Below are 57671 nucleotides of genomic sequence, written 5' to 3'. Positions count from 1 at the left end.
TCACTTTAGCCGGCGGGGACTCCACCATCGCGCGCGTAGCGGTGAGCGTGGAGATCCGCGCCACCCTCCCTACGACAATCGTGCTTTCCGAGGACTCCACCTTCCACGACGCCGGAGACAGCGTTTTTCTCTATGACGGCGCGACCAGCGCGCAACCCCTCGCCGTGACATGGATCTTCAACGACGAGCCGGTCGCCAAAACGCTTGTCGCCGAGATCGCCAACGAATTCGAGGCGGAGACCCTTTCCGCTTCGGTCGATCCGGATCTTCTGGAAGGCGCGGAGGTCCGGTTCTCCTGGGACGACAGCATTACCGGCGAGTGCGACGTTCCCGTCGAGCTGGAGGCGAACGCGATCCTGATGCGCCTCGCCTCGACGCAGAACGAACTGCTCACCGCCCCATGGGAATCGTACCGAAGCGAAGCGACGTGGGCCGTCGGTCCGACCGAGGGGACTTACGAGGTCTGGGTCCAATACGAAAACGATTTCGCCACGCGCTGGCTCTACGACCGAATCCTCTTCGTGCCGACACCCCTGTCGATCGTGATCACCGAACCTTCCGATTCGACGGAATTCCACGGAGGCGACACGCTCTCCCTCGCCGGCGAGATCGTGAACGCCTCCTGCCGGGAGACTCCCGATTCGGTCACCGTGACCGCGCCGGACACGGTCTTCACCGTCCCGAACGGCGACGCGGGGTGGACCGCCCTCTGGCTCGTCGGAGATTCCCCGGCCGAAACCACCGCCGTCACCCTCGTCGTCGAGACCACGGACGAGGCGGACACCACCGCCGTCGACACGGTCCTCGTCCTCATTCTCCCGAACGAGCAATAACCGCGCGAGTTTCCTCTTTCCGGAAATCCTCCTCTTTCGCGGGTGGAGAGAGTTTTCATGTGGTCCTCCTCGGACGGGCGGCGTGATCCTTCGAGGAGAAGGGGCGGGAGGCGACTCCCTTCCGCCGCCGGTCTCCCTCTCGGGGCCGCCAGCGCTTTTCCATCTCCCGCTATCCTCTCCGCTCCCTCTCGGACGGGCGGCGTGATCCTTCGAGGAGAAGGGGCGGGACGGGGGCCCCCACCTCTCGAGGTGCGTGAGGAAAGGCCGCGCGAGGTCGCACCCTTGTGGAAACTCCGTGGCGATCACGAACCCACCCAGGGGGCGGCACGCCCCGGACTCCGAGAAGGATTACCCGTCCGTCCTTTCTCCCCACACCGTGCCCCGAAGGGAGACCGGTGGGGGAAGGGAATGAATCGATACCGATAGCGATTCCAAACACCGTGTATACCGAGAAGGGTTGCCCGTCCGTCCAGCTCCCTCAAGAGTTTCGGGCGTAGCGAGCACTTCCCCCAACCCGTTCACGGCCCGGCGAGAGATCCGTTGCCGCCAAGGTCGTTCGGCGATGGGGGGTGGGAGCGTATACGAGACGGCGGGCGACGAGGCGAAAAGCCGGTTCGGACGAGCCGATTCCCGGAATCGTAGCCATAGCTACGATGAGGAAATCGGCGAAGGAGAACCGGTTTTGCAGCCCGCCGCCCGCCGTCGCAGTAGCTCCCACCCCCCATCGCCGAACGAAAAAGTGGACGCGGTAGCCGACCGCGCCCACCGGTCCCCATCCGCTCAAGAGGGCAGAGAAGAACGAGCGTTGGGGATAGAACTCGGAATCACACGCACGCTGCGGAATTCAGGGGGGGGTGAACCGTCCGCCGGTGGGAGACGCGGCTGTGAAACGAGGAAGCAATTCAGCTCCCGAATCGACGCGGTCGTTGCAACCCTGACTCCGACCGCAGTGAATCCATTCCGAAAGTATAAACGGCGCAAGGGGTTGTCAAATGAAAAAGGGGCTCCGCCCCGGACAGCCAAAACGACTATACTTAAGATTAAGATGCTTCGTTCCCTCAACCGGTCGAGGAGAATGTTCAGATGAGCCGAAAGGTATTTTTCTTTCTCGCGATCGCACTCCTCCTCCCGGCCGCGCTCCCGGCCGCGTGGGCGGACGACGGCGAAGGCGTGGATCCCTTCCGACGGGCGGAGATGGAGAGGCGACTCCTCGCCGCCGTCCGGCAGGCGGACACCCCAGCGAAAGTCCCGGCCCATGAATCCGTTTACGACGTTCTCTCCTATCGCATCGACGTGCGGCTCGACCCCTCCGACTCCACCGTGGTCGGCGAAGTCGTCCTGTCCGCCCTCTCGTTGACGGACACCCTCGACCGGATCGACCTGGACCTCAGCGACTCGATGACCGTCGATTCCGTCGCGGGCGCTGCGGTCGCCTTCTCCCACGCCGGCGATCTCCTCGCTTTGGATTTGGACCGGACCTATCTGTCCGGAGAGACATTCGAAACGCGCGTGCTCTATCACGGCACCCCGCGTAACATCGGATGGAAGGGCCTCTACTGGCAGGCGAACGGGACCGACCCGGTCGTGGCGAGCATGGACGAGCCCTTCTTCTCCCACTACTGGTGGCCCTGCAAGGACGTCCCCTGGGACAAAGCCGACTCCTCCGAGGTGATCCTCACCGTTCCCGAACCGATGACCGGCGTGTCGAACGGAATTCTTCTCGACGTGGATTCTCTCTCCGAGTCCGGCTGGCGTTCCTTCCGATGGAAAACCCGGCACCCCCTTCCCCCCTATCTGATCTTCGTCGCCGCGGCCGAGTACGAACGGATCGACGACGTTTACGAGTACGGGTACGACGACTCCATGCCGATCAGCCACTACGTCTGGCCGATCCACCGGGACGCGGCGGCCGTCACCTTCGAACTCCTCCCGCAGATGCTCGGCGTCCTCGAAAACGTGTACGGCCCCTATCCCTTCCGGGACGAGCGGTACGGCCACGCCGTGATCTACGGTCTCGGCGCGATGGAACACAACACCTGCACCAGCTTCGGCGATCGTCTGGTGGTCAACAACCATTCCACGGACAACGTGGTGGTCCACGAGTTGGGCCACCAGTGGTGGGGAGACCTGGTCACCTGCGCGGACTGGAACCATCTTTGGTTGAACGAGGGATTCGCCACCTACACCGAGACCATCTGGTTCGAGCACCTCTACGGCTCATCGATCCTTCCGAACCGTATGGCGCGAGAGGAGTACCACGGCTCCCAATCCGTCTACATCGATTCCATCCCGGACGAGGACGGCATATTCGACGGCCGTTACGTGCCGGCGATCTACGGCAAGGGATCGTGGGTGCTGCACATGCTCCGGCATAAAACCGGATGGGCGGGCTTTCTGGGAATCCTGCAGAGACACCGTAACGATTCCGTCGCGCGCGGCGGCTACGCCGACACCGAGCAGTTCCGGGCGAGTTGCGAGGCGGAGACCGGCCTCGACCTGGAGCGCTTCTTCCGGCAGTGGGTGTACCTCTCCGGTTCCCCCTCTTTCCGCGCGCTCCCCTTCGTGAAGCCGGGCGCGGACAGCCTCTGGATCCTCCTCGCCCAGGATCCGCAGCAGGACACCTGCTTCGCCGCGGATCTGGAGATCACCGCGCTGCTCGAGGACGGGACCGACACGCTGCTCACCGCGCCGATCGGCAATTGGGTCGACACGCTCCGTCTGGACGCGGGCGGCCCGGTCGCGGGCGTCCTCTTCGACGAAGAGAACTGGCTGCTCGACGACGGCTTCACGACTCCGCTCGACACGGCGCTCGCGCTGGAGGGGGACGGCGGCCGCGCACTCCTCCGTTGGGCGGTGGAGGATTCATTCTACAGCGGCGTCCGCCTCTATCGCGGCGACTCGGCCGAGGGACCATGGACGATCCTCGCCGGAGGGACCCAACCCCTCGACCTGGAGGGGAGCTACGACGACGGCGTTCCCACGGGAGGCGCCGCCTACTACGCGATCCGCGCCGTCTCCGATTCCCTTCCCGGCTGGGTGTCGACCCCCTCCAATGTCGTCGAGATCGCCACGCCGACACAAACGGAGTTGGTCTTCGGCACCGAGGAGAGTCCCGCCTCGCCGAACCCCTTCATCCTCGGCGCTCCCTATGTCTTCCGTTTCAACCTCGCCCGCTCCGGACCGGTGACGGTGCGCGTCTACGACGTGTCGGGCCGCCTGGTCCGCACCCTCCACGACGGGTCGATGCAATCCGGTTTCGCTCATGAAGTGGCGTGGGACGGTACGAACGGCGGAGGACGAACAGTCGCCCCCGGCGTCTATCTGATCCGCTTCGAATCGGGGAACATCACACTCACGCGGAAGGTCGTGGCGCTGCGGTAGGCGATCGGGGAGAGAGAAAAAGCCGGATAAAATATATGTAACAACCGTTCTCGGGTGTTGCGTTTCCGAACGTCTTACTCGACCACTTCCGCGTCGTCGATCGGGCCGTCGTCGAAGCCGGCCTCTCCCTTCTCCACGGCGCAGCGCGCGGCGCGTTCCTCGGCACTCTCCCCCTCCGCCGGCGGCTCGACCCGCACGTCGAGGGCGCCGCCATCGACGCCGACCACGACCCGCGATCCCTCGACCGCCTCGCCCGCCACGAGGGCGCGCCCGATCCGGCTCTCCAACTCGTGCTGCAGAAACCGTTTGAGCGGCCGCGCGCCGTATACGGGATCGAAGCCCTCCCGGGCGATGAATGCCCGCGCATCCTCGGTCATCTCCAACCCGACGCACCGATCATCCAGCCGCTGCCGAAGCTCCGCGGTCAGCAGGTCCACGATACGCTCGATCTCCTCCAGGCGGAGCGGCTTGAAGAGGACCACGTCGTCCACGCGGTTGAGGAACTCCGGGCGGAAATGGCGGCGCATCTCCCGCATCACTTCCTCCCGCGCCGCGTCGTCGATCTCACCCTGGTCGGTCACCCCTTCCAGCAGGTGCGTCGACCCGATGTTGGAGGTCATGATGATCACCGTGTTCTTGAAATCCACCGTGCGCCCCTGCGCGTCGGTGGCGCGGCCGTCGTCCAAGATCTGCAGCAGCACGTTGAAGACGTCGTGGTGAGCCTTCTCGATCTCGTCGAAGAGGAGCACCGAATAGGGCTTCCGCCTCACCGCCTCGGTGAGCTGTCCTCCCTCCTCGTAACCGACGTAGCCGGGAGGCGCGCCGATCAGACGCGACACGGTGTGCCGCTCCATGTACTCGCTCATGTCGATGCGGACCATGTTCTCTTCCGTATCGAAGAGCGCCTCGGCGAGGGTCTTGGCGAGTTCCGTCTTCCCCACGCCGGTGGGTCCGAGAAAGATAAAGGAACCGATGGGGCGGCGCGGGTCTTTGATACCCGAACGGGCGCGAATCACCGCGTCCGCCACGAGGCGCACCGCTTCGTCCTGGCCGATCACGCGCCGATGGAGGATCTCGTCGAGGCGGAGCAGCTTCTCCCGCTCCCCCTCCACGAGGCGCGTCACCGGGATGCCGGTCCAGCGGCTCACCACCTCGGCGATCTCCTCGGCGGTCACCTCTTCGCGAAGCAGCCTCTCGCCGGCGCCCTCCTCGATACGCTTCTCCTCCGCCCTCAGCTTCTCCGCAAGCTCCGGCAACCGCCCGTGGCGCAGCTCGGCGGCGCGGTTCAGGTCGTAGGCGCGCTCCGCCTCCTCCGCGTCGCGCCGCATCTTCTCGATCTCCTCCCGGAGCGCGCGCACCCGGGTGATCGCCTCTTTCTCCGCCTCCCACTGCGCCCGCATCCCGTCCGCCTGCCCCTTCAAATCCGCCAGCTCCCGGCGCAGGCTCTCCAGCCGCTCCCGACTCGCCCGATCCTTCTCTTTCTTGAGCGCCGCCTCCTCGATCTCGAGCTGCATCACGCGCCGGGTGACCTCGTCCAAATCCGCCGGCATGGAGTCGATTTCGGTGCGGATCATGGCGCATGACTCGTCCACCAGGTCGATCGCCTTGTCCGGCAGAAAGCGGTCCGAGATGTAGCGATTGGAAAGGATCGCCGCCTGCACGAGCGCGTTGTCCTGGATCCGCACGCCGTGGTGCACCTCGAAGCGCTCGCGGAGCCCGCGCAGAATGCTGATCGTGTCCTCCACCGACGGCGCGTCAACCAGCACCGGCTGGAAACGCCTCTCCAGCGCGGCGTCCTTCTCCAGGTGCTTGCGGTGCTCGTCGAGCGTGGTGGCGCCGATGCAGTGCAGCTCCCCCCGGGCGAGCATCGGCTTCAACATGTTCCCCGCGTCGGTGGACCCTTCGGTCCGGCCGGCGCCGACGATGTTGTGGATCTCGTCGATGAAGAGGAGAACCCTCCCCTCGCTCTTCTTGATCTCGCCGAGCACCGCCTTCAGCCGCTCCTCGAACTCGCCGCGGAACTTGGCGCCCGCCATCAGCGCGCCCATGTCGAGAGAGAAGACGGACCGGTCTTTCAGCCACTCCGGCACGTCGCCGCGGACGATCCTCTGCGCCAGCCCCTCCACGATGGCGGTCTTGCCGACGCCCGGCTCGCCGATCAACACCGGGTTGTTCTTCGTCTTGCGCGAAAGGATACGAATGACGCGGCGGATCTCGGCGTCCCGCCCGATCACCGGATCGAGACGTCCCCGACGCGCCTCGGCGACCAGGTCGATGCCGTACTTTTCGAGCGCCTCGTAGGCTCCCTCCGGCGAGGCGCTGGTCACCCTCTGCCCCCCCCGCACCTTGCCGAGCACGTCGAGGAAACGCTCGCGCGTCACGCCGGCGTCGTGGAGCGCGCGGCCCGAGGCGTTCTTCGTTCCCTCCTCGATCAGCGCGAGGACCAGATGCTCCACCGACACGTACTCGTCCCGCAGCCGCTTCGCTTCGTCCTCGGCGCGCACGAATATTTTCTGCAGACGGGCGGTCACGTAGATCTTCCCCGGTTCGGCGCCCGGACCGGATACGGACGGGCGGGCCGAGAGTACGCGCTCCATCTCGGCGCGCATCTCCTCCGGCTCGATCTCCATCCGACGGAGCAGCCGGGGAAGAAGGCCCTCGGCCTGTTCGAGCAGCGCCAGCAAGAGGTGTTCGCCGTCCACCTCCTGGTGGCCGAAACGCACGGCGGTCGACTGAGCGGCCTGCACCGCTTCCTGCGATTTCTGCGTCATTCGGTTCAGATCCATGGTTTCGCTCCGTCTCTTCTCTCTCTTCTCCTGTGGCCGCGCACCCACGAGCCGTCCCGCCTGCCGGCGGGCGGGCGAGTCTTCTCACCCTCTTCCTCTCCGGTATCATTTATAAGGTAAGAGAGGGGAGGGCGCGGCGCAAGAGCAGGAATCGCATGTTTTATAAGGCGTTACGACACCAGCCCGAGAGGAATTCCCGAAAAGAAAGAGGGGGGAGAGAAGGGGACGAAGGAGTCTCCCGCAAAAGCCACAAGACGCGGAAGGTGCTCAGCGGTGGCGTTCGAGCCAGAGGAGCGCGCCGTCCAGGTCGGCGAATTCCCCTTCGATCTGCGCTTCGAAGGCGCGGTCGAGCATCTCCCCCATCTCCGGGCCGGGAACGTACCCGCGCTCCAGAAGATGACGGCCCATCAGGATCGGTTGGGGAGCCCGGTCCGCCACCTCGAGATCGCGCGCCTGTTCCAAGAGCCAGTCGCCGGCGGGGAAAACCCGGGCGAGCGCGTCCGGCGTGGTCCTTCCGTAATGATCGGCGCGGGCGTGGCGCACCAGCCTTTCGATCGGCACCTTGACGGCGAGGCGGCGCACCGCGGCGGGCCCGGCGCCGCATTTGTGGAGAGAATGCGGCCGGAGGTGATGCACCACCAGGGTGACCACCTCCTCGACGAGGCGTTTCTCGCGTGTCATTCGACCAAGGAAGCTCCGCGTCGGTCCTTCCCCCATCTGCTCGTGATTCGGAGAGCGGATCCGGCCGTTCTCGTTCACCGTGGCGGGCGGTTTCCCCAGGTCGTGGCAGATCGCGGCGAGCATCAGGATCAGATCCACTTCGGGGTCGCCGGTCCGGAGCGACGCGGCGGCATCCACCACCATCAGCGTGTGCACCCACACGTCCCCCTCGGGATGCCACTCGTACTCCTGCGGGCAGTCGATCAGAGTCTCCAGCTCCGGGAAGAAGCGGAGCACGCCGAGAAAACGCATGGTCTGAAGCATCACCGAGGGAAATTCCGAGTCGAGGAGGCCGCGGCGAAACTCCTCGAATATCCGCTCCGGCGGCAGCTCCGAGAGATCGAGGGCCCGGCAGAGATCGGCGGTCTCCCTTTCCACATGGAAGAGGAAGCGCGCCGCGAAACGACAGACCCGCAGCACCCGGAGTGGATCCTCGCCGAAGTGATCCGGATCGACGGCGCGGAGCATGCGAAAGCGGATGTCCCCCCGTCCGTCGTGCGGATCGAGCACTTCGCCGCTCAGCAGGTCGAGCCCCATGGCGTTGATGGTGAGGTCCCGGCGCCGCCCCGCCTCCTCGAAGGAGAGGTGCGGATCGGACTCGACGTGGAAACCCTTGTGGCCGGAACCGATCTTGGTCTCCCGCCGCGGGATGGAGACGTCCACTCCGCCCACCTTGAGCACGCCGAAGGCCTTCCCCACCAAGTCGACGCGTCCGAAGGGGCGAAGCACCTCGATCAGGCGGTCCGGTTCGAGGCCGAACACCTCCAGGTCCACATCCTTGCGTTCCTCGTCGATTCCGAGGATCCGGTCGCGGACGTAACCGCCCACGGCGAGGGCGCGTCCCCCCGCGTCGCGCACGGCGACCGAAATGCGTTCCGCCAGTTCCGGCTGATCCATCACGACCCTCCAGCGGCGCGGCGGACACTCCCGCCGGCCCGCGTTCCACCCCGCATTATAGACGATGGGGCGGCGGCGGCGCTCGCTTTCTCCCGGCGGATCGGGTAACCTGTTCGATACCGAGAAAGGAGAGGCGTGAAGCGATGGCGGCGTTCTGGAAGAAGGACCCCGGAAAAATGAAGGACCAGGCGGTTCGTCTCGCCGAAACGGGGCGGTGGCCCGAGGCGATCGAAACGCTCGAGGCCGCGCTCCGGCACATCCCCAAGGGGGGCGATCCGGTCCGCTTCGAGATCGAGAAACTCCTGAAGGAGTACGGCGCAGCGCACCGTGCGTTTCTGATCGAGACGATCACGCGGCTCTTCGAGGAGGGGAACCGGGAGAAGGCGAAAGACCTGGCCGAGGTGGCCGAGGCGTTTTCGCGCACCGAGGCGGAGCGGGAGGAGATCCGCGCCCTCGTGCGCGCCCACCCGCGGATCGACGCGCGCAAGTTCGAGAAGCCGCCCACGCCGGACCGTTACCCGCCGGAGCTGGTCGATTCCCTGCTGCAGGGATACATCGAGCTGGCCGATCCTGTGGAGCGCCGCGCCCTCGAGTCGCGCCCCCTCTCTTTTCAAAAGGCCTTCGTGCTCTGGCACCAGGGAGAGCCGGAGGGGGCGCGGGAGGCGGCGGAGGAGTATCTGTCCAAGCGGATGGACGATCCCTTCGGCCAGATCCTCCTCGGCCTTTCGCTTCTCGCCCTCGGCGAGGACGACCGGGCGTTCCCGCTCATCGAGACCGCCGCCGCCGCCGACCCGCCGCCGATCCGCGCGCTCGTCGCCCTCGCCGGCCTGGAGCGGCAGAAGGAGAACCGGGACCGGGCGGCGGACATCATGGAAAAGGCGGTCGCGCTCGTCCGCGCCGCGCCGGACGATTTCGGCGAACGGCGCCGCGAGGAGGTGTACTCTCTCGCGCTTCAGCTTCTCGCCGAAGCGGAACGCCTCGACCGCGCGGAAGAGCTCTACGTCGAACTCCGGGAGGAGAAGGCGCTCGAAGAGAACCTGATTTTCGAGGCGAACATCCACGAAGTGCGCGGCGATGTCGACGAGGCCGCGGCGGCGTGGAACCTGCTCATCGGCGCCAACCCGATGAGCAGCGCCATTATCGGCCACGGCTCCGGCTCGAGGGTCAGCTACGACAATCTCGAGGCGGCCGGCGACTTCTTCCAGAGGAACGCCCGCCTGAAACGGGCACTCGATCTTTACCGCGGCGCGGCGCTTCTTTATACCAGTAGGATCCACGAGAACGACAACGAGTTCACCTTGGAGCCCCTCGTCCGTCTCAAGGCCAAAATCGCCCTTCTTCTCATGGAAACCTTCAAATGGGGCGAGGCGGAGCAAATGGTCCTCGAGCTGGAGTCCATCGACCCTCCGCCGCCCCAGGCCGCGGAGCTTCGGAAGAAACTGGACGAGTCGTGGGAGGAAGAGGAAACGGAGGGAGAGGAAGGCTAGTCCCGCGCGGAACCGCCGAGGGGAAAGACCCTACGGCTCCCGCCAACGCCCCCGCTTTTTCAGGAGATCGACCAGTCGATCCACGGCCTCTTCCTCGGGGACGCCGCGTTCCACCTTTTCCCGGCCCGCGTAGAGATCGACGCGTCGGCGCCCGCCGCCGACGTAGCCGAAGTCCGCGTCGGCCATCTCCCCCGGGCCGTTCACCACGCACCCCATGACGGCGATCTTCAGGTTCTTCAGGTGGGAAGTTCTCTCGCGCACCCGGCGGACCGCCGCCTCCACGTCGAGGGTGGTCCGGCCGCAGCAGGGGCAGCTGATGTACTCCACGCGGGTCAGGCGCCGGCGCGTCCCCTGCAGAAGATCGAAAGCGGCGGAAGGGGCGGCGCCCCGGATCCACAGAACGCTTCCGAAACCGCCGAGCAGCGGGCCGGCGGCGCGCACCGCCCGTTCCAGAGGATCCCGAGCTCCGCTCTCGACGATCACCACCGGCCAGCCGAGTCCCCTCGCCGCGAGCGCGTCGTCGAGCGCGGGGACGAGGTCCGCGGGCGCGCCCGACGGCGCCCCGATCGCCGCGCCGCCGCGCGCCGCTTCCGGCATCTCGTCGACGAGCCTGTCGATCATCCGCCCGATCTCGCGAACCGAGGCGGCCCGGAGCATCGGGAAGGGGACGATACCCGATGACGCGAGCGCCCGGCCGAGCGCCGTCCCCTCCTCCGCGGAGTCGAGCGGGTAATCGAAGAGGAGCCCGTGCGGCGGCGCGCCGCACGCCGCGAGATCCCGCGCCGGCCGGTCGCTCCGAAGAAGAACCGCCGCTCCCGCCCGCGCTTTCTCTTTCACCGCGCCGCGCTCTTCGACCACCGACAGTTCCGGCGGCTCGCCCGTCTCTCCCGCGGCCGCTTCCGCGTCCGCCATCACCGCGAAGGGAGCCGCGGCGCCGATCGAAACCGGCCCGACGCGGAGAGCCGGAATCTCACGCGTCGCTCCGCCGCCGCCGCGCCGCTCCTCCCGCTCCTTGCGCGCCTTCTCACCGAAACCGACGATCGCGCGCGCCGCCGGGATCTCCTCCACCGGGTCCTCGGTGAGCGACACGCGCACCGTGTCGCCGAGCCCGCCCGCGAGAAGCGCGCCGATCCCCGCGGCGCTCCGCGCGCGCCCCTCCTCCCCGAGCCCCGCCTCGGTCACGCCGAGGTGAAGCGGGTAACAACCCCCCTCGCGGTCGACCCTCTCCGCGAAGAGGCGGTTCGCCGCCACCGTCACCGCCGGGATAGAAGACTTCAAGGAAACGATCACCTCCCGGTAGCCGAGCCGCTCGCACACCCGCAGATACTCCAGCGCCGATTCGACCATCCCCTCCGGCGTGTCGCCGAAACGCTCGCACATCCGCGCCGAGAGGGAGCCGTGGTTCACGCCGATCCGGAGCGCCGCCCCCCGCTTCCGGAGCGCCTCCACCAGCGGGCCGAAAATCTCCGCCGCCCGCCCGGCGCCCTCTTCAAAGGTCTCCCCCCGGACGGTCCGGTCCGGCCGGTCGGCGAAGTTCCCCGGGTTGATCCGCACCTTCTCGGCGACTTCGGCGGCGGCCAGAGCGGCGCCGGGGGCGAAGTGCACGTCCGCCGCGATCGGCACGTGCACGCCCGCGGCGCGGAGCGACTCCCGCGCGCGGGCGATCGCCGCCACCGATCGGAGCGTGGGGACGGCGAAACGAACGATCCGCGCGCCGGCGCGCGCGAGCGCCGCCGCCTGCCGCGCCGTCGCCTCGGCGTCCTCCGTGTCCGTGTTCGTCATCGACTGAAGAACGATCGGGTGCTCGCCGCCGACAGGCACGTTCCCCACCATCACCGTTCTGGTTCGCCGCCGTTCCATCCGCCGGCCTCCTTCTCCCTCCCGACGATAAAACGGCGCGGTGCGGAACACAAGCGCCGCCGCCGGCCGGCGCGCGCCCCTTCGCGCCGCCCCTTCTTCGCGCCTCCGATTGCCGCCGCCGGCCGAATTTGTTAGCGTCTCTCTCTCGACGAAGAACAAAAACGAACCGCCGATCAAGGAGGGGATTTTCCATGGATCGTCTGCGCGAAATCTGGAATCTGGGCTTTCAGGGGGTGACCGTCGGCGACGGCGCCACGCTGGTGGGGATCCTCCTCGCCGCGCTCATCGTCCGCAAGATCTTCCAATCCATCATCTTGGACCGGCTCAGAAAACTCGCCGACCGGACCCGCACCGACATCGACGACCACCTGATCCAAGCGGTGGAGCGCCCCGTCGGCGCACTGATCATCCTCGTCGGCTTCCGCGTCGCCTTCGCCGTGCTCCGGCTGCCGTCGGAGCCCCTCGACGTGCAGCGTTTCCTTCGCGTGTTAATCATCGTTCTCATCACGCTGGACGTCACCTGGCTCTTCATCCGGCTGACCGACGTGCTGACCCTCTTTCTCGCGAAGATGACGCAAAAAACCGAGTCCACTCTGGACGATCAGCTGGTGCCGCTCATCCGCAAGACGGTCAAGGTCGTGTTCGCCATACTCGCCTTCGTCGTGGTCGTGCAAAACCTGGGTTACCAGGTCACCGGGCTCCTCGCCGGCCTCGGCATCGGCGGCCTCGCTTTCGCCCTGGCCGCGCAGACCACCCTCTCGAACCTCTTCGGATCGGTCACCATCATCCTGGACCGCCCCTTCCGCGTGGGAGAGCTGGTCTCCGGCGACGGCTTCCTCGGAGTCATCGAGGAGATCGGCCTCCGCTCCACGCGGGTGCGGACGCTCGACAAGACGATGGTCACGGTGCCGAACGCCAAGCTCGCCGACATGACCGTGGACAATCTGACCCAGCGGTCGCGGCGGCGCGTGCGCTTCACCCTGGGGGTCACCTACGAGACCGACGCGGACCGGATGGAACGGGCGCTGGAGCGGATCCGCGCCGTCTTGGAGGCGCGGGAGGACGCGGAACCGGGCTCGATCGTCGTCCGCTTCGCCGGATTCGGCGACAGCAGCCTGGACATCCTGGTGCAGTTCCTGTCGATTCGTACCGACTGGGCGGAATACCTCACCGTCCGGCAAGAGGTGAACCTGGCGATCATGCGCGAGCTGGAGGCGCTCGGCCTGGAGGTCGCCTTCCCGACCCGCACCGTTTATTTCAGGCAAGAAGATAGTTGGGGGCCGGACGCCGCTCAGGAGCCGAAGAGCGCGTAGAGGTCCCGCTCCCGGAGGGGACTGCGCCGGGCGAGCGAGAGATTTTCCGCCACGTGGTTCTCGCGGCTCATGCCGACGAGGATGGTGTGCAGGCCGGGGATGGAGCGCGCGAACTGAATCGCCCGCACGGCGTTGGATTCCAGGTCCTTCATCCCTTTGACGAGGAAGTCGGGGAACTTGGAGAGGATCCGCCCTTGAAGGAGGGGGACGCTGGCCGCCGTCAGAAGGCCGAAGCGTCCCGCCGCGTCGATGGCGCAGAGCTGCTCGCCCTCCACCTCCTGGGCGTTCAACGCGTACGCCTCCATCATGGCCGCGTTGAAGGGGATCTGCACGGAGACGAAATGGTGGTTTTCGCCGCCCACTTCGCGGGCGATCTCCACCAGGCGGGCGAGCGAAAGATAGTTCGGGTGAGAAAGGTCCACCCGAAAGGCGTCCCAGGAGGAAACGCCGTAGCGAGCGATTCGCCCCTTGGCGGCCTGCTCCTCCAGAACGGCGAAGGCGCGCCGGAGCCGATTCGCGAAATCCTCCTCGCGGAGCACCGCGGCGTGCACCTCCGGGTTGTGCAGGTAATAGAGGTCGATCCTCTCCACCCGCAGGTTCTCCAGGCTCCTCTCGATCTGATCCTCCAGGAAACGGGGCGCCAGGCTGTGGCAGCCGCCCACCAGGTCTTCCGGCTCCATCAGTCCCGTCTCGACGTAGTTCGCCCGGATGAAGGCGCGGATGTTCGGCGGGGGCTCGTCTTCGAAGGGGATGTAGCCGCCCTTGGTGGAGAGGAAAACCTCGTCCCGCCTGAGAGAGCCCTCGGCGATCATCTCCTCCAGCGCCTGGCCGACCACCCTCTCGCTCCGCATGCAACGGTAGTTGATCGACGTGTCGATCCAGTTGCATCCGTAGGGGAGGGCGGCCCGAACGGCCCCCTCGTAAAGCGTGTCCGTGTCGGCGTCGTGGGGCCCCAGATAGGTGCCCATGCCGATGCTGCCGAGGTGGAGACCGCCCCAAGTCCGGAAGTGGTCCTCGGGGATCTTGCCTTCGAAACGCTTTGTGTAGTCTAGAGTTCCGGCCGCGGTCGCGGCGATGTCGTCCGCCAAGGCGTTCTCCTCCCCACGTGTGAGCGGGTAGAAACTAACAGAACGACCGGTCGCTTGGCAACGGTCCAATCGCTTGGCAACGGTCCAACGCGCCCCCGTTTTCCCCCTCCCTTCCGGCCTCCTCCCCCCGGCGCGCCCCGGCCGCCGATTTCAATTGCCCATCCACAGATCGATCCTATATACTTGTTTCGACAACCTTTTCGTATGCGGGTGCGACCCCGCGTCCGGCGCGGTCGCCGGGCGTGTTTACGCATAAAACAGAATATGCATTGGAACGTGATCTGGACGGGGCTTTCTCCGACCCCACCTGAGGAGGTCGTCCATGTCTGTTTCGCGTCGGTCTCCCGCCCGCCTCCCAGGCGCGCTCGCGCCCCTCTGCCTTCTCTTCGCCGTCATGACGAACCCCGCGACCGCCTACTCGCCGCCCCCCGTCGAACCGGAGAGCCTCCGGGCGGTGGTGGTGACCATCGACGGGATCCGGGACCAGGAATTCCACCAGTGGAACGGGCGGTTGATCGACTGGATCGATTCGCTCGGCGCGTACGTTCCGGATCTGGTGAACCTCACTATCGGTTTCACCGATCCCAACCACGCGATCCTCTGGGGGAGCGGCGAGCCGAACCAGTGCCGCAATGGGGAGGGGCATCCCCAAGATCCGATGCACTTCGAGTTGATTCGCAAGCAACGGGGCCTCCCCCGGAGCGCCACCGCCTTCAGTTCCGGCAAGATTCATCTTTTCAATCAGAACATGCACTCCGCCCACCCGGACTACGGGCAACCCTTCGAACCGTGCACGCTGATCGCCCGGTCCGATCCGCCCCCCGAACTGGAGGGGCTGATGTGGTACCAGGGTCCCGACTCGCTCATCCTCCACCGTTCCATCGAACACCTCGACACGGCGGATGTGGTCTGGATGGGGATCAATCTCTCCGAGTACGACATGATGAGCCACATGCCCGGCTTATACGCCTGCGATTTTGACACCCTTTGCTATTGGACGCGGGCCGAGGAGATCTACCGGGAAGCGGAGCGGCTCGTCATCGAGGAACTCTGGCCCTTCCTGCAGGGGCACCCGCGCTACCGAAACCGGACGGTCCTCATCGTGGCGACCGATCACGGCAGGCACCTGGACGACATAAGCTACGGTTTTCACAACCACGGCCACGGCTGGCTCCCGGACAGCAGCGGCTGCGCCCCTAACTGCGCCGGTTGCCGCGAGATCTGGGCGATGTTCATCGGCCCCGGCGTGCTCCGGGGGACTGTCGCCTCGGGGACTTACTCGATTCGCGACGTGGCCCCCACGCTGAGACAAATGATGGGCTTCGAGAACCCCTTCGAAACGGGGACGCCGATCTCCGAGATCCTGGAGACGCTCACCTCCGTCGATGGACCGAAGACGCGACCCGCCGCCAATCCGAGGCTCGATCCGAACGTGCCCAACCCCTTCCGGAGCTCCACGGTGATCCGTTATTACCTCCCCACCCCCTCGCCTTGTGAGATCCGCGTGTACAACGCCGCGGGGCGAGTCGTCTTCTCGCACGGCTGGGAGGCGCAGGGAAGTGGCGCCCACTATTTCACCTGGGACGGCTCCGACGATCTCTGCCGCCGTCTCGCGCCGGGGGTTTACTTCGTGAACCTCCGTACCGACCGGGGTTGCCTCTCCCGCAAGGTCACCCTTCTTCGATAGGCGGGCCGTTCGGTCGTGGACGAACCTCGCGGGCGGGGGAAAGAATCCCCCGCCCTCCTTTTCCAGGCAACGGTCCCGTACGCCTCTTCAGTTTACGGATGAGTGATGGGCCGTTCTGTGGTATACAGGAGGTCCGCGCCTCCGGAAGGGGGCGGTTTTCGCGGAAAACCGAACCGCCGGGCTACGGCCCGGTTTCGAGGAGAAGAAAATGCAACGGCAAGCGGTTCTTACACTTGCGGATCTCGTTCTTCCCCGGCGGGGGCTTCTCGCGCGCGGGGCGGCGGTCCTCGGGGGGACGCTGCTGATCGCCCTTTCGGCGCAGATCGCGATCCCCTTCGTCCCGGTTCCCCTGACCGGCCAGACTTTCGCCGTCCTTCTGGTCGCGGCCCTTCTCGGCGGGCGCCTCGGCGCGGCGACCATGATCGCGTATCTGATCGAAGGGGCGGCCGGCCTTCCGGTCTTCTCCGGCTGGAGCGGCGGCGCGGCCCGCCTCTTCGGCCCCACCGGCGGCTATCTGATCGCGTTCGTTCCCGCCGCCTGGATCGTCGGCTCTCTCTGCGAGCGAGGCTGGGATCGCCGCTTCCCGACGGCCGCTCTCGCCATGATCGCCGGAAACGCGGTCATTCTTCTCGGCGGCGTCGCCTGGCTCTCCCTCTTCACCGGCGTCGCGCGCGCCGCCGCCGCCGGCCTGGTCCCCTTCCTCGCCGGCGACATCCTGAAGATCGTCCTCGCCGCGCTCGCCCTCCCGGCGGGCTGGCGTCTTCTGGGCCGCACCCGGTAGGCGAGACCGAGCGGAACCGCTTCGGCCGAAAAAGAAATCGGGGGAGGACACCGGTCCCCCCCTTTTTTTATCCATGAATCTTTTGCCGGCGGTCGATCGAAAGCGGTTTACTCCCGCCGCTCTCCCCTCGGACGGGGCCCGCGGATTCGCGAAGCGAGGGTGAAGAAGGTCTGCGTCTCCTCGGCGCTGAGCTGGGCGCGGTGGAGGATCAGACGGAGATGGCGAACCAGCGCGACGCGACGCTTCTCTTCGAATTCGTTGACCCGGAGCGCGTGGTCCATGGTCTCGTACAGCCTCTCCAACTCCTCAGCGGTGGCGGGCTTCGGACGGGCGACGCTCTCCGCCGGCTCCCTGAGGGCGAGGGCCGTTTCGTAGGCGAGGAGCATGACCGCCTGGGCGAGGTTGAGCGAGGGGTGCTCCATCGGCGTCGGCACGGTGATGATCAGGCGGCAGCGGAGCACGTCCTCGTTGCTGAGCCCCGTCTTCTCGGGACCGAAGAGGATCGCCACCCTTTCGTCGCCGGGAATGGAGGCGAGCCGCCCGCTCCACTCCCGCGGAGTGACGATTTCGGCATGGTGGCGCCGGGTGCGGCGCGTGGTTCCCACAACCCATGCGCAGCCGGCGGTCGCCTCCTCCACCGTGCCGTGGGTCTCCGCCCCGTCGAGGATCTCCTCGGCGCCGTGGGCCATCGCCTCGGCGTGGGGCGTGCGCCATCCCTCCGGCGGCGAGACGAGCACGAGCCGCCCGAAACCCATCGCCTTGATCGCCCGCGCCGAAGCGCCGATGTTCCCCGGCTCGGTGGTGCCGATGAGGACGAAGCGAATCTCCTCGCGCGACGGCGCGTCCTTTCGATCGATCCAAAAAGGTCCGTCCGCGAACATGACCTCATCCTCTCACGGTGTCGCGGGGAAAGCCCACGGGAAGCGGCGCGGAGAAGGGGAAGACCGCGGCGCGAGGAGCGAGACGCGCGGACAATGGGGAAAGAATCCGTGGAAACGACCGCGCCGCCGGAGGCGCGGCGGGGCCGGCGCGGTCCTCTAGTCCCCTTCGCCCGCCTCCGGAAGACGGACCCGGATCGCGTCGACCCGGAAGCGCTCCTCGTCGATCAGCTCCACATCCTCGCCGACGCGTTTACCGAGCAGCTTCTCGCCCAGGGGGGCGCGATAGCTGATCACGTTATCGCCGAACGTGCGGTCCCCCTCTCCCAACACCCAGTAGGTTCGGAGATCACCGCCGGAACCGCGCAGATCCACCTCCGTGCCGGGTCCGATCTGGTCCTCGAGAATCTCGATCTCCTCGATCGGCTGGGCGAGACGGACCCGATGGTACAGTTCTTCGAGCCGCTGCGTGGCGTCCGCCTGCTTCTTCTTCGCCGCGTCGTACTCGGCGTTCTCCCGAAGATCGCCCAGCTCCCGAGCCTTCCGGATTTCCTGTGGGATGGTGGTCTTCAAATCCCAGTCCAGCTCTTCCACCTCCTTGCGAAGACGGATGAGAGTGGCGCGGGTCATGAGCACCCGGCCGCCGAACCGGTCGTAGATCCCATCCTCGCGCGTGGCGTGCATCGACTGGCGCTGCGCTTCCACCTCCTCGGCGACCCCGCCGAGAGGAGTCCCCTTCAACGCCTCCACGATGGGGAAGAGAAAGCGCTCGGAGTGGCGCCAATGCAGGAGCTGATTCCGGAGGGAACTCGCCTCCTCGTCGGTCGCCGGAGCGGCGGCGAGCGCGGCGCGGAACTTCTCCGTCTCCAGGAAATCGAGGGCGTTCCGCCGGAGGACGTCCTTCTCCGGATTCTCGATCAGGTGGACCAGCGCGTCCATGAGCGCCCACTGCGAAACCGTCGGCTCGCCGGTCAGTTCCCGCACGATGTGGAAGACGGCGTAGCCGCGCTGCGGGCTGCCGCCGATCACGGCCCAGATGTTCTTCTCCCGGCCGCTCCCCTCCCCTTCGGAGAGAATGCGCCACGCCTCGCGCCTAATCGACTGGACGCGCGAATCGAGAAGGATGAAGGCGGCGGTCTCCCGCACCTCCGGCGGCGCCATCTCGAGAAGGTCCTTCTGCTGTTCCGTGCCGAAGCGGGTCAGGTCGGGCGCCTTGGCGAACTCGAGGATCGCCTCCTGGAACCCGTTCTCGCCCGTGTCGCCGGCGCGGCGCAGCAGGAGAAGCGCCTGCACCCGCTCCGTGGGGGGGCGATCCTTCTCCGCCGACCGGACGCGCAGTTCCTCGCCGTAACGGCGGACCACCTCGCCGGCGTCCTCCGGGTGCTGCTCCAAAAACTTGACGAGCAAATCAATGCCGCGGCGGAGCTTGGACTTCAGGTCCACCTCGGGAAGCGGCGACGTCCGCTCCCCCTCCTTGTGAAGGCGGATCACCTTGCGGAAGAGCTGGGAGAGATCGAATCGTTCGTCCTTTTCCGCGCCGCGCCGCGCCTGTTTCCACCACTCGGACCAACCGGTCGGCTCGAGCAGCTCGAGTCGCACCAACAACTTACGGACGTCGTCCACCCCCGCTTCGCCACCGAGGTGCTGCATCACGTGGAAGAGAAACTCCGCCTGGTCCCCCCGGAGCGCGGACAGCATCCCCGGCCGGTCCACGTACACCTTGGCGCGCAGGTCCTGCGGGTTGAGGAGGTAAAGCGCCGTTTTGGCGAGAGAGACGCTCATGCTTCTCTCCCCCTCTTTCTCGAAGCGGATCTGCAGCCGCTCGCCGTCGTTGTCGATGATCTCGCCGACTCCCCAGCTCCCGTGAAGCACGTGGCGCCCCGGCGGCAGCTCGAGGAGCCTGTCGAGCGCGACGAGCGCATCTTCGACGGGAACGCTCTTCTCGGCGATCCCGGCGCGATCGAAAAGACGCTCCGGTTTGCGGATCGCGCCGTGGGCGGCGATCCCCATCGTCCGGGCGACGCCGCGGAAAGCCTCCTTCTCCGTGGATTTCTCCAGCGCCCGGCGGAGAATCGTCCAGACATCTCCGGCGAGCCCCTGCCCGATAAGGGCATCCTGGGCCAGCTCCAGAAGGGTGACCGCCGTTTCTCCCTCCCCCTCACGGATCAGGCGGTCGAGCGCCTCCGTGACGAGAACCAAATGGCGGCGTTCCGGGCGCTCCAGGATCGCCAGAACCCCCTCCTCCACCCTCTCCACGTCCTTTTTGGCGGCGAACCCGGGAAGGGATTTCGCCAAAAGAAAAGAGCCCTCGGCGTCTCCCCCCTCCATCAGGGAAGCGCCGAGGGCCCAGAGAATCAGGTGATTCTCCGGATCGAGCCCGTAGGCCCTCCGGAGGAGATCCACCTTGGCGTGCCTGCCGCCCCCCTTCCGCCAGAGCCGCGCAGCGACGCGGGCGAACTCGGGGGATCCGGCGTGGGCGAGCACCCTCTCCATGACCGCTCCCAGGGGCTCCCATTTCGCCTTCTGTTCGAGCTGCTCGCAGAGGATGGAGAAGATCTGTTGGGCGAGTTCGGTTTCGCCGGAGCGGGCCTGCGTGAAGGCGGTCGCGTAGAGCACCGACACGCCCACGTCCCTCCCCTGCACGAGGGGGTTCAGCAGAGAAAGAAGGCGGTCCGCGCCCCCCTCCTCGGCCAGGGCGGCTTCCACCGCCGCGTCGATCCGATCCACCAGCTCCCCGGAGAGATCGACCGCTCCCCCCTTCGGGTGCTCATCCAGCTTGAGAACGCTACGGAGATCCTCCACGGTGCCCCTCTCCTTCTGTTTCGGGCGTAGACGACCACATTAGCAGAACACGGCCCCCGGCGACAACGTCCGGATCACATTTCCTTCTCTCCGCCGCCAGGAGTCCGGAAGCCGTTGAGCGCCGCCCGCCGCTGTGTTGTAATAGGGGTTCACGGAAGAACCGAACGCCCCGCCGGGGGCGAAACCGTCGATTTTCAGCGAGGAAAGAGGAATATGGCTCTCGTCGAATGCGTACCGAACATCAGCGAAGGCCGGGACCGGGCCGTGATCGACGCCGTCGTGGCCGAGGCGGAGAAGTCGGGCGTCACCGTGCTCGACGTCGACCCGGGACAGGCGACCAACCGGACGGTGATCACTTTCGTGGGGAGCCCCGACCAGGTGGTGGAGGGGGCCTTCCTGCTGATCCGGAAGGCGGCGGAACTGATCGACATGCGACACCATCACGGGGCGCACGCCCGGATGGGCGCCACCGACGTCTGCCCCTTCGTCCCCGTCTCCGGCGTCAGCATGGACGACTGCGTGGAACTCGCCAACCGTCTCGGCAAGCGGGTCGGTGACGAGCTGGGCATTCCGGTCTACCTGTACGAATTCGCCGCCACCACGCCGGAGAGGAAGAACCTCGCCTACGTCCGGCAGGGCGAATACGAAGGGCTCGCCGAGAACATCAAGAAGCCGGAGAGGAAGCCGGACTACGGCCCCGCGACCTTCAATCCCGGCGCCGGCGCGACGGCGATCAGCGCGCGCAAATTCCTCATCGCCTACAACATCAACCTGAACACGCTGGACCGCAAACTCGCCCACGACATCGCCCTCAACATCCGCGAGGCGGGGCGGTCGAAACGGGACGACGAGGGGAAGATCGTTCGCGACAAGAGCGGCAAGGCGGTCAAGACGCCCGGTCTTTTCAAGAGCATCAAGGCGGTGGGCTGGGTGATCGAGGAGTACAAGCGCGCCCAGATCTCGATCAATTTCACGGACTTCGACGTGTCGCCGGTGCACGAGGTCTTCGACGAAGTGTGCAAGCAGGCGACGGAGCGGGGGATGCGCGTCACCGGCAGCGAGTTGGTCGGGCTGATCCCCAAGGAGGCGCTCCTGCGCGCGGGCGTCCATTACCTCAAAAAGCAGGGGCGCTCCCACGGCGTCCCCGAATCGCTTCTCATCGAGACGGCGGCGCAGTCCCTCGGCCTGGGCGATCTTTATCCCTTTAAGCCCGAAGAGAAAGTGATCGAGTACCGCGTCGGTGAAAGGATGGGGCCGCTCGCGTCGATGCGGGTGTGCGATTTCTCCGACGAGGTCTCCACCGAGTCCCCCGCGCCGGGCGGCGGGAGCGTGGCGGCGGTGTGCGGATCGATGGGCGCCGCCCTGGCCGGCATGGTGGCGAACCTGACGGTGCGGAAGAAGGGGATGGAGGACGTCTGGGACGAGATGGCCGATCTCGCCGCCGAGGCGCAGCCTCTGAAGGACTTCTTCCTGCACGCCATCGACCGGGACACCGACGCTTTCGGCGCGGTGCTCGACGCGCGCCGCCTACCCAAGAAGACCGACGAGGAGATCGCCGCGCGCGACGCGGCGGTTCTGGAGGCGATGAAGAAGGCCGTCACGGTCCCCTTCGATACCCTCGCCGCGACGGAGAAGGTGATCGATCTCGCCGGCCGCGCCGCGGAAAAAGGGAATCCGGCGAGCGCCTCCGACGCGGCGGTGGCTGCGATCTGCGCCGAAGGGGCCGCCGAGGGCGCCTGGTTCAACGTGATCATCAACCTGGCGGACCTGGACGACCCGGCCTTCGTCGACGACATCCGCCGCCGCGCCGACGAGATTCTCGAACGCGCCCGGGCCGCCTCGAAAGCCGTGCGCGACGCCGTGGCGAAGAAGCTCGGGGCGTAGGGGCGGGGAGATCCCATGGGGGATTCGCAGGAGAAGCTCCGGATCCTTCATACGGTTCCCTACGCGCCCGTTCCCCCCGATTCGGGGGGAAAGCTCGTCCCTTATCACCACGCCACCGGGCTCGCCCGCCGCGGCCACGCCTTGACGCTGATCGCGCCCATTCGCCGGGAAAGCGACGAAGAGGCGCTCCGGAGCCTTTCGGGATCCGTGGAGGTTCGTTCCGTTTCTTGCGCGGCTCCATCGAGGGGCCGGATCGTCGGACGCATCCTGAAGAGTAGTCTCTCGTATCGCGTCACGCGTCACACGCTCCCCGCCGTCGCTCGGGAGACGGCCCGCTTGCTCGAAGGGGATCATTTCGACGTGGTCCTTCTCGACACGCTCTTTACCGCCTATCTGATTCCGTTGATCCGAGAATCCGCGCGGAAGACGCCGGTGGTTTTGGTGAACCACAACTTCGAGAGCCTGCTCTTCCGGCGTTATCTGTCGGGACGTTCCCCATTCGTACGCGCTGCGGGACTCATCGAACTGGCGCGCGTTCGGCGAGCCGAGAAGGAGGCGGCCGCCGCAGCGGACCGCGTCCTCGTCCTTTCCGGGCGCGACCGGGAGGGGCTGCTGGAACTGTCACCCGAGGCGCGGATCAGCGTGCTACCGCCCGGCGCGCCCGTCCGGCCGGGCGAGAGGATCCCTCCCCCCGAGCGTCCGGACACCGTGATCTTCCTCGGGAATTACCGGTGGGAGCCGAATCGGCAAGCTGCTCGATGGCTCGCGCAAGAGATCTTTCCGAGGATCCGCCGCGCCGCCCCGGACGCCGAACTCCGGCTCGCAGGCGAGGACCCGGACAGTGCGATCGCGCCCTTGCACGATCCGGGACGTGGAATCCGCGTCCTCGGGCATATCGAGGACGCGGCGACGACGATACAAGGCGCGGCGATCTTCGCGGTTCCCCTTCGGGTCGGCGGAGGAGTGCGCCTGAAAATCTTGGAAGCGATGGCGAACGAGAGGCCCGTCGTGAGCACGACCCTCGGCGCCGAGGGAATCCCGTACGTCTCCGGCGAGCATCTCCTCGAAGCGGACGGCGAAGAGGCGATCGCGGCCGGGATCATCTTGTTGATCCGCGATCGGGAGAGGGCGGCGCGGATCGCCCGTGCGGGCAGGGAATTGGTGGAGAAGAAATTCGGTTGGGACCGAATCGTGGAGCGACTGGAGGCGTTTCTTTTCGAGACGGTTCGTTGTAACTAGCGGCGGATCATTTCGTGGCCTGGTCGACGACGATGTAGACCGTGGCGACCTGGGCGGCGACGGTCATGAAATCCTTGAAGAGAGCCCAGTAATCCCGGTCCGGTTTTTCCGGGATCCAGATCGTGTCGCCCGGCTCGAGATCGGTTTCTCCCCGGTTGAACCAGATTCCCGTCGAACCCTTGATGATGCGTATTTTCCCCTTCGATGCCCGTCGCGCGTAGCCGCCGGCCCGCTCGATGTAGTAGCGGTAGTCCTCTCCCTCGGTGAAGGGAAGACGACCCGGATTGACGATCTGCCCGCTCACCGTGATCGTCTTGCTCATCTGGGGCACGGTGACTACATCCCCTCGACGGAGAAGAATGTCTTCTTCCGCGTCGTTCTCCCGGAAAAGGGAAACGAAGTCGACCACCACCTCTTCCTTCTTCTCCCGGGAACGCATCTTGAAGTAGGCGTACTCGTCCTCGGACATGTCGGCGACCGGCATGGTGCGGAGACGCTCGAACTCGCGATCCTCCGCCTCGCTGCGGAAAGAGCGGCGTGTCACGCTCGCTTCGATCAAGTCGGCGTCTTCCGTGAAGCCGCCCGCGCGCGTGATCAACTCGCTCAGACGTTCCCGCCCCTCATCGATCGCGTAGACGCCCGGAAACAGCACCTCGCCCGTCACGGTCACCGCCCGCTGCAGATGCCACTGCGGGATCCCCCGTACGAAAATCTCGTCCCCCGCGCGAATAAGAAGATCCGGTTCGTCGCTCCGCGGAGGATCGACCGAGAGATCGACGAAGAAGCGGCGCGTTCGGGACGGCTCGTCGACTAGAAAACGGCGGATCTCCACCGAATCCCGGATCGCATCGTCCGTGAATCCTCCGGCGATCCGGATGAAGTCCATGATCTTCTCTCCTTCGACGATCTCGTAGCGCCCCGGAAGGGCGACGCCGCCGTGGACGCTCGCCTCCCGCAGCTTCACGGGGACGTAGACGATATCGCCGTCGGAGACGAATGGATTCCACTCTCTCTCACCGAGCATTTCGAAACGGAGGACGTCGGCATACTCCGTCTCCCCGTCCAAACCGCGGATCGTCAGGCTCCGGCGCGACCCTTCTTCCAGGAATCCGCCCGCCATCTCGATGGCGGAGGAGACGCGCGTCAGCGCGGTTACGATGTAGGTGCCGGGATTCTCGACCTGGCCGAGCACGTGGACCTCGAAGCGACGGAGTTGGGTGAGAACAAACTGGATTTCTACATTCCGGTAATAGCTTAGAAGTTCTTCACTTACCCGTTGTTTGGCCTCAAGCAGGGTCAGAGGAGCCACGGAGATCGCCCCGACCGGTGGGATGATTACGGTCCCCTCCGGCGTGACCGGTATCGTCCAGGATCTCTGGGCTTCTCCGAGAATGGTCACGGTGAAAACATCCCCCGGTCCAACGAGATAAGTTGACTCATCGACCGGGCCTTCGATTACCAGAGCGGAAAGACCAGAAACAACCACGCCTTCGGTTTCTTGTGCGAAGGCGGGAAGACACCAAACCGCGAGCAAGAATGCGAAGATCGTGATGGTGGCGGCGGGGGACTTCATGTATGAAAACCTTTCCCTTTTTACGGCGAAGGTGACGCAGGGAAACCCCTCGACGCCCCTCGATCACGGTTCACGCAGTGAACAATCAGATTATCCCAAAAGGTGGTAGCGCCGTCGAGGAAAAGGTCTGAGAATGCTCCCTACTCTAGATATCCGAGAGAGCGGAGCCGTTCGGCAGTAGCTGCGTCCAGTGGAGTCGACTCCGACCTCTCTTGGCCCTCGCCAACCCAGGTCTCCACCCGCAAAACCATGTCGGCGACCGTCTCCTGCTCGTGCTCGGATTCGTCCTGGGTCTCGTCGGGATCCGATACAACATTGTAAAGCAGGCTTGTCCCGTCGTCCCCGGCGATCAGTTTCCAAGCCCCCCTAAAAAAAGCGGTCAGGCGCCGATCGAAGTCCGGGATGCGTCTAGTAAGATCGGCATCCGGGTAGAGTTCGGCGAAACCTTCCCGGTCTTTCTCGTCTCCCCCCGGAGGCGGAGCTGGTCGGGGGAGCCAGAGATCCCCAAGCCCCGCACCTTCCATCTCCATCGGCACATCAATGCACAGCAACTCGAGAAGTGTGGGAGCGATGTCCGTGGTTTGAACCCGGTCGGAGACCACGACACCTTCTGGGACTATTCCGGGGCCATAGAAAATCAAGGGAACGGACAAGAGCGGGTAGTGTAAGGATCCCCGGTGCCCGAGGAGATCGTGTTCCCCGAAACTCTCCCCATGGTCTCCGGTCACGACCAAGATCATCCCCCGATCCTCGAAGCGCCGCTCCAAGTCGTCGAACAGTTCCGCGAGCACACCATCTAGGTAGGCCAACTCCCCATCGTAAAGATCCCCTAAATATTCCAAATCCTCGGAACCGAGACCAGCGTCGGAGACGCGAATAATGTCGTCATGTGTTGAAGGTGACTTCATCAGGCCGCGATAATCGGGATTTCTCAAAAATCGGCTTCGATAGGGCTCGGGAGGCAAGTAGGGTGCGTGAGGGTCGTTGAAATTCAGAAAGAGAAAACACGGTTCTCCCCGTTGCGAATCCAAGTACTCAGAAAGCCGGGATACCGTGGCACCGGCACGGCGTTCGGCATAGTGCGGTTTCCAGCGATCCGCAGCGCCGAGGCGTGTCGCGATGCGCCAAAGCTGTGTACGATAAAACCACGACTCGAGTTCGTCATCATACACGTCGAAACCCTGGTCCAGATTGAATACGCGCGACAAAAAGGGATTGGATACGAAGCACGCTGTGAAAAAGCCGGCTTCCTGGAGGATTTCCGGGAGGGTTCTATTCTCGTCGCCCAATCGCCAATGCCCCATGTGGGCTCCATGAGTCTTGGGATACCTGGACGTAAGAATCGACGCGTGTGAGGGAAGGGTCCAGGGTGACGGGGAAATCACGCTCGTGAACTTCACGCCGCGGGCGGAGAGGGACTCAAGAAAGGGCGTTGTCGGTCGGGGATACCCGTAGCAGGAGAGCCGGTCCATTCGTGTCGTGTCCATGACGATTACCACTACGTGGGGCAGCCGACAACCTTCCTTCAGCGCCGACGATCGATCTGCATTGCCGGGCCAAGAAACAATCGGTGCCAACGCGGCCAGGAGAACCAGTAGCGTCAGAGGAAGAACCCCGTGTAGGAATGCCCGCCGGAGTGAAAGCCCCTCATCCAGTTTCCACAATCCCGTGAGGATGCGAAAAAGGAGACGAATGACGAAGAAGAGCAATACGCCTCCAAGAAAAAGTACTATGGACCATGCGACGCTGACTGGAGCGAGAAGGCTTATACCCGGCAGGCGATTCACGTGAACATGGACGAAAATGGGAACGCAGAGCAGGATGACGACGAAAGACGCCATTACGCCGCCGCGAGACGGTCCCCGACGAAGAATCCGGCACGCCCGCCATATTATCGAGCCCCAAACCAAGGCGAGAATGGACGTGGGGAAGGCGTAAAGCAGGAAGGTCTGCGGAAGTATCCAGATGTGGACCCGCCATTGATCCGAGGGGAGGAGAGCCAATCCCTGGAGGAGGCCGAGCCCCCCTCCCAACCACCAACCCAAGAGTGCTTCCCGAGAGGCGGGGAGAGCATCCGCGTATCTGTTTCCCCTGCGATTCATTTCCACAACTCTAGCCCCCCGTCCCTTCCGGTAACCCGGGTCCACCAAGGACGGACCGAGACGCGAGCAATTCCCCGACCCTCTCCGCGACCCGGTCCCAGGAAAACCTCGACCGAACAAAGGCCCGGCCGCGTTCCCCGATGGCGGCTGCCCGGTTGGGATCTCGGAGCAAATCGCCGGTGGCGACCGCGAATTCCTCAAGACTATCGTAAACTAGGATCTCCGAACCGGACCTAGCTTGAAGACCACAGTTTCCTGGGGAGGACGTGACCACCGGGAGACCCGCCGCCATGGCTTCGACTATCTTATTCTGTACACCTGCCGCGTACCTCAGGGGAGCAACGAATACGCTTAGCGGGGAGAGGGCGTCGGCCCAATTGTCGATCGGCCCGACCACGACTGTGCCGTTAAACCCGTCCAGCCGGTCGACCGCCCGAGAGTGACCGTGTCCGATCAAGTGCAGCTGGGCATCCGCAAATCGGCTGCGGACGATGGGCATCACTCGAAGCGCGAGAATCCGGGCAGCGTCGATGTTATGCGGTACCTGGTAGTTACCCAGAAATCCCAGAATGGGGGACTTCCGGTCCGTGCGCACGTCGAAGAGCTCCTGAGAGACCCCGTTGGGCACTACGTGAATGCGGGCGCCCGGAGCCCCAGCTGCGATCTCATCACGATCCGATTCAGAGATCGTCCATACTTCGTCGAAATCCGCGGTTACTTCCTTTTCGTAGAGGCGAATCCGAGCCGTCTCCATCCGAAGGGGGAGACGCATCCATAGGGGTCGATACGAAATGGACCCGCCAAGCTCGCGGGAAACACAGTCCGTTAAATCCAGCACGCGAATCGCCCCATCCACGAGCACTGCGAAAGGGGCCATTCGAAACAGATGGGTGTACACAAGGTCGAAACGTGTGGCCTCAGATCGCTGACGCACCAACGCCTCCATTTCGACCGATCTGTAGTAGTGTAATTGGAGGGGCAGGGAAGATGGGATCCCTCGAATCATGTTCCTGAAAGAATTTTCCTTCGGCAGTAGGACCGTGTCGACACGAGAAAACTGTTCGAGAATCGGGAAATACCGCTCTTCTTCTCGGGTTTCGATGAACGAGATAAGGTGAACTTCGTGATCCCTGGCCAATCGTCGCAGAAAATGGAAAGTCCGGATCCGATCTCCCCGGTGGGGAGGATAGGGGAGTCGAGAGGTGAGGAAGAGAATTTTCACGGATCCACCGATGCCCTTGTTCGGCTCCTTTCTTCGATCAAGCCAAGTCGAATGACTCTAGGAATATACCAAAGCTTCGGGCCCCGGACAACGGCGGACACGAAACGATCGAGACGGATTAGGAGCCTCCGTAGTCGAAACCAGCCCCAACGAGAACTCGCCGGAGTGCCCCGATCACTTCATCGGTGGTGATCGTCTCCATACATTCCGGTCTCCCCCTCACACAATTCACTTGGTCGCAAGGAGAGCAGGAATAGTTGTGGTACAGGACGGCATTCTCTCGGCCGTAGGGACCGAAACGGTTCGGATCTTCCGGGCCGACTAAAGCGATCACAGGAGTCCCCACTGCAGTAGCGATGTGCATAACCCCTGTATCGACGGAAACCATGGCAAGCGCCCCGGAAATCACCGCGACCACCTGAATCAGAGAAGTCTCGCCCGCCAGCGAGATCACACCCGACCTAGTGTCCGAAACGATCTCTTCCGCGAGGGCTTTCTCAGAAGAAGAGCCCGTGACTACAACCCCGAGATCCGTGCTCTCCCTTATCCAACGGATCACTTCAATGAAACGGTGCGAAGACCAGCAACGGAGAGGGGAAATGGCGCCTGGATGAATCACAACATAGTGCCGACAGGAAGGGAGCCGATCCCGGATCATCTCGCTGATTTCCGTCGCGACGTCCTCCCGCACTTGAAGTGAGGGCCGCCGCTCAACACTGAAGTCGTTCACGCCGACAATCCGGAGATTCGTTTCCACCTCATGCATAGAGTTCGATTTTCCCGCACGACCGCGCCTGAACCGTAGGGAACCGACTTTAGCTGACACCCGTACTCCCCCTCGATCGAAGCGGTGGACTGCGCCAGCGAAGATCGAGTATCGGAGAGAAGCCCAATCATCGCGGAGACCGACGATCAAGTCGGGGCGAAATCCGGCCAGAAGCTGCGAGAGTTTCCCCCCTCCCTGGGTTCCGACCCGAGAATAGCGGGGGCTATCATATACGATAATGTGATCTACACCCGGTTGTCCTTCCGCTATCGGAGCGACCCAGGATCCCACCACAAGTGTTATTTCGGCAGTCGGATGGACTGAGCGCAGGCGGGCGATTGCGGGTAGGGCGGTGATGAAATCCCCGAGGTGGTCGAGCTTGAATAGGAGGATGCGCTTGATCCGTCGACGCCGAAAACGTCCAACACTATTGATGGACCAACTTATGAACGTCGAGAGTGCGAGGAACAAGTACTCCATGGGGGATCCTCTTCGGAGGGAACCGTGCCTTCCAGGAGATCACGGTAAATTGATTTGTAAATCTCAGCCACTCGTTGCCAAGTGAAATGTTTTAGAACCCGCTCGCGTCCGGCCCGGCCAAGGTTTTTTCTCTCTTCGGCGTTATCGCGAAGCTCACATAGAACTGCGGCCAGCTCCGTAGGATCTCCCTCGGGGACCACCCTTCCTCCTTCTCCTATGACTTCCGGAATGGAGCCGCTGTCCGAACCGACCACTGGAACACCGCAGGCCATCGCTTCGATCAACACGCGGCCAAACTGTTCTTTTGAGCAATTCGTGGTCCGCGAGGGGAGCACAAGCGTGTCCAGGAGATTGAGAAATCGGGGAACATCGGCATGTGACACCATGGGAACGATTCGGACCCGATCGGCGTTGCCCGAATCGCGAGCGTACTCCTCGATCCTCGTCCTCTCTTCACCATCGCCGAGAATAAAGAGGGACCAGGGGAACGGGAGACTTCCAAGGGCGTCGAGCAGGACAGAAATCCCCTTCATGGGGATCAATCGGCCCACAAAACCGATCACGAAATCACGAAGATCCAGGTCGTTTCGCAAATCATGAACATCCATTGTCCGGTAACTCTCGGGATCAACGGCCAGGGGAACGAATCGCACCGGTTTGGTGAAGCCCCGGGAACGAAGAATCGTGAGCGCGTCCGAGCATCCCACCATTCCCACCGACGCCCGCCGGTGGACATACCGTTGGACTAAACCATAGAACCAAGACGGCCGGTAAGGGTAATGGAAACCTGGGTGTAAGTTGTCGAAAGTGTAGAAGAGGATCGGGGCACGGGGGCAGAAGATACGCGCCAGAAGGACGCACTGGAGAGCGATGACACTATAGGGTTCCTCATTGAGGTGAAAGATATGGGGTCGTACTTCCGATAATGCCCGTGCCAAACCCGTATAGAAGAAGCCCCTGTTTTCATAACCGCGAAAGCCCGCCTTTCCCGTTCGTATCGCGTACCCTTCGTCCTTGGATCTAGCCCGAACGAGACGGCCGTTTTCTATCCACTTCTCGGGAACAAATACCGTCAGATCTATACCAGGATCGGAAGCCAAAAAACGGTATTTTTCTCGGAAGGTGTGTACGCCCCCCACGTGATCCACTACGAAGACTCGTAGCCGATCCTTCCCTATAATTCGCCCCTCATGAGATGTCGATCGATCTTTCATCGTTCTTTCGCTTCGATCCGATCCCCGGACAAAACTTTAAGTATGGCTGGCTGATTTTACGGAGCACCACAGATGCTTCTGTTCGAAGATTCGATCGAGTCCAGAATGAGAGAGCACGCCGCAGCTGCGCCGATAAACGTCCAAAGAGGGACGTTCACCTTATCCCAGGAAGAGTAGTAGTTGAACAGTCCGTGTACGCCGTGCCCCGTCAAACCGGCGATGATCGCGAGGGTGAACGCGGTCACCGGCTGGGATTCCGGTCCCAAACACCTTGACCGCGAGAGGTTTCGCGAGAGAAGAGAAAGAAGGGCTCCGATGAAAACCAAGTTCACCGCGGCTCCGACGAGGCCCATCTCTGCGAGGACGCTCAGAAAGATGTTATGGGCGCCAGCTCGCGGAGCCGACTCAGTCGTCGCAAGACGGATGCGCCGGAACTGGCGGTAGTGGTGTTTGTACGCCCCGAATCCGACACCGACAACCGGGTGAGCCTTAAACATATCGATCGCCGCGGCCCAACGGTTCAGTCTCTCCATGTTGGAGACGTTGCTTTCCGTATCCGCTATCGACCGCATATGCTTGAACAGGGTCGATTGGGAACTTCCAGCCAAAACCACAGCCGCTATGCCTCCTACAGCGAGAACGCCAAAAATCCATCGGGGAAAAGCCCGTGATCGGGGAAGAAGGATCAGGGTCACGCCGACCATGGCGGCGAAGGCGAGCCACGCGGCCCGTGTCAGTGAAAAGAGGATTCCTGCGAAAACGGCGCACGCGGCGCAACCAAAGATAGTCTTTGTCACTTTTTTCTTCGCCCACAGGGTCGTTAAAACGGCCATGGGGAAGGCGTAGCAGAGGTAGGCCGCGAAGGTACCGTGTTCTCCGAAGAACGGTAGAGCCCCTGCGTTCACGTCTTTGATTCCAAGACCGGTCCGGACCACGTTCTGCAGATAGTAGAGACTCACGATAGCCGCCGGAACGGTGAACACCATCGTGAGTCTTCTGAGGTCTTTCACCGATCTCAGCGTCGAAACGGCGAGAAAAACGCCGAAAAATAGATACCAAGCGAGATTGAGTGTGGACTTGAGCGTCGCGAATCCGAAATCCGAATAGAAACATGAAACGAACGGCACGGCAATGACACCTATAACGGAATACGTGAACCGCCGGGGCGGTAGGCGAAAGTGCGGATTCTGAAGTAATCCGAGAATCCAGAGAGTCTCAAGAAAGAAAATCATGGGCTCGGTGGGCGCCTGTAAGGCCGAGCCGGTGCCGGGCATGGAGATTTCTTGGGAAAACGGCACAAGCGCCACAACCATCATCCAACCGGCGGAAGGCGAGGCCAGGGAGAGAACTGCGAACCCAATGCCTCCAAGTACGAGCAGGCTCGTCGTAAGGCCGTCCAGCCCGAGAACAAGTACGGACACGCATTCGACCGCGACGACACCAGCGATTAAAACGCGCCGAATCGTCGTCTTCCGGGATTCCTCCACTCCTCCGCCAATAACTGAGCTCCCCGGCGGCTCGAGATCTTTCGTCATAGCGAAACTCTTCGTCGAGAACAACGGTGATGGAAATTCGTGCGGAAGATAGAAAACTATAGGATCGGCCGGTCAGCTCCGGGGAGACTCTTTCGTTCGTCCGCCGAACCAGTCGTCCTTGAGTGAGTGGATCAATGCGTTCCACCGTCGTCGGTTCTCCCCCACGCTTTTCCAGCGGTCGATCGCTTCGAGCCCGAAGACCAACACAACGCTGCCCAAGAGAGAAACAGCGAGGGCGACGATCACAATGAGCGACCTTCTAGGCCGGTATTTCTTGTCGGGCGGCACCGCCCGATCGAGCACCTGTATCGTCGGCGTGTCCCGGGAAGCCAGAATTTTAGCGCGCTCCAGCTCCTGGGACAGGAACGCTAAAATTTTCGATTGGATCTCCACCTCTCTCATGAGCCGCACGTATCGGACGCCCACATCGGGAATTTCCTTAAAAGCCGGATAGGGGCTCAAACCCTTCCCGTTCGTAAATTCTGGATCAAGCTCAGTGCCGACTATCAATTGCTCCAGCTGTCTTTCCAGGTTCCGCTTCTGAATTCGCAAGCTCCGAACCTCAGGAAAGGACTCCGTTGCGAAACCGGACAACCTCGAGAGCTGAACATCGATTGCCCGAATCTCCCCTTCGATTTCGGCAGCGGCCGATATTAGAGCTTCCGTCTGGACGGTGATTTCCACGGCTCCGTACTTTTCTTGAAATTCCTTCAATGCCGTTTCCGTCGCTTCGAGGTCGCCACGCGTTTGCTTGAGTCGTCCGGCGACAAAGTCGCGGGTCTTTTTACCGTCGGTCATCCGCGTGTTCTGGTTGAAGTCGTCTAGGATCTCTAAGAGCGCGTTGGCCATTCCCGCCGCCCTTTCTGGATCCCTCGCTTCGACGACGACCTCGACCATACCTTCGTCCGTTACCCGTATCCAACGATGCTTCGACAGCTTCTTGAGCGCTTTGTCCATCGTATCCACATCGTAGATCCTCATGAGACCGTATCTTCGAATCAGTGTCTCCGATACATGACGACTCTCGAGGATCGCCCCATAAACATCGGAAGTGGTGGCAAACCAGGGAAGATTGGCGGTAGTTGCGGCTATCTGAATAGCCCCGAGAGTGGTCAGAGGATCGATCGAAGACTCAGGAGGCAATATGGTCGCCGTGCTCCTGTACCATTTAGGTAGGAGCAGGGAAATGAGGATCGCAAGGATGACGACCACCGCCGTGTTGATGACGATGATCCGTCGATTTTTTATGAGAATCTCAACGGCACTCAACAAGGAGAACTCTCCTCGATAGTTATTGTTTCCACTCATGGGGTTACCGCCCACCCGAATACCGAAATCCTGTTTGGAGACGAATGTGAGCCAATAGCTTATCCCGCTGAGGAAAGGGATGTCAATCACCCCGATGATCGACGGAACGAGCTGAAGCCGCTCCTGCCCCAAATGCTCGGATCGAGGCTCAGCTTCCGCCATACCGCGAAGGTGAAATAGACATGGCGGAATACGATTCCCGCCGCGCCGCCCCAGGCCGCGCCGACCGCGGAGAGCTTCGGGATCAGAAGTGCGCAGACAAGGATGTTCGCCGCCGCACCGAGTGCGGTTCCGACCGCTGCCTGACGCTCGTGCCCGGTCATCATCAGAAGCGGAACCGCCGGGGAGACCGCCGTTCCGAGCAGAAGGGCAAGCGAGAGAATAATCATTGAGGGATATCCCGCGGAGAACTCGACACCGAAGAGGGAGAGAATCCACCGCCCGAAGACGATCAATACGAAAGTAAACAGGAAAGAGACGCCGAAAGCGAAACGGGCTGCTTTTACCGCGACCCGTTGAAGTCCTTCTTGGTTGCCCGCTGCATGTAAGGACGAGAGAGTGGGCGAGATAACCGGATTCACGCAGAGCTGGCCGAAAATGACGAACCAGGACGCTTGAAGAGCAATGGCAAAGACGCCCACGTCCTCCGCTTCCCGAAGCGCTCCGAGCAGAATCGTCCCGATGCGCGCGCCCAGCATGAGCATTCCGCCCATAACGATGAGGTGGGAGGCAGCCCGCACCCATGTGCCGAGTCGCCGCTCCGGTGGTTGAGTGATTAACTCAGGCGGTGTCCGTCGCCGGAGGAGGATCGTGGCGATAAAAAGGGCCGCGGCGACGGCGATGACATTCAGTAAAAGGACTCCTGAAACCCCCGGCGATCCGCCCAGAAAGAGCACAGCCAGAAAAACAAGAATCACGAACATTACCGGGCGGACCACAGCTTCGGCGATCTGGCCGAGAACGACGTGTTTGAATCCTTGGAGCACCGCTTGGCGCACCCTGGTGAGGGAAGCGAAGGGGAGGTAGAACATGGCGGCGACAAAGGGGAAAAAAGCCGGCGAGTCGATTCCCCCCGTAATCAATCGGGCTGCTGTCACGGCGACCACGACGATCAGGAGTGAAGCCGCGAGAACCGCTTGGTTCACGGTCTCCAGGAGCCCTCGGACGAGACCCCAGGAACCGCGAGTCGCCCCCGCCGCGACCTCCCGCACGATTAGGCGCTCACTCCCAAGCAGAGAAAAAATAGCGAGAATCTCGACCCACGCCATGGAGTAAGCGTAGACGCCGTAGCCGGAAGCGCCGAGAATCCGTGCAAGGATTAGACTGACGAGAAAACCGAAGACGGTGGCCGCCGATTTGACGGCGACCGTTCCAACGACACCCCCGGCGAGAGGGCGGCGGCGAAGGTAGTCGGCGCCAGCGCTGAGGCTCCCAGCCCCTTCAGTCGTATTTAAAAACCTCGGTCCCATCCCCATCGCGGTCCTTTCCGCGCGGATCCGGCGCACCGGTTCCGGCGCTCCGGCAAAGTAGCACGCCAGACCGGCCAGCGCAACAGGCGCACGACCCTTCAATCGCTAGAACGGTCAGGCTATCATGGTGAGGATTAGCTCTCTTCACGAATAAGATTCGTGATCCACCGCATCTCCATCCACACGATTACCCTTCAACCCGCGCCGAAGGCGAAGGAATTTCGCTGAACGTCGATATCTAAGATGACGGCGTTAGTATTTTCTAATGTCCGTCAGCGTAGGCTCGGACCGGCTCCGTGCGTACCCTTTTCGGGAAACCGGACATCCTCCTTCTCGACAAGGCGACAACACACCTCGATCCGGAGAGACGTGCCGCCGTAACCGACGCACTTTGAGAGGATTGGGACACGCGAAGCTTCGTCCTACGGGTAGTCTCCCACGGCGAACAACTGATCGAAAGCCTCGTCACCAGGGAGCAGCTCCATCTGGGGGGATGACCGTGGGCGGCGGCGAGCCTTTCACGGCGGTGCGTTACCAGATCGTGGTGATGTTGTTGGTCGCCGCGGCGGTTGCCCTCGGCGGATTGATCCTGGTCGGTTTATACGACAAAAGCCTTATCATCGGTGACGAAGCGCTCCGGCCGGAGCTACTGGAATAGCTCCAAGAAGATCCGGTGCACCGCCGGGTCGCCGGCGAGTTCGGGGTGGAAGGTGGCGCCCAGGATCTTTCCCTGCCGGACGAGGACGGGCTCGGATTGGAGGCGGCCGAGCACCTCCACGTCCGGGCCGATCTTGTGGATGCGCGGGGCGCGGATGAAGATCATGCGGAAGGGATCGTCCCCCACCTTACCCATCGCCTCGAAGCTGTCCACCTGCCGCCCGTAGGCGTTCCTCTCCACCGCGATGTCCATCAGCCCGAGGCTGGCCTGGGCGGGAGAATGCACCTCCCGCGCGAGAAGGATCAGCCCCATACAGGTCGCCAGGATCGGCCGCCCCGATCGGGCGAAAGCGCGGAGCGGCTCGGCGAAACGGTACTCATCGAAGAGGCGGATGAGCGTGGTCGACTCGCCGCCCGGCAGGACGAGACCGTCCAAGCCGTTCAGTTTCTCCGGCAGCCGCACGTCCACCGTCTCGGCGCCGAGACCCCGAAGCACCTCACCGTGCGCCGCGAAAGCCCCTTGAAGCGCCAATAATCCGATTCTCGGTTTCCCATTCGTCGTCAACGTACAACCTCAAACACCCCCTCGGGGATGACTCTTCACCGCCGTTTTCACTCCGGATTCGGCAACCGCCCGCCGACTCCGGATGTTCCTTTTCGCCTTTACTCCGCTCTCCGTTCCTCGGGTCGGGAGGGATTCGTTGCGAGGCTCCGGGGAACGAGCCGGGATGCTCGTCTGGACGAGCCGTCTCCCGGAGGCGTAGCCCTAGCTACGTCGAGGAAGGCGGCGACGGAAGAAGAGCATCCCGGCCGTGATCCCGAGCCGCAGTAGAATCCCTTCCGACCCGAGGAACGCTACCAGCCCCGCGTCTGCAACATGTCCGCCGGGTCCATCTTCGCCGTCTCCATCCCCCGCATCGGATCACCGAGCCCTTCGGAAACCTCGGCTAGGATCTTGGGATCCAGGTAGTGGGTGACGGCGCGCACGATCGCGCGGGCGCGAGGCGCCGGATCTTCCGACTTGAAGATTCCCGAGCCGACGAAAACCGCCTCGGCGCCCAGCTGCATCACCAGCGACGCGTCGGCGGGAGTGGCGATGCCGCCGGCCGAGAAATTGGGCACGGGGAGCTTCCCCTCGCGGGCGACCATGCGGACCAGCTCGTAGGGGGCGCCCAGCTCTTTCGCCTCCGCCATCATCTCATCTTCACCGAGCGTGGTGAGGCGACGGATCCCGCCCACCACGGCGCGGATGTGGCGCACCGCCTCGATGATGTCTCCCGATCCGGCCTCGCCCTTGGTGCGGATCATCGCCGCCCCTTCGGCGATCCGGCGAAGCGCCTCGCCCAGGTTTCGGGCGCCGCACACGAAGGGAATATCGAAGGCGTGTTTCTCGATGTGGTGCTTCTCGTCCGCCGGCGTGAGCACCTCGCTCTCGTCGATGAAATCCACGCCGAGCGACTGCAGGATCTGCGCCTCCGCGAAATGGCCGATCCGCGCCTTCGCCATCACCGGGATGGAAACCGCCTCCTGGATCTCCCGGATCTTCCGCGGGTCCGCCATCCGCGCCACGCCGCCGTCGCGGCGGATGTCCGCGGGCACCCGCTCCAGCGCCATCACCGCCACCGCACCGGCGTCCTCGGCGATCTTCGCCTGCTCCGCGTCGGTGACGTCCATGATGACCCCGCCCTTCAGCATCTCGGCGAGGCCCGTCTTGAGCCGCAACGTTCCCTTTTCCGCGTTCATCACGATCCCTCCCGGAAAAAACATGTTTGTCTAAAGCAAAACCGCCGGAGAGGCTTCCGGCCGCCGCGGCGACCCGGTCATCCTCCCCTTGAGTATGTCTCCCAAAACGCGTACTCCCTCCGCGATCCGTTCCTCCGGCTCGAGGCTGAAGGAGAGACGGAAGGCGTGGGACCCGCCGCCATCCACGTGAAAAAGCGGCCCGGGCGAAAAGTCGACGCCCCTGCGCCGCGCCTCGAGCAACATCTCCACGGAATCCACCCGTCGCGGAAGGGTGACCCAGAGCGTCATCCCCCCGTCGGGACGTGTCCACCGGACCTCCTCGGGAAAAAAACGCTCCATCGCCTCCAGCAGCGCGCGGAGCCGGGCGGCGTTCACGCGTCGCACCATCTCCAGATGCCGGTCCAGAAACCCCCTCTCACAGAAGCGATGGATCGCCACCTGCGCCAGAAGCCCCGCGGTCAGGTCGGAGCAGCGACGGATCCGGAGAATCGGCTCGTGGAGCCGCGGGGGCGCGACGAGCCAGCCGAGCCGCAGCCCGGGGAAGAGCATCTTGGAGAAAGTGCCCAGGAAGAGCACATTCTCCCCGCCCGGCAGACCGCGGAGCGCCGTCTCCGGTTCCCCCCCGTACCGAAGCTCCGCGTCGAACTGATCCTCCAGAATCGCCGCGCCGTGCCGCGCGGCCGCCTCCAGAATACGCTCACGCCGCGCGCGGCTCATGGTGATCCCCGTCGGGTTCTGGAAGGTGGGCATGCAGTAGACCAGCTTCACCTTCCCTCGGCGGAAGGTCTCCTCGAGCGCGTCGACGCTCATCCCTTCCTCGTCGAGGGGAACCGGCGCGAGCCGCGCCCCGTACAAACGGAACGCGCCGATGGCGTTGTAATACGTGGGGGACTCGACCGCCACCGTATCCTCTTCGTCGAGAAGGAGCTTCCCCACCAGGTCGAGCCCCGGCTGGGCGCCGCTCACGATGAAGAGATCCTCCTCGGCGATGGACACACCCTGGCCGGAGAGACGCTCGGCAAGCCAGCGCCGAAGAGGGAGGTACCCTTCCCGCGCGCCGTAGTCGAGAACCGACGGCCCCATCTCCCGGACCGCCTCGCTGAGCACGTGCCGGAACTCTTCCACGGGGAAGAGGGCCTGATCCGCCACCGGTCCGGTCAGCTCGATCCTCTTCTCCCCGTCGTTCCGGGTAATCCTCTCGAGGACCCCCTTCTCGATCTCCAAGGCGCGCCGGGCGAGGGATCGTTCCCAATCGAAACCACCGTCACCACCGGGCCTTTCCCCGTGTGCGCGGCCGTCCCTCCTGACAAATGTACCCCTCCCGACTCCCGATTGTACCAGGCCATTTTTCTCCAACGTGGAATAGGCGAGAGAAACAGTGTTCCGGTTCACACCGAGAAGCCGCGCCAGGTCTCGCATGGAGGGGAGGCGGTCTCCAGATCGCAAATCATTATTATCAATCATTTTAACGATAGATTCCGCGATCTGCTCGTAGAGCGGACTTTTGCTCTCTCTGTCGATGCGGATCTCCATGCGGGCCACGTCTCCTCGTTCGAGGTGCTTTGTCCGCTAAAAGGATAGCATCCGGCCCCTGCATTGTCACCACCCATATGGTCCATTTATCGGCCGACCGTCCCTCTTTTTTCATCCAAACGGGGAAAGACGTTTCTCCCGAAAGGATCCTCCCGATCGACGGGCTCGGACCCTCAACGGCGGGCCCTCACGGCCGATGGATAGAATGCGGGCGGCCGGCGGCGCTCCCGGAACCGGCGGGCGGGGCTGGGGTATATTCCCGTGAGGTGTTACACTCGGTGCTCTTCGCCCCTCCGGCGCTCGGTGGGGGCGCATCCACCCCTTCGGCGATCAACCATGCGAAGACGATGGAAACAGATCATCATCGGTGCGACCGTGCTCTCACTCACGGCCGCGCTCGCCTCTTTTCTCCCCTGGCGCTTCTGGCCCTTCGAGATCGCCGCCAGCTTCCGCGTACAGGCCGTCTCGATCTGCCTCGTCTCGGCGGGGGCGGCCCTCCTTCTGCGCATGCGGATCTGGGCGACTCTGGGGGCGGTCGTGGCCCTCGCGCAGATCGGCCTTCTCGTCCCCCACTTCGTGAGCGCCCACGGCGGTGACTCCGGCGCCGGGCCGGACACGCGCCTCGGACGGGAGGTGACGGTCCTCACTCTCAATCTGAATCACGCGAACCGGAACGCTCGGGGGGTCATCGAAATGATCCGGCGGGAGAAGCCGGACATCGTCGCCCTGCAGGAGGCGAGCCACTGGTGGCACGAGCAGCTCCGGTCGCTGGGAGACGAATACCCCTTCCGGACCTTCGACCGGCTCACCCCCCGCTCCGGCGTGGGGGTCCTCTCCCGGATCGAACCCGCCGCCGAGGAGTGGCGGTGCTTCGACGGTCGCGCCTTCGTCGAACTTACCTTCGAAGAGAAAAACCTCTCCTTCCGTTTCACGGCGCTCCACACTCTCCCGCCGAAAACGCCCTTCACGTACGCCGCCCGCAACAGGCAGCTCGACCGGACGGCTCTTTGGATCGCCGGCGAGGGGGCGGGGCCGGCCATCGCGGCGGGGGATATGAACTCCACGCCCTGGTCTCCGGTGCTCCGCGATTTCGAGAGAACCACGGGGCTCACCAGCGTTCGGGAGGGACACGGAACGCTCCCCACCTGGCCCTCCTGGGGGATGTGGATCGGCGTTCCCATCGATCACATCTTCCACTCCGATCACTTCCGCACCGAATACGTCCTCCCGGTGAAGATCCCCGGGTCGGACCATCGCGCCCTCCTCGCCCGGCTCCGCCGCGTGACGGAAACGAAGGAGCGCGTGCCTTCCCTCCCTTCTCTGCTATGATTGATCCATGAGTCAAGCCGACCGCGACCACGGGACCACGCCGGCGCAGAAGATCCTTCTCATCGGTTTCGGCGTCCTTCTAGTGATTCTCTTCGAAGGGGCGCTCCGGCTCGCCGGAGTCGGCGGCGAGACCGCCCTCTTTCTCCGCCGCCCCGGACCGGACGGCCAGGAGGTCTTCGTCAACAACGAGGCGCTCAATCGCCGCCTCTTCTTTCCGGTCACGGGCCGGTCGTCCAACTTCCCGCGGCCGCAAATCCCCTACGCCCGTTTCGCCGCCCGGAAGGACCCGGACACGTTCCGCTTCTTCACCGTCGGCGCCTCGTCGTCGGTCGCCTTCCCCTACACCCCGAATGTCGCCTTCGCCTCTTTTCTCCGGGAAATGCTCGCCGCCGGCATGCCGGACCGGAATGTGGAGTCGATCAACGTCTCCATGACCGCCGTGAGCAGCTACCAGGTGAGCCGTTGGGTCGCGGAGATCCTGCGCCTCTACGACCCGGACCTGATCGTGGTTTACACGGGGCACAACGAGTTCTACGGCGTGCTCGGCGCCGGTTCGTCCATGTCGGTCGGGAGGAATCGAACGCTCACCCGGCTCTTCCAGCGGTTGCAGGAGACGGCGGTCTACGCGCTCGTCGCGGGCGCCGTCGAACGGGTGCGCCGGCCGCCGGAGGAGTCGGCGCTGGCGCAGCCGATCGAAGCGATGACGCGCGACCGCGAGATCCGTTTCGACGGAGAGCTGCACCGCTCGGTGGAGCGCAACTTCGAGGCGAACCTGGAGGGGATGGCGCGGGCGGCGGAGAGGCGCGGCGTGCCGATCGTCTTCTGCACACCCGTGTCGAACCGCGTGGATTGCTCGCCCATGGGCCCGATCCACCGGGAGGACTTTCCCGCCGGCGAGGCCCACCGATGGGACCGCTACCTCTCGACGGGCGACTCCTACCTGCGTCTCGGCGACGCCGGCGGCGCGGCGGCGGAATATAGGAACGCGATCGCCCTCGACGACAGGCACGCCGGCGCGGAGTACCGCCTCGGCCGCGCCGAAATGCTCGGCGGCGAGAGGGAAGAGGCGGCGGCCGCCTTTGATCGAGCGCTCCTTCTGGACGGCGTGCGGCTCCGGGCGAGCGACCCGATCGTGGAGACGGTCCGCCGGGTCTGCCGCCGCCACGAGGCGGGAGGCGCGGTCCGCCCGGCGGACACGGTGGCGCGCTTCAACGACGAGTCGCCGGCGGGGCGGCCCGGCGCGAACCTGGTGCTCGAACACATCCACATGAACGGACGGGGGCACTGGCTCGCCGCGTCGCAAATCTACCGCACTCTTCTCCGGTCCGGCCTCGCCGGTCCCCTCGACCCGGCGGGAGAGCTTCCCTTCGAGGAAGCGGCGGCGCGGGTCGGCTACGGCGACGTCGACCACGCCTATGGTCTCGCCTTCACGCGAATCATGCTGGAGCGTTGGCCCTTCCAGGGAACCTGGAGGAACGAGGAGCGGATGCGCGAGACGCAGCACGAGCTGGATCGGGTGATGGAGCGGATGGACCCGTTGGAACGGGAGATCTTCGAAGCGGACGGAGCCCGGGTTCCGTTGGCGCAGATCATCCACCGGATCGGGCTCGCCGGGCTGGAGCGGGGAGAGGCTTCCCTCGCCGCGAAGCGTTTCGATCTTCTGGCCGGCCTTTTTCCCTTTACGCCCGAAGTGAGAATTCTCCAGTCGCGCGCCCTGCTCGCGGACGACCGTCCGGAGGAGGCCGCCGCCGCCGCCCGCGAGGCGGTCTTCTACGCCCCCGACCGCGGAGAGGCGCGGCTGATTCTCGCCGAAGCGCTCCTGCGGGCCGGAGACGCGGAAGGCGCGCGAAAGACGATCGACGACGCGGTCCGGCTCGGCGCCCTCGACGCGGACACGGTCCGGACCATTCGGACGCTCACGCCTCTACTCGAGAACTAAACCTTTCCTTTCCCGCCGGACGCGCCCCTCTTCGCGCCCTTCCCCCTCTCTCCCGCGGCCCCTTCACGGTCGGCGAGCGCGATCCCCTTGCGGGCCATGCCGGTCAGCCCGTATCCGGCCAGCTCCTCCCGCGCCACCCAGCGGCGGGAAGGCCCCGCCGGCGCGCTTTGCGCGGTACGGACCACGTACAGGTCGACGGTGTACGCTTCGTCCAGAACGGCGTGGCGGAAAGACCCGACGGAGCGGGGCTCGGGCGCGCCCGGCACCGGCTCCGCGGGGAGTTCCCAGAGCCCTTCCATGCGCGTCCCCGGGGCGCGCCTCTCCAGCAGCAGCCGCCCCTTCGGATCGACGTGGAGCACGGCGTCCAGCCGGACCTTCCGCGCCGGCCGGCGCTCCCTCGGTTCCGGATGACGATCGACTCGGCCGAGCCGGAGCGCCCGGCAGCGCCGCCGGACGGGACAGCGCGCGCAGTCCGGCGACCGGGGAACGCACACCAGCGCGCCCCACTCCATCAGCGCCTGGTTCCAATCGCCGGGTCGACGCGCCGGCACAAGCCCCTCGGCGATCCGCCAGTAGCGCTCCCGATCCGGGGCGCGGCTCCAGGAGCCGGGCAAGGCGAAGAATCGGGAGAGGACGCGGAAGACGTTGCCGTCGAGCACCGGTGCGGGCCGGCCGAAGGCGATGGAAAGAACCGCGCCGGCGGTGTAACGGCCCACGCCGGGAAGGGCGAGCAGATCCTCTTCGCGGTCGGGGACGCGGCCGCCGTGGACCGACGTGATCCTCTCCGCCGCCTTCTTCAGATGCCGGGCGCGCCGGTAGTAGCCGAGGCCGGCCCAAAGCGACAACACCTTGTCCGGCGCCGCCGCGGCGAGCGACGCCGGGTCGGGGAAGGCGGCGAGGAAACGTTCGTAGTAGGGAATGACGGCGGCGACGCGGGTTTGCTGCAGCATCGCCTCGGAGACGAGGATCCGGTAAGGATCGGTGTTCCGCCGCCAGGGAAGATCGCGCCGTGCCCCCCGGTACCAGCGGGGCAGAACCCTTCGTAGATAAATGGTCGCTTCCGGACCGGGACGCATCGGGCCCTCGGATCTCCTCCGATTCGTCGCGGCGGAACGCTCCGCCGGGATCGCGAAAAAGGGACGCTTGTTTCCCCGGATCCGGCGCCCGCGCAAGGGGGCGGTCCGGACGGAAGACCCGCCGATGCGGCGCGGGGGGCGTCGCGAGGGCGGGTCGGCGTCGGTTGCGCGCGGCGCGCCGTTTCGGCGCGGAACGGGGGGGCGAACCGCTCCGGTCGGGTCTCGAGGACGAGGCGCGCCGGCCGGTCCCGGGCTTAGGGAAACGTTCCGTCGGCGCGCGGCCGCGATCAGATGTGGATCATGTGCTCCGAACCCCAGATCGAAAGTCGGCGGATCTGGGTGAAGGGAATGTACTGGGTGACGGGCTCCACTTCGCCCTTCTTCTTCGCCTCGTAGCATACCTCACAGTGGTCGTCGCCCACGTGCACCAGCTTGGCGGTGAACGTCTCCAGATCGATCGCGTCGGTGATCGCGCCCCGGCGGAAGCTCTGCGGGTTGACGATGGTGACGTCTCCCCCCTTCCAGGAGGCCAGAACGCTCTGGAAGCTCGAACTCGGCATCGTTTCCTCCTTACGGTTGTCGATTTCAGGTCCCGATTCGCCCCGGCTTCCCCGGTTCGCGAACCACATCGAACTTCAGTCTACACAGAAACGCGATCTTAGCAAACCCCGTCCTTCGGCGGAGGGGAAAACGCCGCCACTTACCGGCGGTCCCGGCCGCGCGCCCCGCCTTTCTAATTGTTCTCATTGATGTTGCCGATACGCGGTAGGAGAAGCCCGCCCCCCGTCGACCGGTTCCCCACGGCCGAAGCGGGCTCGGACGAGGCGAGCCGCGCGCGGGCGATGCGCAGGGAGAGCAGCACCATGCCGTTACGAGAACGTCTCGCCGGAGCCGGGTGGGCGCCGATCCGGAGGCTGCGGGCCTTTATCGGGTCCGACATTCGCCACCGCTTCACGCTCCTGGTGGGTTTGCTCACCTTCTTCATCACCACTTTCCTGGGCGTCGCCTTCGTCTCCAAAACCCTCGACATGCTCGGCCGGGAACTGGAGATGAAGGGGGCCGCCATCTCCCGTTACGTGGCCTACAACGCCTGGTACGGCGTGTTCACCGGAGACGCGCGATCGCTACAGTCCGCCACCCGCGGCGCGCTGGAGGAACCGGACGTCGCCTACGTGCTGATCGTAGGGAACGGTGGGGATCTGCTCCACGAGTCCTACAGAGACCCGGGACTCCGCGCCCACGTTCTCGGCGCCCTTCCGCTCCGCGCCTCCCTCTACGATACACGCGCCCGAACCACCGAAGGCCCGAAGGGGGAGCGCTACTCCCAGATCGTGACGCCGATCCTGCGCCGGCGCACCGACGCGGCGGAGGACGAGTCGCTCCTCTGGGACGCGGAGGATCGCGATGTTTCACCGAAGAGCGCGGCGCCGGACGAGTTTTTCGGGTACGTGGTGGTCGGTCTCTCCCATGAAAACATGAACGCCCATCTGCGCACCGTAATCCCGCAGATCGTGCTGGCGGCGCTCTCGGCGCTCCTCGTCTCGCTCCTCTTCCTTCTCTTCAGCCTCCGGGTGATCACGCGCCCGCTGAAGCGGATCGCCCGAACCGCCCAGCTCATCGCCGGCGGCGACCTCACCCAACGCGTGGCGGTCACGTCCAAGGACGAAATCGGGACGCTGGCGTCCAGCTTCAACACCATGGTGCGGTCGCTTCGCGAGAGGGACCGGCGCCTCCAGGCGAACCGCGTCGCCCTGGAGACCTCCAACCGGGAGCTGAAACGTTTGGACCAGAGAAAGTCGGTCTTCCTCGCCAACATGTCCCACGAGCTGCGCACGCCGCTGAACGCGATCATCGGCTTCTCCGAGGTTCTCCGGGACCGGTGCTTCGGCGAACTGACGGAAAAGCAGGGCGAGTACATTTCCGACATCTGGGAGAGCGGACATCATCTGCTCTCGCTGATCAACGATATCCTGGATCTCTCGAAGATCGAAGCGGGAATGATGCGGGTCGAGCGTTCCCGCTTCGGCCCGGAAAATCTGATCCGCCGCTCGGTGGTGATGATCAAGGAAAAGGCGGGCCAACACGGCATCCGCATCGAAGTGGAAACGGAGGACCTGCCCGGCTTGATCGAGGCGGACGAGCGAAAGCTGAAGCAGGTGATCTACAACCTGCTCGCCAACGCGGTGAAGTTCACCCCCGAGGGAGGACGGATCGGGATCCGCGCCGCGGCGGCGGGCGGGACGATGACCGTTACTGTTTGGGACACCGGCATCGGCATCCCCGAGAAGGACCGCGAGAGGATCTTCGACAAGTTCGAGCAGGTGGACGACTCGGAGGCGCGCCGCTACGAGGGGACCGGACTCGGCCTCTCCCTCACGCGCTCCATGGTGCAACTCATGGGCGGAACGCTCCACGTGGAGAGCGAGGAAGGAAAAGGAAGCCGCTTCATCTTCACGCTTCCTTACCGCGAGGTCGCGGAGGCCGGCGAGAGCGCCGGCGACTCCTCCCGGATCGACTCGAGCGGCGTGGCCCGGCTCTTCCGGGAACCGGTGCGGGGCCCGCGGATCCATCTCCTGGAGGACGAGAAGAAGACCGCCGATCTGTTCGCCGCCTATCTGCGTTCCGCCGGGTATCGCGTGGAGACATCCGGCACCGGCGGCGAAGCGATGCGGAGAATCGTCGAATCCCCTCCCGACGCGATCCTCCTCGATCTCCTCCTGCCCGACACGGACGGCTGGGAGGTTCTTACACAACTCAAAGAAAATCCCGCGACCCGCGAGATCCCGGTGGTGATCGGCTCCGTAATGGACGAGAAGGAGCGCGGCTTCTCCTTGGGCGCCCGGGACTATCTGGTGAAACCCTTCGGCCGCGATCAGCTCCTCGGCGCCTTCGACCGCGTCTGGGAGAAGACCGGAGAGAACGGGGAGGAGCGGCAGATCCTGGTGATCGACGACGACCCCACCGTTTCCAAGCTGGTGGAGGCGGTGTTGGGCGGCAGGAGCGTGACGGTGCGGAGCGCCCCGGACGGCGAGACCGGAATCCGGGAAGCGGTGGAGCAGCTTCCGGACCTGATCCTTCTCGATTTTCTTCTCCCCGATCTCCCCTGCCCGCAGGTGGTCCAGACGATCCGTTCCGATCCGGCGGCGCGGGACATTCCGATCATCCTGATCACCGCGCGCGATCTGAGCGAGGAGGAGAAGGGGCAACTCCGGGGAGAGATCGAGCTCTTTTCCCGCAAGAACGACCTGAACCGGGAGGCGCTGGTCGACGAGATCGACGCGCTGCTGCGCGAGCGCCGGACCGAGGAGCACGAGGTATGGGCCCTGACGGCCGTGGACGGCGAATCCTCGTCGTAGAGGATAACCCGAAGAATCTGAAGCTGGTCCGGGATCTGCTGGCCTACAGGGGCCACGCGGTTCTGGAGGCGTCGGACGGAATTTCGGGGGTGGAGACCGCCCTCCGGGAGCGGCCCGACCTGATCCTGATGGACATCCAGCTTCCGGGCATGGACGGCATCGAGGCCACGCGCCGCCTGAAGAGCGACGAGAGGACGTCGTCGATCCCGGTGCTCGCCGTCACCGCCCACGTCATGCGGAACGAGCTGCGCAAAATCCGACAGGCGGGCTTCGACGGATACGTGACCAAGCCGATCCACACGAGCGAGTTTCTCCGCCTGGTGGAGCAGGTGCTCCGCCTCGAACGCGCCGACGCTCCGGAGCGTGGCGAGAGATCTCCCGCGGAAGCGGCGGGCGGCGCTGCCGGTTTGGGCGGGACGATCCTCGTGGTGGACGACGAAGAGAGGAACCGCCGGCTCGCCGAGGCGACGCTCGCCCCATTCGGTTACCGGATTCGCCACGCCGCCGGCGGCGAGGAGGCGATCGAGGAGATCGAAAAACGCCCGCCCGACCTGGTGCTGCTCGACCTGATGATGCCCGGCATGGACGGCCTGGAAGTGACCCGCCGGCTACGCGAGCGCAAGGAGACCCGCCACCTGCCGATCATTCTCCTCACCGCATTCGCCGACGCGGACCGGCGGCTGAAGGGTATCGAGGCGGGAGTGGACGATTTCATCGCCAAGCCTTTCGACCGCCTCGAGCTGACCACGCGAATTCACTCGCTGATCCGGATCAGCCACTACAGAACGCAGATCGCCGACTACAAACGATCCGAGGCGATTCTCGCCGGAATCGGCGAAGGCGTGGTTCTTCTCGACGGCGACTGGCGGGTGGAGATCATCAACAAGGCGGCGTCCTCCTTCCTCGACCTTCCCGTCGAAAACGCGCGCGGCGCGAATCTGCTCGACCACCTCTTCGGGAATCGGACCGTCAAGGCGGACCGGGCCGCCCTCGTCGATCACGCCCGGGAGGAGGCGCGCTTCGAGATCCATCGCCCCGAAACGGCCCTCTGCGCCCTGTCGGTGTTGGAGGCTTCTCTCCGGCGGATCCGAGAGCCCGGCGGCGGCGTGTCGAGCATGATCCTCACCATGCGGGACGTGACGCGCCGCTGGAACGAGAACCGCCTGCAGGAGGACTTCCTCTCCAGCGTTTCCCACAAGCTGAAGACGCCCCTGTCGGTGATCACCGCCAACGCCGAGTCGTTCCTGTACGGGTACTACGGCGACATCTCGGAGGATCAGCGTGAGGCGGTTACCGACGTGGCGCGGGCGGCGCAGGACCTTCTCAGCCACGTGAACAAGCTGCTCGCCTTCGTCTCTCCCGAATCTTTCCGCAAAGACGACGTGCAGCCCGAGAGCGTCTCCCTCTTCCTGGACACCTACGCCGTCAACCTGGTGCACGAGTTCCGCGACCGCGAAGTCCGTTTCGAGACGTCCACCGATCCGGCCGCGGCGGAGATGTGGATCCCGGCGCACAAGGTGGGCATCGTCCTCGACAACCTCGTCGAGAACGGCGTCAAGTTCGCCAACGGCGACGGCGCGGAGATCCGGATCGCCGCCCGTCTGGACGGCGCGGACCACGTGGAGTTCTCGGTGCGGGACAACGGACCGGGCATCCCGCCGGAAGTGCAGGACCGCGTGTTCGACAAGTTCTATCAGGTGGAGAAGTATCACACCGGAACCGTCGCCGGCTCCGGCCTCGGCCTTTCCCTCGCGCGGCGCATCGTCGAGGAGATGGGGGGAAGGATCTGGCTCGACTCCCGTCTCGGCGGAGGATCCACCTTCTTCTTCACCGCTCCCTGCGAACCGCCTCCAGACGAGACTCCATAAACTCGAAAGCTTCCTCGCCCGCTTCGGCCGCGAGCCGCTCCCGAAAATCGGCGGGCGGGTCGGAGATCGCGTTGACCGAAACGCCGTCGCCGGCGGGACTGATGAAACGGACACGCGCCGCGTGCAGCATCATCCTCCCCCCGCCGCCGCTCCCGTAGAGGGGATCGCCCGCGACGGGATGCCCGGCGGCCGCGAGGTGGACACGGATCTGGTGGCGGCGTCCCTCCCGCAGCTCCGCCCAGAGAAGCGTCCGTCCGGAGGCGGCGTAGAGCGGTTCGAAACGGGTCTCGGCGGCGCGGCCGCCCGCTCCGGCGATCATGCGGCGGGCGCTCCCGGGGTGGTGGCCGATCGGCGCGTCCGCCGTGAAGGGACGGACGATCCGTCCTTCGGCGAGCGCGAGGTACTCCTTGCGCACGCGGCGCGCTCGCCACTGGTCGCGGAGCAGCACGTAGGCCGTTTCGGTGCGGGCCGCCACGAGGAGTCCGGAGGTGCCGGTGTCGAGGCGGTGGACGAGCCCCGCCTCGAGGGGGCGCCCCACCGTCGCCGTCTCCGGATAGCGAGCCGCGACGCGGCAGGCGAGCGCCCCCCTGTCCCTCCCGTTCCGCGGGAGCGTCGGGAGCCCCGCCTCCTTTTCCACCACCAGCGACGCCTCGTCCTCGTAAAGGACCGTGAGAGGCCCCTCCGGGTCGGGGGCGATGGACGGTACGGCGTCGGGCGGGACCAAGAAGATCCTGTCCCCCTCGCGAGCGATCTCCCCCTTGCGTACCGGGCGGTCGTTCCGGAGGACGCGGCCGGCGGCGATCTCTTCCTTCCAACGGGCGCGGCCGACGCCGGGGAAACGCTCGCGCAGCAGAACGTCGATCCGGCGGCCCGCCTCGACGGCGCTCACGCGGATCTCCTCGCTCCTCTCTCTCGGTTCATCCATGGCGGCGCTCCCGCGCGGCGGCCGCCCACCCGGCGACGCGGCGCGCCCGCTCAGTATAACGGAAAGGACCTCCGGCGCTCCGCCGTTGCTTCGCCGCGCCGCTCGGAGTAAGCTCGTCAACCCGTGAGCCCCGAAACCGTCATGCAAGATTCCCTCGCCGACGCCCCGGCGGAGGACCGCCTCTTTCCCGCCTTCCGCGCCCTCGCCGCGGCTCTCGCCCGTGAGGGGATTTTGGTTCTTCCCGGCGATCTGGAAGGCCTGGGAGGCGCCTCCTTCCGCGCTTACTGGCACCACCACGCGAAGGAAGAAGGAGCGCCGCGATGGTCCCTTCTCTCGACGGCGGCCTGCTCCGGCGACCCGGTGGCGCGCGCCGCCGAATCGTTCGGTTATCGCATCGCCGGCGGCGAGGACGGTCGAGGCGTCCCGGGAATCGGACCGGTCGCGCGCGTGGAGGGGAGCGCGGAAAACACGCTTCGGGAGAGGATCGATCGCTTCGAGCGTTCCCTCCTCCGCGGCGCCGCGTTGGCCGGCGAGGGAGAGTACCGCCCGGCGAGCGGAGGCGTGTTCGCGTCCGGCGTCGCCGCCTACGACCGCATCCTCGCGGACCTCGACCTCGACGCGGAGGCGCTCCTCCCCGAATCGACGGACGAGGCGCGGGATCTCCTCCTGGGCGATCCGCGCTTCGACGACGCGCCGGAGCGTCTGCTCCGGAGAATCGCCCTCCTCGCGCCGCTTCGCGATTTCGCGGTCGCCTTCGGCGCCGCGCGCATCCGCCTCGCCCTCTACCTGGAACGGGCGGCGAACTTCATCGACTCTTCCGCATCCGCCGTCCCCTTCCGCGACGAGGGGAAGGCGCTTCTCCGCGCCGCCCGGTTCCTTCCGGACCCCTCCTCACCCGCGACCTGGCGCGAAGCGGGCCGCCTCGGAGCCGCCGTGACGCTCCACCCCGGCCCGCCGGAGAGGCGCCTCGCTCTCGCGCGCGAGCTGCGGCGCGCGCGCCGTCTTTACCGCCGAGCCTCCGGCCTCCTCCACGCCCGCGCCGCCGCGTCCCTTCCCGTCGGAAAAAGGTGAGAACGCCTCCGTCGATTTGATACGATGCGCGGCATGAAGATCGCGATGGTCGGCCTTTTCCCCCGCGACCCCGCGCGCCTGCTCGGCGGCGTGGAAGCGGTGACGCTCCGCCTCGCCGAGGGGCTCGCCGCCCGCGAGGAAGTGGAACTGCACGTGGTGGTCGCCTCCCTCGCCTGGGAGCGGGGGACTTTCCCGGCGCCCGGCCGGACGATCCATTCCGTCGGCGGATCACGCCTCCTCGGCAACGTCCTCCTCGGCCTGCCGATGCGCCGCCGCATCGCCGCCGCGATCCGCCGCATCGACCCCGACGTGGTGCACGCCCACAGCGCCGACGCCTTCGCCCTCGGCGCACTCGACAGCGGGTACCCGACGGTGGTCACCATCCACGGCCTGATCGAAGCGGAAAATCGTCTCGCCCGCGCGCCCATGCAACGCCTCCGCGCCGCCTTTCGGGACAGGATCGTCGGCGAGGCGCTCCGCCGCGCGCAAAACGTGATCCTCCTCTCCCCCTATGTGCGCGAGCACTACGGCGACGCGCTCGCCCACGCGCGCTCCTGGGTGATCGAAAACCCGGTCGCCCCCCTCTTCTTCGAGACCACCGGCGATCCGGAACCGGACCGCGTTCTCTTCTCCGGCCTCCTCATCCCGCGGAAGGGGCTCCGCAACCTGATCGACGCGTTTCGGATCGCGTCGCGGGAGCGGCCCGCGCTCCGGCTGCGGCTCGCGGGGCTCGACACGGACGGCGCCTACCGGCGCGCCCTGGACGAGAGGGTCGCGCGGCTCGGCCTCGTCGGGCGGGTCGACTTTCTCGGCGGGCTCTCGCCGGAACGCCTCGCCGAGGAGTACGCCCGCGCCGCGATGACGGTTCTTGTCTCCCGGCAGGACACGGCGCCGGTCGCGGTGCAGGAAGCGATGGCGGTCGGCCGCCCGGTGATCGCCTCGCCCGTCGGCGGCCTTCCCCGCCTCGTTGCGGACGGGGAGTCCGGCTTCCTCGTTCCCCACGGCGACCCGGACGCGCTCGCCCGCCGGATCGTGGAGATCGCCGGCGACGCGCCTCTCGCCCGCCGGATGGGACGCTTCGCGCGCGCCGAGGCGGAGCGCCGTTTCTCGTCGTCGGCGGTCGCCGCGAAAACGATTGATGTCTATAAAGAAGTGGCGTCGGGCGATCGGCGCGGAAGAACGGCGGTCACTCGTCCCTCGAAGGGGGGCGGCGGCTCCGCTTGACGCGGGACCGCTGTTTCTTCTCCTCCAGGCGGGCGCGCCGCGAAGAGGCGGAGGGGCGCGTCGGGAAACGCGGCTTGGGTCGCGCGTAGAGCGCGGCGAGCCTCTCCAGCAGGCGAAGCCAGGCGACCTTCCGGTTTCGCGCGCGGGACCGGCTCTCGGTGGCGGTCACGATGACGCCGGTGGGGATATGATGGAGGCGGACGCCGGTCTCGCTCTTGTTCCGGTGTTGCCCCCCCGGTCCGCGCACCCGCAGGAACTCCTCCACCGTCTCCCGGCGGATCCGGTCCGGATCGAGCCTCATCGCCCTCTCCCCCGCGGCCGCCCCGGCGCTTCCTCCTGTGCGACGCGGCGCATCTCCTCCTCCATATAGTCGCGCCTTGCCGAACGCCGGTAAATGTCGGCGAAACGGAGATGCGCGTCCGGGTCGCCGCCCAGGTCGAAGACCACGATCGACCCGCCGATCTCCGCCACCACCGGGTATTTCTCGAGCCAGCGGAACATCTCCGGGTCGGGGAGCCGCACGCCGTGGAGGACCATGCGGCTCACGGCGACCCAGTCCGGATCGGGGCGAAGGCGCGCGCCCCCCTCCAGGATCTCCCGGGGCGGGTGATAGAGCCAGCCGGAGAGCCAGCGGTAGCGGATGCCGTATCGGTGCGGTTCGGCGGTTCCGAAGTAGGAGAGGTAAACGACCGGGTCGCCCCGTTCGTCGAGGAAGCGCGCGAGCCCGGGGAGGTCCTGCCCCCAATCGAGATTGGAGTCGGAGAGGATCCGCGATCCGCCGCGCGTCCCGCCGCACGCTTCGTTGAAATACGAAAGATAATGGGGCCAGGCGATCGCCGTTCCCGCCGCGAGCCACGCGGCGAGGAGGAGGAGGACGATTTTCCGGCGGCGCTTGAGCGCGCCGGCCGCCGCCGAGCCGCCGAGCACGGCGAGGAAAGGATAGACCGGGAGCAGATAGCGAAGCCCGATGTTGATCCGGCTCACGAGGACGAAGAAGAGCGCCAGGAGAAGCGGCGGGAGGAGAAGCCAGGCGATGGAGGAGCGATCCCGCCTCCGCAGGATCCCGAGCGCGCCGGCGCCGGCGAGAAGGAGGAAGGGGATCGGCGTCTTCACCAGAAAGGCGACCGGATAGTAGGCGCGCCATCCCCGGTCGGAGACGCGGCCGAAGAAGAAAGCGGGATAGCCGGTGTTCGCGCCGCGCTGGTACTCGATCCCCTCCGCGTAGGGGGCGGGAAGAACGCCCATGCCGGCGCGGGGCGCTTCCTCCGGCGCCCGGAGGTGAAGCGGCAGGTAGCCGGCGTGCACCACGATCAGGGCGACGGCGGCGAGGGGGAGGAGCGCCGCGAGCGCGCGTTTCCCGCCCCGGTCGAGAAGCGCCGCGGCGGGAAGAATTCCGACGAGAAGAAGCCCCGTGTACTTGGAGAGGAGCGCCGCGCCGAGCGCCGCGCCGGCGAGGAGGAGCCTCCCCGCTCCCGGTTTCTCCCTACAGCGCCGAAAGAGAACGACGGCGAGAAAGAGGGTGAGCGTGAGCACCATGTCCTGCGTGGCGAGAGAACCGTGAGCGAGCAGGTTCGGCTCGAGCGCGGCGAGGAATAGGGCGAGCGCGGCGGCGCGCCCGCCGAAAAGGCGGCGCGTCTCGACGAAAACGAGGAGGAGAAGAAGCGCGGTGATCAGGATCGTCGGCGCGCGGGCGAGATTCACCACGCGGCCGGCGGGCGCGAGCGCGAAGAGGCGGCGGCCACGTTCGTCCTGATGCGGCGCGCGCCACACATCCTCCGGCACGTCGAGGCGGGCGAGCGGGATCGAGTTCAAATAATAAGAGAGAGGCGGGTGAAGTTTCGCCCCCTTCATCGACCAGTCCCCGGTCTCCCAGAGATAGCGTCCGACGCCGACGTAGTGCGTCTCATCCACCGTCGGCGACATACGCGCGGCGCTCGTGAGCTGCAGAATCGCGGCGACCGGCAGGAGAAACGCGAGGAGATAGGACGCCCGGAACTTCATGTCCCCCTTCTACCTCCGGCCGGGCGGGCTGTCAAGGCGCGCCGTGGGCGCACGCGGCGCGGGGCGCGCGGTACGGAGTGGTCCACGCCGGCGTCCGAACGCCCGCTTGCGCGCGGCGCTTTCTCCGCATACTCTGAGAGGAACGTTCGACGGCGGGAGGAGGACGCGATGCCGGACGAGGGAAACGAGAAGCCGCGGCTCCGGCCGGTGGAGGCGATTCCGACCACGTTTCAGGGGCACAGGGCGGTGCTGCTTCGTGACCCGGAGGGGTACACGGACCGGACCGCCGTCCTCGCCGAGAAGACCATCGAGATCATCCGCCTCTTCGACGGGACGCGCACCCTCCTCGACATCCAGGCCGACTACACGCGGCGCCACGGCGACATTCTCTTCACCGACGATCTGAAGCGCCTCGTCGATCAGCTCGACGAGGCGGGCTTCCTCGACAACCAGCGCTTCCGCGCGCGGCGCGAGGAGACGGAGCGGGAGTGGCGAGAATCGAGCCTCCGGCCGGCGGTTCATCTCGGCGGCGTGGCGGGCGAGGCGGAGGAGTGGGAGCGCTGGACCGACGGATTCCTCGGGTCGGCGGGCGAGCCGGAGACGGCGCCCCCCGCGGGGATTGTCCGGGCGATCGTCGCCCCGCACATCGACCTTCGTCTCGGCGGCGGGGTGTACGGCGCGGCGTGGCGGGCGGCGGTGGGGACGGGCGATCCACCGGCTTTGATCGTCGTGATCGGCACCTGTCACGGGGCGCTCCCCTCGCTCGCGGCGGCGACGACCAAGGACTTCGAGACCCCTCTCGGCGCGGCCGTGACGGACGGGGGTTTTCTCCGCGCCGTGAACGACGCGGCGGGAGGTTGGCTCTTCGACGAAGAGCCGGCGCACCGGACCGAGCACACCGTGGAGTTCCAGTGCCTCTTCGTGAGGCGGCTTTTCGGCGACGCGGGGACGCGGATCGCGCCTCTTCTCTGCTCCTACGAGCCGGACCACCTCGGCGACGACGCGCCGGAAGAGACGCGCGGGCGGATCGAGAGGCTCGGCGGGGCGCTCCGCGCGGCGATCGAGGGATACGACGGGCGGGTGCTCGTCGTCGCGAGCGCCGATCTCTCCCACGTGGGGCCGCGCTACGGCCACGACCGCGCGCCGACCGAGCCGGAGCTGGCGGATCTCGACATCCACGACCGGAAGCTCCTCGCCCCGGCGCTCGCCGGCGACCCCGCCGCCTTCGCGGACCGCTTCGCCGCGGGCCTCAACACCACCCATGTATGCGGCTTCGCGCCGATCCACCTCACGCTCCTCGCCCTCGGCGAAGGCGCCCGCGGCTCTCTCCTCCGCTACGATCGCGCCGTGATGGGCGAGGAAGGGTCGGTGGTCACCTTCGCCGCCGCCGCCTTCGCGTAGACCGGCGCCCCCGCGCGGGCGGTGTACGGTGAATTGCGCCGTTCGGTCGATCGTCCGAGGATACTTCCACGGCGGAGAACGGAGAGGGGGAGTTCTATCTCATCACCTCTCCCACTCGATCACGCCTTCCCCCTCGTGAAGCGCCGCAGGTAGTACGTCTCCCCGCCGTACTCGATTCTCGCGAGAATGCGACGCCGGATCATCGATTCCAGTATCGCCCTGTCCGCCCCCGCTCCGTCCAGAAGCGCGAAGACCGCGTTCTCCCGCATCGGATGAACGGCGGTGATCCCCAGCAGCTCCTCCTCCGCCGAGCCGCGCACCGCCTCGAAATCGTCCCCCTCGTAGCAGACGAGAAGCTCCGTGCCGCTCACCTTCTCCCGAAAAATCTGATAGGCCTCCTGAAGGGTCGCCTCACCGGGCGGGAATACATTCTCCTCCGCCGGGGGGCGGGTCGGCGCGGAAAGGTAGGCCTTCTCCGGTTTCACTTCGGCGAGGAAAGCGGCGATCGCGCCGAGGTTCTCCTCGGAGTCGTTCACGCCGCGCACCAGCATCGTCTCCGTCACCAACTCCCCCGGGAAACGCCGGCGGAACGCGAGAATCCCGTCGAGGATCGCGTCGAGGTCGAGACGGCCGTGGGGACGGTCGACCATGCGCCAGACCTTCCGATCCGCGGCGTCCACCTTCAGGGAGACCCAATCGGCGAGGGCGAGGTCCGCGCGGACCGACTCGTCGTCGATCGTGGAGGCGTTGCTGATGACCGCGACACGCCGCCCCGGCTTCTTCAGGCCCGCGATCTCGCGGCCGAGATGGACGTCGAGCGTCGGCTCCCCGTCCGGCACGAAGGCAAGGTAGTCGATCGGCGAGCCCGCCTCCTCCGCCCCGCGCACCCGCCTCTCCACCGCGGCGATCAGATCCTCCGGCGGGTAGAACTCTCCCCGCCGCACGCGCATATCCCGCGTCCTCCCCACTTGGCAGTAAACGCAGGAGTACGAACAGATCTTCGGCGGGATGTTGTTGATTCCCAGGCTGCGGCCCAAGCGCCGGCTCGGAACCGGCCCGAAGGTCAGGTCCTTTTCCTCCATCGTGTCACGCTCCATCGGCGCCGGGAATTCGGGAACGGTCTCCTGCGATCACCACCAATAGGAAACCCGGAGGTCGGCGAGGGCGTAGACGTCCGCGTCGTTCACCTGTTCGCCGATCTCGACGTGGTCTCCGGCGGGCGCGTAGCCGACACCGGCCAGCGCGTCCACACGGAAACGATCGGAGAGGCGAACGGTATATCCCGCCGGATAAAAATCGAAAGCGGGGTAGATGAATGTGTCGCTCTCGTCGTCCGGTTCATAGGTGTGCCGCGCCACGGAGAGTGCGGCGTCGAGGGAGAGAAAGTATCCCCGATAGGTTTTCGCGAGCGCCGCGGGGTAGAAACGGAGAGAGAGCCCGCCGAGAAACGCCTTCGCTTCCCAGTCGTCCGCCTCGTCACGTATGGCGGACCGCTCGCTGTCGGTATAAGAGACGAAAGCGGCGAGGGTGAATCGATCCGCGATCGCGCGGCCGTGTGCGACGCGGAAGGTTCCGTTCCACGCCGCGCCGAGCCCGACATCGACGAAACGAGAGGGGGCTTCCTTCCCCACCGCCAATTCATCGACGAAAGACTGGATGGTCCCCTCCTGCGCGAACGCCTCCGAGGCGAACAGCAATCCGGCCGCGGCGGCGGCCGCCGTGAAAACTGTAAAAATGCGTCTCACGTTTTCTTGCCTCCCGGATCGACCCACCGCTGATCGTTCCTCTTCCCGTTTCGATAGAACGTCCGCGGCCTCAGAATAGAAAATCGATCCGTGAGAGTCCACATATGCCTTCGTCGGCGTTTTCGGCACCGGACAACCCCGACCCTCCCTTCCGCTTCTTCCTCGGACGGACGGTGTGATCCTTTGAGGAGAAGGGGCGGTACGGGCGACCTCCCTTCCGCCGCCGGGTTCCCTCTCGGGGCCGCCAGGGCTTCTCCCTCTCCCGCCATCCTCTCCGCTTCCTCCCCGGACGGACGGCGTGATCCTTTGAGGAGAAGGGGCGGTACGGGCGACCTCCCTTCCGCCGCCGGGCTCCCTCTCGGGGCCGTCTCGACTCGCCGGGCACCCACCGGAGCCCGCCTCCGTCGAGATGATAAAAAACCCGTCGAGCATTTATCGAGGCGGGCGGAGGTGGGTCGGCGAGCGAGAAGAGGGAGGATGCGGAAGCATCCGGACCGT

Annotated in this window: 40 protein-coding genes (1 of these 40 running past the window's edge); 16 read left to right on the top strand and 24 right to left on the bottom strand. The window is 65.4% G+C overall.

Translation table 11 applies throughout. The features are described from left to right. Both JW958_09500 and JW958_09495 read left to right on the top strand, forming a co-directional pair. Window positions 1-833, top strand: partial view of a hypothetical protein gene (locus JW958_09500; GenBank protein MBN1826491.1) — the 3' portion only. It extends 682 nt beyond the left edge of the window; the window shows 833 of its 1515 coding nt (coding positions 683-1515); its start codon lies off the left edge, out of view; the stop codon is at window positions 831-833. A 1083-nt stretch (window positions 834-1916) separates the two neighbouring features. After that, complete coding sequence (locus JW958_09495) at window positions 1917-4214, top strand: T9SS type A sorting domain-containing protein (GenBank protein MBN1826490.1); 2298 nt, start codon at window positions 1917-1919, stop codon at window positions 4212-4214. Window positions 4215-4288: 74 nt separating this feature from the next. Here JW958_09495 and clpB read toward each other — a convergent pair whose 3' ends face one another. Both clpB and JW958_09485 read right to left on the bottom strand, forming a co-directional pair. Next, the gene (clpB, locus tag JW958_09490) at window positions 4289-7000 is read right to left on the bottom strand and encodes an ATP-dependent chaperone ClpB (GenBank protein ID MBN1826489.1); all 2712 of its coding nucleotides are present in this window, start codon (window positions 6998-7000) and stop codon (window positions 4289-4291) included. A gap of 267 nt (window positions 7001-7267) precedes the next feature. Further along, window positions 7268-8617 carry an HD domain-containing protein gene (locus JW958_09485; GenBank protein MBN1826488.1) on the bottom strand — a complete coding sequence of 450 codons (1350 nt, stop codon included), beginning with the start codon at window positions 8615-8617 and terminating at the stop codon, window positions 7268-7270. 143 nt (window positions 8618-8760) lie between these two features. Between JW958_09485 and JW958_09480 the strand changes: the two genes are divergently transcribed. Next, window positions 8761-10104: a hypothetical protein gene (locus JW958_09480; protein MBN1826487.1), complete on the top strand. Its 1344-nt coding sequence runs from the start codon at window positions 8761-8763 to the stop codon at window positions 10102-10104. 30 nt (window positions 10105-10134) lie between these two features. Here JW958_09480 and ispG read toward each other — a convergent pair whose 3' ends face one another. Next, on the bottom strand, window positions 10135-11964 hold the full coding sequence (ispG, locus tag JW958_09475; protein MBN1826486.1) for a (E)-4-hydroxy-3-methylbut-2-enyl-diphosphate synthase: 1830 nt from the start codon (window positions 11962-11964) through the stop codon (window positions 10135-10137). A gap of 191 nt (window positions 11965-12155) precedes the next feature. On the opposite strand from ispG, the gene JW958_09470 reads away from it, so the two are divergent. After that, window positions 12156-13277 (top strand): mechanosensitive ion channel family protein, encoded by a 1122-nt coding sequence (locus JW958_09470; protein MBN1826485.1) that lies wholly within the window; start codon window positions 12156-12158, stop codon window positions 13275-13277. Here the strand turns inward: JW958_09470 and JW958_09465 are convergent. Next, complete coding sequence (locus JW958_09465) at window positions 13256-14365, bottom strand: aldo/keto reductase (GenBank protein MBN1826484.1); 1110 nt, start codon at window positions 14363-14365, stop codon at window positions 13256-13258. The genes JW958_09470 and JW958_09465 overlap by 22 nt on opposite strands. Window positions 14366-14687: 322 nt before the next feature. On the opposite strand from JW958_09465, the gene JW958_09460 reads away from it, so the two are divergent. Then, entirely contained in the window at window positions 14688-16052 is a 1365-nt protein-coding gene (locus JW958_09460; GenBank protein ID MBN1826483.1) for a T9SS type A sorting domain-containing protein, read from the top strand. Between the two features lie 208 nt (window positions 16053-16260). Continuing rightward, window positions 16261-16833, top strand: a complete 573-nt coding sequence (locus JW958_09455; GenBank protein MBN1826482.1) for a biotin transporter BioY — start codon at window positions 16261-16263, stop codon at window positions 16831-16833. Window positions 16834-16940: 107 nt separating this feature from the next. Here the strand turns inward: JW958_09455 and JW958_09450 are convergent, their stop codons facing one another. Both JW958_09450 and JW958_09445 read right to left on the bottom strand, forming a co-directional pair. After that, on the bottom strand, window positions 16941-17714 hold the full coding sequence (locus JW958_09450) for an RNA methyltransferase (protein ID MBN1826481.1): 774 nt from the start codon (window positions 17712-17714) through the stop codon (window positions 16941-16943). 156 nt (window positions 17715-17870) lie between these two features. Continuing rightward, window positions 17871-20513, bottom strand: a complete 2643-nt coding sequence (locus JW958_09445) for a GreA/GreB family elongation factor (GenBank protein MBN1826480.1) — start codon at window positions 20511-20513, stop codon at window positions 17871-17873. A 213-nt stretch (window positions 20514-20726) separates the two neighbouring features. On the opposite strand from JW958_09445, the gene ftcD reads away from it, so the two are divergent. After that, window positions 20727-22397, top strand: a complete 1671-nt coding sequence (ftcD, locus tag JW958_09440) for a glutamate formimidoyltransferase (protein MBN1826479.1) — start codon at window positions 20727-20729, stop codon at window positions 22395-22397. 15 nt (window positions 22398-22412) lie between these two features. Next, window positions 22413-23636, top strand: coding sequence for a glycosyltransferase (locus JW958_09435; protein ID MBN1826478.1), 1224 nt, complete (start codon window positions 22413-22415; stop codon window positions 23634-23636). Window positions 23637-23643: 7 nt separating this feature from the next. Here JW958_09435 and JW958_09430 read toward each other — a convergent pair whose 3' ends face one another. From JW958_09430 to JW958_09395, 8 genes are all read right to left on the bottom strand, one after another. Then, window positions 23644-25035: an SLBB domain-containing protein gene (locus JW958_09430; protein MBN1826477.1), complete on the bottom strand. Its 1392-nt coding sequence runs from the start codon at window positions 25033-25035 to the stop codon at window positions 23644-23646. 314 nt (window positions 25036-25349) lie between these two features. Next, window positions 25350-27254, bottom strand: a complete 1905-nt coding sequence (locus JW958_09425; GenBank protein ID MBN1826476.1) for a sulfatase — start codon at window positions 27252-27254, stop codon at window positions 25350-25352. A gap of 67 nt (window positions 27255-27321) precedes the next feature. Next, window positions 27322-28533 (bottom strand): glycosyltransferase, encoded by a 1212-nt coding sequence (locus tag JW958_09420; protein MBN1826475.1) that lies wholly within the window; start codon window positions 28531-28533, stop codon window positions 27322-27324. Between the two features lie 118 nt (window positions 28534-28651). Beyond that, window positions 28652-29299, bottom strand: coding sequence for a glycosyltransferase family 9 protein (locus tag JW958_09415; protein MBN1826474.1), 648 nt, complete (start codon window positions 29297-29299; stop codon window positions 28652-28654). Between the two features lie 443 nt (window positions 29300-29742). Continuing rightward, the gene (locus JW958_09410) at window positions 29743-30927 is read right to left on the bottom strand and encodes a glycosyltransferase (GenBank protein ID MBN1826473.1); all 1185 of its coding nucleotides are present in this window, start codon (window positions 30925-30927) and stop codon (window positions 29743-29745) included. A 122-nt stretch (window positions 30928-31049) separates the two neighbouring features. Beyond that, window positions 31050-32528, bottom strand: coding sequence for an O-antigen ligase family protein (locus tag JW958_09405; protein ID MBN1826472.1), 1479 nt, complete (start codon window positions 32526-32528; stop codon window positions 31050-31052). Between the two features lie 72 nt (window positions 32529-32600). Next, a complete protein-coding gene (locus JW958_09400) occupies window positions 32601-33797 on the bottom strand; it encodes a hypothetical protein (GenBank protein ID MBN1826471.1) in 1197 nt (398 codons plus the stop codon). Between the two features lie 125 nt (window positions 33798-33922). Next, on the bottom strand, window positions 33923-35341 hold the full coding sequence (locus JW958_09395) for an oligosaccharide flippase family protein (protein ID MBN1826470.1): 1419 nt from the start codon (window positions 35339-35341) through the stop codon (window positions 33923-33925). A 229-nt stretch (window positions 35342-35570) separates the two neighbouring features. Between JW958_09395 and JW958_09390 the strand changes: the two genes are divergently transcribed. After that, window positions 35571-35963, top strand: coding sequence for an ABC transporter permease (locus JW958_09390; protein MBN1826469.1), 393 nt, complete (start codon window positions 35571-35573; stop codon window positions 35961-35963). Here JW958_09390 and pdxT read toward each other — a convergent pair. From pdxT to JW958_09375, 3 genes are all read right to left on the bottom strand, one after another. Beyond that, window positions 35952-36527 (bottom strand): pyridoxal 5'-phosphate synthase glutaminase subunit PdxT, encoded by a 576-nt coding sequence (pdxT, locus tag JW958_09385; GenBank protein ID MBN1826468.1) that lies wholly within the window; start codon window positions 36525-36527, stop codon window positions 35952-35954. The genes JW958_09390 and pdxT overlap by 12 nt on opposite strands. A 290-nt stretch (window positions 36528-36817) precedes the next feature. Then, complete coding sequence (gene pdxS, locus JW958_09380) at window positions 36818-37705, bottom strand: pyridoxal 5'-phosphate synthase lyase subunit PdxS (protein ID MBN1826467.1); 888 nt, start codon at window positions 37703-37705, stop codon at window positions 36818-36820. Window positions 37706-37735: 30 nt separating this feature from the next. Continuing rightward, window positions 37736-39238, bottom strand: a complete 1503-nt coding sequence (locus JW958_09375; GenBank protein MBN1826466.1) for a PLP-dependent aminotransferase family protein — start codon at window positions 39236-39238, stop codon at window positions 37736-37738. 336 nt (window positions 39239-39574) lie between these two features. Between JW958_09375 and JW958_09370 the strand changes: the two genes are divergently transcribed. Beyond that, a complete protein-coding gene (locus JW958_09370) occupies window positions 39575-40567 on the top strand; it encodes an endonuclease/exonuclease/phosphatase family protein (protein MBN1826465.1) in 993 nt (330 codons plus the stop codon). A gap of 7 nt (window positions 40568-40574) precedes the next feature. Further along, a complete protein-coding gene (locus tag JW958_09365; GenBank protein MBN1826464.1) occupies window positions 40575-42506 on the top strand; it encodes a tetratricopeptide repeat protein in 1932 nt (643 codons plus the stop codon). Here the strand turns inward: JW958_09365 and mutY are convergent. Together mutY and JW958_09355 are read right to left on the bottom strand one after the other, a co-directional pair. Beyond that, window positions 42503-43582 (bottom strand): A/G-specific adenine glycosylase, encoded by a 1080-nt coding sequence (mutY, locus tag JW958_09360; GenBank protein MBN1826463.1) that lies wholly within the window; start codon window positions 43580-43582, stop codon window positions 42503-42505. The genes JW958_09365 and mutY overlap by 4 nt on opposite strands. Window positions 43583-43869: 287 nt before the next feature. After that, entirely contained in the window at window positions 43870-44142 is a 273-nt protein-coding gene (locus JW958_09355) for a hypothetical protein (protein MBN1826462.1), read from the bottom strand. Between the two features lie 303 nt (window positions 44143-44445). Between JW958_09355 and JW958_09350 the strand changes: the two genes are divergently transcribed. Together JW958_09350 and JW958_09345 are read left to right on the top strand one after the other, a co-directional pair. Then, window positions 44446-46938: a response regulator gene (locus JW958_09350; protein MBN1826461.1), complete on the top strand. Its 2493-nt coding sequence runs from the start codon at window positions 44446-44448 to the stop codon at window positions 46936-46938. Continuing rightward, window positions 46899-48806 carry a response regulator gene (locus JW958_09345; protein ID MBN1826460.1) on the top strand — a complete coding sequence of 636 codons (1908 nt, stop codon included), beginning with the start codon at window positions 46899-46901 and terminating at the stop codon, window positions 48804-48806. Before JW958_09350 ends, JW958_09345 begins: the two co-directional genes overlap by 40 nt. Here the strand turns inward: JW958_09345 and JW958_09340 are convergent. After that, window positions 48766-49731: an RluA family pseudouridine synthase gene (locus tag JW958_09340; protein MBN1826459.1), complete on the bottom strand. Its 966-nt coding sequence runs from the start codon at window positions 49729-49731 to the stop codon at window positions 48766-48768. The two genes, JW958_09345 and JW958_09340, sit on opposite strands and share 41 nt — an antisense overlap. 141 nt (window positions 49732-49872) lie before the next feature. On the opposite strand from JW958_09340, the gene JW958_09335 reads away from it, so the two are divergent. Continuing rightward, complete coding sequence (locus JW958_09335; protein MBN1826458.1) at window positions 49873-50802, top strand: hypothetical protein; 930 nt, start codon at window positions 49873-49875, stop codon at window positions 50800-50802. A 33-nt stretch (window positions 50803-50835) separates the two neighbouring features. Further along, window positions 50836-52026 (top strand): glycosyltransferase family 4 protein, encoded by a 1191-nt coding sequence (locus tag JW958_09330; protein MBN1826457.1) that lies wholly within the window; start codon window positions 50836-50838, stop codon window positions 52024-52026. Here JW958_09330 and JW958_09325 read toward each other — a convergent pair. Further along, window positions 51989-52327 (bottom strand): peptide chain release factor-like protein, encoded by a 339-nt coding sequence (locus JW958_09325; GenBank protein ID MBN1826456.1) that lies wholly within the window; start codon window positions 52325-52327, stop codon window positions 51989-51991. The two genes, JW958_09330 and JW958_09325, sit on opposite strands and share 38 nt — an antisense overlap. Beyond that, window positions 52324-54027 (bottom strand): glycosyltransferase family 39 protein, encoded by a 1704-nt coding sequence (locus tag JW958_09320; protein MBN1826455.1) that lies wholly within the window; start codon window positions 54025-54027, stop codon window positions 52324-52326. Before JW958_09320 ends, JW958_09325 begins: the two co-directional genes overlap by 4 nt. A gap of 168 nt (window positions 54028-54195) precedes the next feature. Here JW958_09320 and amrB point away from each other — a divergent pair, with 168 nt between their 5' ends. Continuing rightward, entirely contained in the window at window positions 54196-55428 is a 1233-nt protein-coding gene (gene amrB, locus JW958_09315; GenBank protein MBN1826454.1) for an AmmeMemoRadiSam system protein B, read from the top strand. A gap of 119 nt (window positions 55429-55547) precedes the next feature. Here amrB and JW958_09310 read toward each other — a convergent pair whose 3' ends face one another. Both JW958_09310 and JW958_09305 read right to left on the bottom strand, forming a co-directional pair. Continuing rightward, window positions 55548-56510 carry a radical SAM protein gene (locus JW958_09310; GenBank protein ID MBN1826453.1) on the bottom strand — a complete coding sequence of 321 codons (963 nt, stop codon included), beginning with the start codon at window positions 56508-56510 and terminating at the stop codon, window positions 55548-55550. A gap of 48 nt (window positions 56511-56558) precedes the next feature. Continuing rightward, window positions 56559-57173, bottom strand: a complete 615-nt coding sequence (locus JW958_09305; protein ID MBN1826452.1) for a hypothetical protein — start codon at window positions 57171-57173, stop codon at window positions 56559-56561. Window positions 57174-57671: the final 498 nt, after the last annotated feature.

The sequence above is a fragment of the Candidatus Eisenbacteria bacterium genome, assembly GCA_016930695.1.
Taxonomy (GTDB): Bacteria; Orphanbacterota; Orphanbacteria; order Orphanbacterales; family Orphanbacteraceae; genus JAFGGD01.
Note: the sequence above shows the minus strand (reverse complement) of the source record. Positions and strands in the feature narration are given on the sequence as shown.

Excerpts from the sequence above, each read along its gene's own strand:
- JW958_09495 (MBN1826490.1), top strand. The coding sequence starts at position 1,917 with ATGAGCCGAAAGGTATTTTTCTTTCTCGCGATCGCACTCCTCCTCCCG.
- clpB (MBN1826489.1), bottom strand. The coding sequence starts at position 7,000 with ATGGATCTGAACCGAATGACGCAGAAATCGCAGGAAGCGGTGCAGGCC.
- JW958_09485 (MBN1826488.1), bottom strand. The coding sequence starts at position 8,617 with ATGGATCAGCCGGAACTGGCGGAACGCATTTCGGTCGCCGTGCGCGAC.
- JW958_09480 (MBN1826487.1), top strand. The coding sequence starts at position 8,761 with ATGGCGGCGTTCTGGAAGAAGGACCCCGGAAAAATGAAGGACCAGGCG.
- ispG (MBN1826486.1), bottom strand. The coding sequence starts at position 11,964 with ATGGAACGGCGGCGAACCAGAACGGTGATGGTGGGGAACGTGCCTGTC.
- JW958_09470 (MBN1826485.1), top strand. The coding sequence starts at position 12,156 with ATGGATCGTCTGCGCGAAATCTGGAATCTGGGCTTTCAGGGGGTGACC.
- JW958_09460 (MBN1826483.1), top strand. The coding sequence starts at position 14,688 with ATGTCTGTTTCGCGTCGGTCTCCCGCCCGCCTCCCAGGCGCGCTCGCG.
- JW958_09455 (MBN1826482.1), top strand. The coding sequence starts at position 16,261 with ATGCAACGGCAAGCGGTTCTTACACTTGCGGATCTCGTTCTTCCCCGG.
- JW958_09450 (MBN1826481.1), bottom strand. The coding sequence starts at position 17,714 with ATGTTCGCGGACGGACCTTTTTGGATCGATCGAAAGGACGCGCCGTCG.
- ftcD (MBN1826479.1), top strand. The coding sequence starts at position 20,727 with ATGGCTCTCGTCGAATGCGTACCGAACATCAGCGAAGGCCGGGACCGG.
- JW958_09435 (MBN1826478.1), top strand. The coding sequence starts at position 22,413 with ATGGGGGATTCGCAGGAGAAGCTCCGGATCCTTCATACGGTTCCCTAC.
- JW958_09415 (MBN1826474.1), bottom strand. The coding sequence starts at position 29,299 with ATGCATGAGGTGGAAACGAATCTCCGGATTGTCGGCGTGAACGACTTC.
- JW958_09405 (MBN1826472.1), bottom strand. The coding sequence starts at position 32,528 with ATGACGAAAGATCTCGAGCCGCCGGGGAGCTCAGTTATTGGCGGAGGA.
- JW958_09390 (MBN1826469.1), top strand. The coding sequence starts at position 35,571 with ATGTCCGTCAGCGTAGGCTCGGACCGGCTCCGTGCGTACCCTTTTCGG.
- pdxS (MBN1826467.1), bottom strand. The coding sequence starts at position 37,705 with ATGAACGCGGAAAAGGGAACGTTGCGGCTCAAGACGGGCCTCGCCGAG.
- JW958_09375 (MBN1826466.1), bottom strand. The coding sequence starts at position 39,238 with ATGGAGATCCGCATCGACAGAGAGAGCAAAAGTCCGCTCTACGAGCAG.
- JW958_09370 (MBN1826465.1), top strand. The coding sequence starts at position 39,575 with ATGCGAAGACGATGGAAACAGATCATCATCGGTGCGACCGTGCTCTCA.
- JW958_09365 (MBN1826464.1), top strand. The coding sequence starts at position 40,575 with ATGAGTCAAGCCGACCGCGACCACGGGACCACGCCGGCGCAGAAGATC.
- mutY (MBN1826463.1), bottom strand. The coding sequence starts at position 43,582 with ATGCGTCCCGGTCCGGAAGCGACCATTTATCTACGAAGGGTTCTGCCC.
- JW958_09355 (MBN1826462.1), bottom strand. The coding sequence starts at position 44,142 with ATGCCGAGTTCGAGCTTCCAGAGCGTTCTGGCCTCCTGGAAGGGGGGA.
- JW958_09350 (MBN1826461.1), top strand. The coding sequence starts at position 44,446 with ATGCCGTTACGAGAACGTCTCGCCGGAGCCGGGTGGGCGCCGATCCGG.
- JW958_09345 (MBN1826460.1), top strand. The coding sequence starts at position 46,899 with ATGGGCCCTGACGGCCGTGGACGGCGAATCCTCGTCGTAGAGGATAAC.
- JW958_09340 (MBN1826459.1), bottom strand. The coding sequence starts at position 49,731 with ATGGATGAACCGAGAGAGAGGAGCGAGGAGATCCGCGTGAGCGCCGTC.
- JW958_09335 (MBN1826458.1), top strand. The coding sequence starts at position 49,873 with ATGCAAGATTCCCTCGCCGACGCCCCGGCGGAGGACCGCCTCTTTCCC.
- JW958_09330 (MBN1826457.1), top strand. The coding sequence starts at position 50,836 with ATGAAGATCGCGATGGTCGGCCTTTTCCCCCGCGACCCCGCGCGCCTG.
- JW958_09325 (MBN1826456.1), bottom strand. The coding sequence starts at position 52,327 with ATGAGGCTCGATCCGGACCGGATCCGCCGGGAGACGGTGGAGGAGTTC.
- JW958_09320 (MBN1826455.1), bottom strand. The coding sequence starts at position 54,027 with ATGAAGTTCCGGGCGTCCTATCTCCTCGCGTTTCTCCTGCCGGTCGCC.
- amrB (MBN1826454.1), top strand. The coding sequence starts at position 54,196 with ATGCCGGACGAGGGAAACGAGAAGCCGCGGCTCCGGCCGGTGGAGGCG.
- JW958_09310 (MBN1826453.1), bottom strand. The coding sequence starts at position 56,510 with ATGGAGGAAAAGGACCTGACCTTCGGGCCGGTTCCGAGCCGGCGCTTG.